Source organism: Neisseria sp. GT4A_CT1, from assembly GCF_000227275.1.
Lineage (GTDB): Bacteria > Pseudomonadota > Gammaproteobacteria > Burkholderiales > Neisseriaceae > Neisseria.
Window position 1 is genome coordinate 494,583 of record NZ_JH164964.1, and the last position, 55,687, is coordinate 550,269.

57 protein-coding genes, 1 tRNA gene and 4 pseudogenes (1 of these 62 running past the window's edge) are annotated in these 55,687 nt (G+C 49.9%); 44 read left to right on the top strand and 18 right to left on the bottom strand.

Features of this window, described 5'->3' with window-relative positions; all coding sequences use genetic code 11:
• The first annotated feature begins 186 nt into the window (after positions 1–186).
• From HMPREF1028_RS02260 to HMPREF1028_RS02275, 3 genes are all read left to right on the top strand, one after another.
• Entirely contained in the window at positions 187–903 is a 717-nt protein-coding gene (locus HMPREF1028_RS02260; RefSeq protein ID WP_009311175.1) for a recombinase family protein, read from the top strand.
• A gap of 266 nt (positions 904–1,169) precedes the next feature.
• On the top strand, positions 1,170–1,751 hold the full coding sequence (gene umuD, locus HMPREF1028_RS02270) for a translesion error-prone DNA polymerase V autoproteolytic subunit (protein ID WP_009311176.1): 582 nt from the start codon (positions 1,170–1,172) through the stop codon (positions 1,749–1,751).
• Position 1,752: 1 nt separating this feature from the next.
• Entirely contained in the window at positions 1,753–3,003 is a 1,251-nt protein-coding gene (locus HMPREF1028_RS02275) for a Y-family DNA polymerase (protein ID WP_009311177.1), read from the top strand.
• A 158-nt stretch (positions 3,004–3,161) separates the two neighbouring features.
• On the opposite strand, the gene HMPREF1028_RS02280 is transcribed toward HMPREF1028_RS02275, so the two are convergent.
• The 3 genes from HMPREF1028_RS02280 to HMPREF1028_RS02290 all read right to left on the bottom strand — a co-directional run bounded on the left by HMPREF1028_RS02280 (position 3,162) and on the right by HMPREF1028_RS02290 (position 4,876).
• Entirely contained in the window at positions 3,162–3,326 is a 165-nt protein-coding gene (locus tag HMPREF1028_RS02280) for a hypothetical protein (RefSeq protein WP_009311178.1), read from the bottom strand.
• 305 nt (positions 3,327–3,631) lie between these two features.
• The gene (locus HMPREF1028_RS02285) at positions 3,632–4,420 is read right to left on the bottom strand and encodes an N-6 DNA methylase (protein WP_009311179.1); all 789 of its coding nucleotides are present in this window, start codon (positions 4,418–4,420) and stop codon (positions 3,632–3,634) included.
• Positions 4,421–4,477: 57 nt separating this feature from the next.
• Positions 4,478–4,876: a hypothetical protein gene (locus HMPREF1028_RS02290; protein ID WP_009311180.1), complete on the bottom strand. Its 399-nt coding sequence runs from the start codon at positions 4,874–4,876 to the stop codon at positions 4,478–4,480.
• A gap of 607 nt (positions 4,877–5,483) precedes the next feature.
• Between HMPREF1028_RS02290 and HMPREF1028_RS02295 the strand changes: the two genes are divergently transcribed.
• Both HMPREF1028_RS02295 and HMPREF1028_RS02300 read left to right on the top strand, forming a co-directional pair.
• Positions 5,484–5,870, top strand: coding sequence for a hypothetical protein (locus HMPREF1028_RS02295; protein WP_009311181.1), 387 nt, complete (start codon positions 5,484–5,486; stop codon positions 5,868–5,870).
• 281 nt (positions 5,871–6,151) lie between these two features.
• Positions 6,152–6,421, top strand: coding sequence for a hypothetical protein (locus HMPREF1028_RS02300; RefSeq protein WP_036528893.1), 270 nt, complete (start codon positions 6,152–6,154; stop codon positions 6,419–6,421).
• 3 nt (positions 6,422–6,424) lie between these two features.
• On the opposite strand, the gene HMPREF1028_RS02305 is transcribed toward HMPREF1028_RS02300, so the two are convergent.
• Both HMPREF1028_RS02305 and HMPREF1028_RS02310 read right to left on the bottom strand, forming a co-directional pair.
• Complete coding sequence (locus tag HMPREF1028_RS02305) at positions 6,425–7,192, bottom strand: hypothetical protein (protein WP_009311182.1); 768 nt, start codon at positions 7,190–7,192, stop codon at positions 6,425–6,427.
• Positions 7,193–7,194: 2 nt separating this feature from the next.
• Positions 7,195–7,404: a helix-turn-helix domain-containing protein gene (locus tag HMPREF1028_RS02310; RefSeq protein WP_009311183.1), complete on the bottom strand. Its 210-nt coding sequence runs from the start codon at positions 7,402–7,404 to the stop codon at positions 7,195–7,197.
• Positions 7,405–7,515: 111 nt separating this feature from the next.
• Here HMPREF1028_RS02310 and HMPREF1028_RS02315 point away from each other — a divergent pair, with 111 nt between their 5' ends.
• Positions 7,516–8,127 (top strand): helix-turn-helix domain-containing protein, encoded by a 612-nt coding sequence (locus HMPREF1028_RS02315; RefSeq protein WP_009311184.1) that lies wholly within the window; start codon positions 7,516–7,518, stop codon positions 8,125–8,127.
• 154 nt (positions 8,128–8,281) lie between these two features.
• Here the strand turns inward: HMPREF1028_RS02315 and HMPREF1028_RS14380 are convergent, their stop codons facing one another.
• A complete protein-coding gene (locus HMPREF1028_RS14380; protein WP_107813178.1) occupies positions 8,282–8,464 on the bottom strand; it encodes a hypothetical protein in 183 nt (60 codons plus the stop codon).
• A gap of 328 nt (positions 8,465–8,792) precedes the next feature.
• On the opposite strand from HMPREF1028_RS14380, the gene HMPREF1028_RS02320 reads away from it, so the two are divergent.
• From HMPREF1028_RS02320 to HMPREF1028_RS15780, 10 genes and pseudogenes are all read left to right on the top strand, one after another.
• Positions 8,793–9,089, top strand: a complete 297-nt coding sequence (locus tag HMPREF1028_RS02320; RefSeq protein WP_009311185.1) for a hypothetical protein — start codon at positions 8,793–8,795, stop codon at positions 9,087–9,089.
• Positions 9,090–9,112: 23 nt separating this feature from the next.
• Positions 9,113–9,484: a hypothetical protein gene (locus HMPREF1028_RS02325; RefSeq protein WP_232203764.1), complete on the top strand. Its 372-nt coding sequence runs from the start codon at positions 9,113–9,115 to the stop codon at positions 9,482–9,484.
• A 359-nt stretch (positions 9,485–9,843) separates the two neighbouring features.
• Positions 9,844–10,011: a hypothetical protein gene (locus tag HMPREF1028_RS15055; protein WP_009311186.1), complete on the top strand. Its 168-nt coding sequence runs from the start codon at positions 9,844–9,846 to the stop codon at positions 10,009–10,011.
• A 110-nt stretch (positions 10,012–10,121) separates the two neighbouring features.
• Complete coding sequence (locus HMPREF1028_RS02330; RefSeq protein ID WP_009311187.1) at positions 10,122–10,673, top strand: TrbM/KikA/MpfK family conjugal transfer protein; 552 nt, start codon at positions 10,122–10,124, stop codon at positions 10,671–10,673.
• Positions 10,674–10,883: 210 nt separating this feature from the next.
• Entirely contained in the window at positions 10,884–11,648 is a 765-nt protein-coding gene (locus tag HMPREF1028_RS02335) for a conjugal transfer protein TraL (RefSeq protein WP_009311188.1), read from the top strand.
• Positions 11,638–12,084, top strand: a complete 447-nt coding sequence (locus tag HMPREF1028_RS02340) for a hypothetical protein (protein WP_009311189.1) — start codon at positions 11,638–11,640, stop codon at positions 12,082–12,084. The genes HMPREF1028_RS02335 and HMPREF1028_RS02340 overlap by 11 nt, the downstream gene beginning before the upstream one ends.
• Before the next feature lies 1 nt (position 12,085).
• Positions 12,086–12,316, top strand: a complete 231-nt coding sequence (locus tag HMPREF1028_RS02345; protein WP_009311190.1) for a hypothetical protein — start codon at positions 12,086–12,088, stop codon at positions 12,314–12,316.
• Positions 12,310–12,573: a hypothetical protein gene (locus HMPREF1028_RS02350; RefSeq protein WP_009311191.1), complete on the top strand. Its 264-nt coding sequence runs from the start codon at positions 12,310–12,312 to the stop codon at positions 12,571–12,573. Before HMPREF1028_RS02345 ends, HMPREF1028_RS02350 begins: the two co-directional genes overlap by 7 nt.
• Positions 12,570–12,899 (top strand): excisionase family DNA-binding protein, encoded by a 330-nt coding sequence (locus HMPREF1028_RS02355; protein ID WP_036528899.1) that lies wholly within the window; start codon positions 12,570–12,572, stop codon positions 12,897–12,899. The genes HMPREF1028_RS02350 and HMPREF1028_RS02355 overlap by 4 nt, the downstream gene beginning before the upstream one ends.
• Positions 12,800–13,750: pseudogene (locus HMPREF1028_RS15780) on the top strand (tyrosine-type recombinase/integrase); the annotation flags it as partial. The gene HMPREF1028_RS02355 and the pseudogene HMPREF1028_RS15780, both read left to right, overlap by 100 nt.
• Before the next feature lie 77 nt (positions 13,751–13,827).
• Here the strand turns inward: HMPREF1028_RS15780 and HMPREF1028_RS02365 are convergent.
• Positions 13,828–13,903: transfer RNA gene (locus tag HMPREF1028_RS02365), tRNA-Ile, on the bottom strand.
• A 208-nt stretch (positions 13,904–14,111) separates the two neighbouring features.
• Between HMPREF1028_RS02365 and HMPREF1028_RS02370 the strand changes: the two genes are divergently transcribed.
• The 8 genes from HMPREF1028_RS02370 to nqrF all read left to right on the top strand — a co-directional run bounded on the left by HMPREF1028_RS02370 (position 14,112) and on the right by nqrF (position 22,020).
• Positions 14,112–14,369 (top strand): hypothetical protein, encoded by a 258-nt coding sequence (locus tag HMPREF1028_RS02370; protein WP_003755972.1) that lies wholly within the window; start codon positions 14,112–14,114, stop codon positions 14,367–14,369.
• 75 nt (positions 14,370–14,444) lie between these two features.
• Positions 14,445–15,866 carry a sodium:proton antiporter gene (locus HMPREF1028_RS02375; RefSeq protein ID WP_003755974.1) on the top strand — a complete coding sequence of 474 codons (1,422 nt, stop codon included), beginning with the start codon at positions 14,445–14,447 and terminating at the stop codon, positions 15,864–15,866.
• Positions 15,867–16,218: 352 nt separating this feature from the next.
• On the top strand, positions 16,219–17,562 hold the full coding sequence (locus HMPREF1028_RS02380; protein ID WP_009311193.1) for a Na(+)-translocating NADH-quinone reductase subunit A: 1,344 nt from the start codon (positions 16,219–16,221) through the stop codon (positions 17,560–17,562).
• A gap of 2 nt (positions 17,563–17,564) precedes the next feature.
• Entirely contained in the window at positions 17,565–18,797 is a 1,233-nt protein-coding gene (locus HMPREF1028_RS02385) for an NADH:ubiquinone reductase (Na(+)-transporting) subunit B (protein WP_009311194.1), read from the top strand.
• On the top strand, positions 18,790–19,566 hold the full coding sequence (locus HMPREF1028_RS02390; protein WP_009311195.1) for a Na(+)-translocating NADH-quinone reductase subunit C: 777 nt from the start codon (positions 18,790–18,792) through the stop codon (positions 19,564–19,566). The genes HMPREF1028_RS02385 and HMPREF1028_RS02390 overlap by 8 nt, the downstream gene beginning before the upstream one ends.
• On the top strand, positions 19,566–20,192 hold the full coding sequence (locus tag HMPREF1028_RS02395; protein ID WP_009311196.1) for an NADH:ubiquinone reductase (Na(+)-transporting) subunit D: 627 nt from the start codon (positions 19,566–19,568) through the stop codon (positions 20,190–20,192). The genes HMPREF1028_RS02390 and HMPREF1028_RS02395 overlap by 1 nt, the downstream gene beginning before the upstream one ends.
• A 3-nt stretch (positions 20,193–20,195) precedes the next feature.
• The gene (gene nqrE / locus HMPREF1028_RS02400; protein WP_003741087.1) at positions 20,196–20,789 is read left to right on the top strand and encodes an NADH:ubiquinone reductase (Na(+)-transporting) subunit E; all 594 of its coding nucleotides are present in this window, start codon (positions 20,196–20,198) and stop codon (positions 20,787–20,789) included.
• A 13-nt stretch (positions 20,790–20,802) separates the two neighbouring features.
• On the top strand, positions 20,803–22,020 hold the full coding sequence (nqrF, locus tag HMPREF1028_RS02405; protein WP_003741084.1) for an NADH:ubiquinone reductase (Na(+)-transporting) subunit F: 1,218 nt from the start codon (positions 20,803–20,805) through the stop codon (positions 22,018–22,020).
• Positions 22,021–22,477: 457 nt separating this feature from the next.
• On the opposite strand, the gene putA is transcribed toward nqrF, so the two are convergent.
• Both putA and putP read right to left on the bottom strand, forming a co-directional pair.
• Entirely contained in the window at positions 22,478–26,083 is a 3,606-nt protein-coding gene (gene putA / locus HMPREF1028_RS02410) for a bifunctional proline dehydrogenase/L-glutamate gamma-semialdehyde dehydrogenase PutA (RefSeq protein WP_009311197.1), read from the bottom strand.
• Positions 26,084–26,359: 276 nt separating this feature from the next.
• On the bottom strand, positions 26,360–27,886 hold the full coding sequence (gene putP, locus HMPREF1028_RS02415) for a sodium/proline symporter PutP (RefSeq protein WP_009311198.1): 1,527 nt from the start codon (positions 27,884–27,886) through the stop codon (positions 26,360–26,362).
• A 549-nt stretch (positions 27,887–28,435) separates the two neighbouring features.
• Between putP and HMPREF1028_RS15065 the strand changes: the two are divergent.
• Positions 28,436–28,570 (top strand): annotated as a pseudogene (locus tag HMPREF1028_RS15065) (IS5/IS1182 family transposase); the annotation flags it as partial.
• 89 nt (positions 28,571–28,659) lie between these two features.
• Positions 28,660–29,736 (top strand): TerC/Alx family metal homeostasis membrane protein, encoded by a 1,077-nt coding sequence (locus tag HMPREF1028_RS02425; RefSeq protein WP_009311200.1) that lies wholly within the window; start codon positions 28,660–28,662, stop codon positions 29,734–29,736.
• Between the two features lie 106 nt (positions 29,737–29,842).
• Here the strand turns inward: HMPREF1028_RS02425 and dacB are convergent, their stop codons facing one another.
• Complete coding sequence (dacB, locus tag HMPREF1028_RS02430; protein ID WP_036528905.1) at positions 29,843–31,282, bottom strand: D-alanyl-D-alanine carboxypeptidase/D-alanyl-D-alanine-endopeptidase; 1,440 nt, start codon at positions 31,280–31,282, stop codon at positions 29,843–29,845.
• 165 nt (positions 31,283–31,447) lie between these two features.
• Here dacB and gloA point away from each other — a divergent pair, with 165 nt between their 5' ends.
• The gene (gloA, locus tag HMPREF1028_RS02435) at positions 31,448–31,855 is read left to right on the top strand and encodes a lactoylglutathione lyase (protein WP_003756006.1); all 408 of its coding nucleotides are present in this window, start codon (positions 31,448–31,450) and stop codon (positions 31,853–31,855) included.
• 84 nt (positions 31,856–31,939) lie between these two features.
• Here the strand turns inward: gloA and HMPREF1028_RS02440 are convergent, their stop codons facing one another.
• The 6 genes and pseudogenes from HMPREF1028_RS02440 to HMPREF1028_RS02460 all read right to left on the bottom strand — a co-directional run bounded on the left by HMPREF1028_RS02440 (position 31,940) and on the right by HMPREF1028_RS02460 (position 36,964).
• Positions 31,940–32,581, bottom strand: a complete 642-nt coding sequence (locus HMPREF1028_RS02440; RefSeq protein WP_009311202.1) for a glutathione S-transferase family protein — start codon at positions 32,579–32,581, stop codon at positions 31,940–31,942.
• Between the two features lie 74 nt (positions 32,582–32,655).
• Positions 32,656–32,775 (bottom strand): annotated as a pseudogene (locus HMPREF1028_RS14385) (IS5/IS1182 family transposase); the annotation flags it as partial.
• Positions 32,772–33,413, bottom strand: a complete 642-nt coding sequence (locus tag HMPREF1028_RS02445) for a glutathione S-transferase family protein (RefSeq protein ID WP_009311203.1) — start codon at positions 33,411–33,413, stop codon at positions 32,772–32,774. The gene HMPREF1028_RS02445 and the pseudogene HMPREF1028_RS14385, both read right to left, overlap by 4 nt.
• 64 nt (positions 33,414–33,477) lie before the next feature.
• On the bottom strand, positions 33,478–33,996 hold the full coding sequence (locus HMPREF1028_RS02450; protein ID WP_009311204.1) for an ABC-type transport auxiliary lipoprotein family protein: 519 nt from the start codon (positions 33,994–33,996) through the stop codon (positions 33,478–33,480).
• A complete protein-coding gene (pqiB, locus tag HMPREF1028_RS02455) occupies positions 33,996–35,657 on the bottom strand; it encodes an intermembrane transport protein PqiB (protein WP_009311205.1) in 1,662 nt (553 codons plus the stop codon). Before pqiB ends, HMPREF1028_RS02450 begins: the two co-directional genes overlap by 1 nt.
• Positions 35,654–36,964, bottom strand: a complete 1,311-nt coding sequence (locus HMPREF1028_RS02460) for a paraquat-inducible protein A (RefSeq protein WP_009311206.1) — start codon at positions 36,962–36,964, stop codon at positions 35,654–35,656. Before HMPREF1028_RS02460 ends, pqiB begins: the two co-directional genes overlap by 4 nt.
• Before the next feature lie 481 nt (positions 36,965–37,445).
• Between HMPREF1028_RS02460 and HMPREF1028_RS02465 the strand changes: the two genes are divergently transcribed.
• From HMPREF1028_RS02465 to HMPREF1028_RS02470, 3 genes and pseudogenes are all read left to right on the top strand, one after another.
• The gene (locus HMPREF1028_RS02465; protein ID WP_009311207.1) at positions 37,446–38,069 is read left to right on the top strand and encodes a biliverdin-producing heme oxygenase; all 624 of its coding nucleotides are present in this window, start codon (positions 37,446–37,448) and stop codon (positions 38,067–38,069) included.
• Positions 38,070–38,141: 72 nt separating this feature from the next.
• Positions 38,142–38,252 (top strand): annotated as a pseudogene (locus HMPREF1028_RS14390) (IS5/IS1182 family transposase); the annotation flags it as partial.
• 200 nt (positions 38,253–38,452) lie between these two features.
• Complete coding sequence (locus tag HMPREF1028_RS02470) at positions 38,453–40,831, top strand: TonB-dependent hemoglobin/transferrin/lactoferrin family receptor (RefSeq protein WP_003776773.1); 2,379 nt, start codon at positions 38,453–38,455, stop codon at positions 40,829–40,831.
• Between the two features lie 360 nt (positions 40,832–41,191).
• On the opposite strand, the gene HMPREF1028_RS02475 is transcribed toward HMPREF1028_RS02470, so the two are convergent.
• Complete coding sequence (locus HMPREF1028_RS02475; RefSeq protein WP_003776776.1) at positions 41,192–41,614, bottom strand: hypothetical protein; 423 nt, start codon at positions 41,612–41,614, stop codon at positions 41,192–41,194.
• A gap of 372 nt (positions 41,615–41,986) precedes the next feature.
• Here HMPREF1028_RS02475 and HMPREF1028_RS02480 point away from each other — a divergent pair, with 372 nt between their 5' ends.
• The 9 genes from HMPREF1028_RS02480 (at position 41,987) to HMPREF1028_RS02520 (ending at position 50,596) form a co-directional block, all read left to right on the top strand.
• A complete protein-coding gene (locus HMPREF1028_RS02480) occupies positions 41,987–42,736 on the top strand; it encodes a GNAT family N-acyltransferase (protein ID WP_009311208.1) in 750 nt (249 codons plus the stop codon).
• Between the two features lie 114 nt (positions 42,737–42,850).
• Complete coding sequence (locus tag HMPREF1028_RS02485) at positions 42,851–43,600, top strand: lysophospholipid acyltransferase family protein (protein WP_003756032.1); 750 nt, start codon at positions 42,851–42,853, stop codon at positions 43,598–43,600.
• A gap of 76 nt (positions 43,601–43,676) precedes the next feature.
• Positions 43,677–44,483 (top strand): bifunctional hydroxymethylpyrimidine kinase/phosphomethylpyrimidine kinase, encoded by an 807-nt coding sequence (gene thiD, locus HMPREF1028_RS02490; RefSeq protein ID WP_003769063.1) that lies wholly within the window; start codon positions 43,677–43,679, stop codon positions 44,481–44,483.
• Between the two features lie 107 nt (positions 44,484–44,590).
• Positions 44,591–45,010 carry an OsmC family protein gene (locus HMPREF1028_RS02495; RefSeq protein WP_009311209.1) on the top strand — a complete coding sequence of 140 codons (420 nt, stop codon included), beginning with the start codon at positions 44,591–44,593 and terminating at the stop codon, positions 45,008–45,010.
• Positions 45,011–45,372: 362 nt separating this feature from the next.
• Complete coding sequence (locus HMPREF1028_RS02500; RefSeq protein WP_003769051.1) at positions 45,373–46,089, top strand: GntR family transcriptional regulator; 717 nt, start codon at positions 45,373–45,375, stop codon at positions 46,087–46,089.
• A 159-nt stretch (positions 46,090–46,248) separates the two neighbouring features.
• On the top strand, positions 46,249–47,025 hold the full coding sequence (locus HMPREF1028_RS02505) for a DeoR/GlpR family DNA-binding transcription regulator (protein WP_009311210.1): 777 nt from the start codon (positions 46,249–46,251) through the stop codon (positions 47,023–47,025).
• A 149-nt stretch (positions 47,026–47,174) separates the two neighbouring features.
• Positions 47,175–47,798, top strand: coding sequence for a hypothetical protein (locus tag HMPREF1028_RS02510; protein WP_009311211.1), 624 nt, complete (start codon positions 47,175–47,177; stop codon positions 47,796–47,798).
• A gap of 123 nt (positions 47,799–47,921) precedes the next feature.
• Complete coding sequence (locus HMPREF1028_RS02515) at positions 47,922–49,610, top strand: glutamine--tRNA ligase/YqeY domain fusion protein (RefSeq protein ID WP_009311212.1); 1,689 nt, start codon at positions 47,922–47,924, stop codon at positions 49,608–49,610.
• A gap of 83 nt (positions 49,611–49,693) precedes the next feature.
• The gene (locus HMPREF1028_RS02520; RefSeq protein ID WP_009311213.1) at positions 49,694–50,596 is read left to right on the top strand and encodes a DMT family transporter; all 903 of its coding nucleotides are present in this window, start codon (positions 49,694–49,696) and stop codon (positions 50,594–50,596) included.
• 52 nt (positions 50,597–50,648) lie between these two features.
• On the opposite strand, the gene HMPREF1028_RS02525 is transcribed toward HMPREF1028_RS02520, so the two are convergent.
• Positions 50,649–51,293, bottom strand: coding sequence for a hypothetical protein (locus HMPREF1028_RS02525; RefSeq protein ID WP_003756053.1), 645 nt, complete (start codon positions 51,291–51,293; stop codon positions 50,649–50,651).
• A 181-nt stretch (positions 51,294–51,474) separates the two neighbouring features.
• Between HMPREF1028_RS02525 and HMPREF1028_RS02530 the strand changes: the two genes are divergently transcribed.
• The 5 genes from HMPREF1028_RS02530 to bioD form a co-directional block, all read left to right on the top strand.
• Positions 51,475–52,080 carry a DNA glycosylase gene (locus HMPREF1028_RS02530; RefSeq protein WP_009311214.1) on the top strand — a complete coding sequence of 202 codons (606 nt, stop codon included), beginning with the start codon at positions 51,475–51,477 and terminating at the stop codon, positions 52,078–52,080.
• A 75-nt stretch (positions 52,081–52,155) separates the two neighbouring features.
• Positions 52,156–53,358 (top strand): tryptophan synthase subunit beta, encoded by a 1,203-nt coding sequence (gene trpB, locus HMPREF1028_RS02535; protein WP_009311215.1) that lies wholly within the window; start codon positions 52,156–52,158, stop codon positions 53,356–53,358.
• 32 nt (positions 53,359–53,390) lie between these two features.
• Positions 53,391–53,858 (top strand): DUF4279 domain-containing protein, encoded by a 468-nt coding sequence (locus HMPREF1028_RS02540; protein WP_094112973.1) that lies wholly within the window; start codon positions 53,391–53,393, stop codon positions 53,856–53,858.
• Positions 53,859–54,284: 426 nt separating this feature from the next.
• Complete coding sequence (bioA, locus tag HMPREF1028_RS02545; RefSeq protein ID WP_009311217.1) at positions 54,285–55,580, top strand: adenosylmethionine--8-amino-7-oxononanoate transaminase; 1,296 nt, start codon at positions 54,285–54,287, stop codon at positions 55,578–55,580.
• Positions 55,577–55,687 carry the 5' end (the start) of a dethiobiotin synthase gene (gene bioD / locus HMPREF1028_RS02550; RefSeq protein ID WP_009311218.1) on the top strand. The gene runs 558 nt beyond the window's last position, so only the first 111 of its 669 coding nucleotides appear in the window; the start codon lies at positions 55,577–55,579; its stop codon lies beyond the right edge, outside the window. Before bioA ends, bioD begins: the two co-directional genes overlap by 4 nt.

Here is a 55,687-nt window from a genome sequence, read left to right on the forward strand (position 1 = left end):
GATGAGTCAAACTGTTCAAATCATATTGTCTGTTGGCCAAATAGAATGGACAATTTGATTATGGACAATTTAAGTCCTGATTATTTTAAATTAGCCAAATTTTAAAGCATTTATTTGATAGGTAATTAGAGCATACTCAAATTACCCATTTTGTCCCGTATTAGGTATCGCCTACTGAGGCCGACCATGAAAGCAGCGAGAATCTACCAACGAGTCAGCACCGAAGAACAAAATCTCGAGCGACAAAACTCCCAAATTCAACAAGCTAAGGCTGAGGGTTACTACATTGCGGGGGTCTATAAAGAAAAAGCCTCCGGTGTCCGTGCAGATCGACCTGTGCTGAATCAACTGATCGCAGACTTGCAAGAAGGCGATGTGATCATCACCGAACATATCGACCGCATTAGCCGTTTGCCTTTGGCAGAAGCGGAAAAACTGGTCGCCCGCATCCGCGAAAAAGGTGCGTTCCTATCCATTCCCGGCATTATCGACTTGAGCCAAATCCAAACCGATTCGGAAATAGCCAAAATCGTTTTGGACAGCATACAAACCATGCTGCTTAAAATTGCACTACAAACGGCTAGAGACGACTATGAACAACGAAGAAACCGTCAAGCTGCCGGCATTGCTGAGGCAAAAAAACAGGGACTTTACAAAGGCCGTCAGGCAAATATCCAAAAGCATAAACTGATTGTCGGCCTACGCCAAAACCATACCCTTCAAGAAACGGCCGATCTTGCTGGATGCAGCGTATCATTAGTCAAATTGGTAATGCGGCAACACAAAAAAATCTCAAATTTCAAAAGAGGAATGAAAATTGGCTACGTTAATGCAGAAAGACGCTCTAATCGAACGTGTTGCCAGTGTACAGGCACTTATTTCACGCAAAACACCCTATTCTGAGGTGCGCTCTGAAGACCAAATTCGCATTACTGGGCTGCATGGTTTTCTATACGACACCAAACCAGAAAATATCGACTTCAACCAGGTGGCCACGGAATGTAATGCCTTATATCAAAAGTATTCAATTATGCCTAACATCGAATAACTCCGCCTTATTTCAACGACCACCACCCGTGATCGTTGTCTTTTTTATTTTCTCAGTATTGACTTGCCATATACAGTTTCTGATAAAATGATTTTGTTACAAAATCAAATAAAGAAAACATATGGAAGAGTTGCCTAAAAAACGCGGTGGGCGTAGGGAAGGAGCAGGGCGAAAAAGCAAGACCGGCGAAGCGACGACAGTAAAGCGTATTCCTGTTTCGTTAATACCCGCTGTTGATGCCATGATTGCCTCTTCTGCCCTGCCACCGGACAGTCTGATTCCAATAAGTCGGACAAACCTGAAGGTTCCGGTTGCCTTAGAAAAAGTGCCAGCCGGATTTCCGTCACCTGCGGAGCCGTATGTCGCAGACTACCTAGATTTCAATGAGTACCTCATTGCCAACCCATCCGCCACCTTTGCCGCGCGTTCTGGTGGATATTCCATGCTAGATGCTGGGATTAGCAAAGACGATATTATGATTATTGACCGTTCAAAAACTCCGAAACACGGCGATATTGTGATGGCAGATTTAGGCAACGAGTTTACGATCAAACGGCTATACAAAGTTCCGGGTCGTAAGCCTGAGCTGCACTCTGAAAACGCTTCCGGCGAGTACCCTGATTTTGTACCTGATGAAAGCGATACTTGGACAATCGTTGGTGTCGTTACTTTTGTTATTAAAGATGTTCGCCAGGGAAGCTAAGATGTTTGCTCTCATTGATGGGAACAGTTTTTACTGTTCTTGTGAAAGGGTTTTCAGGCCGGAATTGAAAAATATTCCGGTTGTTGTCCTATCGAACAACGACGGCTGCGTGGTTGCACGATCTGCTGAAGCAAAGGGTTTAGGCATTAAGATGGGAGAACCCTATTTCCGTGTGAAACACTTAGTTTTTCAAGGTCGCCTGAAAGCATTTTCCAGCAATTATGAGCTCTATGCTGACCTATCCCGCAGGATGATGGAAACCATCGCCGGTTGTGTACCGGCGGTTGAAGTCTATTCAATTGACGAATGTTTCGCCGAGATGACCGGTATCGAAAATCTCGCCGAACTCGGCTGTCAAATCAGAAATCGCGTATTGCAATGGGTTGGCATCCCAACCTGCGTCGGCATCGCACCGACCAAGACGCTAGCCAAATTTTGCAATTACTTGGCAAAAAAATATCCCTCCCACTTTGGCGGTGTAGTTGTTTGGACTGACTGGACTGAGTCTATACGCATGAGAGCTTTACGAAGTGAAGCCGTAAGTGAAGTATGGGGAGTTGGGAACAGGATAGCTGCAAAATTGGCAGCTCAGGGGATATTTACAGCTTTGGACTTTGTACTTGCTGATACAGCCACCCTACGCCGACGTTATGGCGTAACTATCGAGCGGACACAGAAAGAAATGCAAGGCATAGTTTGTGATGGTTTACATCCCAAGCCAGAACCCAAGCAAAATCTTGTTCGTAGTCGGAGTTTTGGAATACGTATAGACACACTGGAAGCATTACAGGCTGCCGTAACGCATCATATCAGTTCAGGTGCCGAGACGTTGCGTAAAGACAAATTGACCGCCTCATCTGTTTCCGTGTTTCTTCATACAGATTTTTTCAAAGAATCTGAGCCACAATATCACAACAGTCAAACAATAAGCCTAATTGTGCCGACATCCGACACTGTACTGTTAAATCACGCGGCACAAAAAATTCTAGCGACTATCTTCCGCAGTGGCTACCTCTACAAAAAATGCGGAATCGAATTACATGGTTTAAAGCCTGCCGAACAAATACAGGCTGATCTTTGGCAGTCTGTCACTACCAACCCAGTCATGGAGGCATGGGACAAAATTAATCGTCAGTATGGTAAAGGCTGTCTGAAACTTGCATCAGAACTATTGGCAAACAACTGGGAGATGAATAGAGACAGATTGAGTCAGTGCTATACCACACGTTTTACTGATTTGCCCATAGTTTGACAGCGGATCGGTTGCACGATCTCCTCAAAATCTATGAATAACCCATAACCAAAAATAAGATTCTGTATATTTCAGATGAGCTATTATTAGACGTAGTAGATAATGACCCGGTTCTCCTCCATCAAGATTTTAAGTTTCCTCAAAATAATCCCAATTTTTCATAAATAAAAAAGCCCGCCGTAGGGGGCAAGAGAAAAATAGGCGTGGCAATTTTGCAGGCTGCCGAAGGTGCCGGAAAAGTTGCCTAAGTCTGTTTTTCTCTTGGGGGCGTGGGGACGTTTCTGCCGAACCTTGAGAGGCGGTAACGGGGCTGCGGCGGGCATTTTTTTCCGTTAATTTCCCTTCAGCATATATAAGGTCGTCTGAAATCGCCATTTCAGGCGACCTTTATATCTTAGTCATTGTAGATAATTTGCTCTATTATCCACCATGTATGCGGATAATTAGCCTTGAAATATTCAATTTCCCATTGATATTCTTCATCATCAATTCCTGTACCATAGATAAATTTTTATCTGAGCCTATAAAATGTGTTGCCCTATTACAACTTTTTCTAATGCTTGCTTCAATTTCAGAAACATTATCCAACATCAAAAACTTAATTAGGGCTTCGGTATCCAGCCTTTCTTTAAAACAAAACTAACTGTTCTTCCAATGTCAATAAGGGGGCGGTTATCTTCGTTTCGTCATGACTGTGCTGTTTTGCGTCGAAAGCGGCTATTTTGTCTGCTTCAATTTCGGCTTTCATGTAGTCTTCAAAACCGCCACGCAACCAATGTACCGTCCGCCATGCCGTATGAAATTCGTTTTTTAAACTGTCTCCATGTATGATTTTTGCGGGGATACCGTAGAAATGGCATTGCACAAAACACATCCACACACACAAAACATCTATATCCACCGCCACCGCAGCCATATGTAAAGTCGGAACTTTTCCGCTATCGGCGATATGTTCCGCAAAGGCAAGCAGATTCGCACCGCTGCCGCAACATGGCTCAAGCAAGGAAACAAATCTTTGTTTCTCCAGTTTCTCCGCCGTGTCAATTCCTACCAGTCTCGCCATCATCCTTGATACTGACATCGGCGTAAAATACTGGCCGTTACGCTCGTTTGATGCGCCCAAGTCCATATAAAGCTCACCCAAAAAATCTTCGTAGATTCCGACGTTCACCGCACGAAGACAGCCTGAAGTTAATACGCCCAACAGCTCAGGAAAAATTTTAAAAGCTTCTGCTTTATATTGTTGGCGGATAGTGTGGTATCGCTCCTCGCGTATTTCCCAATCATCATCCCGCATATAACTATTAAAAATCGCAAGTGCTGCCAGCTCTACGAAATCACGGAAAACATCAGACGGTTTATACGTCGCACCGAATGAATAAATAAGTTTTTTCAAGTCTTTAACCGTGTTATCCATTTTTTTGCTCCCGAAGGTTTCAGACGACCTTTGCCGCCCGAAACCGTTTAAATGCCATTACCACCAACTGTCATAGAAAACTGCTCGCCCCTCAGCTATCGCTAACCGTGCATTCGCTATAAATTTTTTGGTTTCTGTAATGTCTTCGGGATAGATTTGCGAATCTCCAAAGAAAAAGCCCGGCGTGTATTCTAGTTTTTCATCATTTAAATCAGCTTCTAGCCGTTCCAAATCTTCGAGTTCTAGTCGTACAGTGCAACAATTAAATACATCGGCTTTGCCGCCTTTTTGCCGATATAGTTTTTCCATCCAGCCATGTAGATGGTTAAACTTCCGCCAGTACGCAAATTGATTCAGTTCTGCTTCATCACGTTCATCTTCACTCACATTCACATCGGTTTGACGGTCGCCGACAAACTCGGCATTCATGGTGTAGCCGTACATATCAAGTCCCATTTGATAATCCTTTCATAAATGTTCATTCATAAATAATCAACCATCGGGGGCAGCGGCCGCCGTGTTGTGATGTCGTAAAAAATTTCAAAGCGCAAAAAGTCCAGACTGGCTTTGTGCGGCTTTTATCTTTGTCCGGTGCGCCCTCTGTGGCGTGGTGGAAAAGGTAGAAGCCGTGCAAAGACACTTGTCTTGGTCTGGACTTTTTGCGCTTTGAAATTTAGACATCAACCAACAACACGGCGGCCGCTGCCCCCCGATGGTTGTTTCAAACCTTCAGCCGCTTTGCGGCGTTTCCGCCCTTTTGGGCGGAATTGAAAAAACGCTTTAGGGCGTTTTTTGGCACTCGTTGCCTATCCTGCGTATTGTTTTGATTTGCTGTTTATATGGGATATAGGCGTTACTTTGAGGAAGTGATACGCATGGACTTGGATATGTGTGAATATACTGAAGTATGGAAATGTATTTATTTGATTATTTGACATACTAATTATATAAATAATGATTATTTATAATTTCTTTAGTATTTTTAGGATTAAGAATGTTGATTTTTAGAATAAATATGTATATATTGACACTTATATATGAATATAAGTGAATAGATACGCATATGAGCGATTTAGAAGACTTCGTGAAGAACAATGCTCCGTCAGGCAAAAAATCCAAACTTGATGCCTTTGCCGGAGAGATTTTCACATTAAAAAACTTGGGTTACTCAGAAAAAGATATTCTGAGATTCCTGCTTGAAAAAAAGGGAATGACAGTAAGCCAGCCAACTCTGAACAGGTTTATCCGTAGCCATACTGGTAAAACTGTCGCATCACCCGAGATAAATCATCAATCTATTAATGATTCCGTACAAGTCAAAAACAGACAGGCAAGCACCGTTACTCAGACAGTTCCTGACCAAAAACAAACTAACTCTGAAATATCGGAACGTCCAATCATCGGCAAGTTTGACTTGAACCGTGAAATCAATGTTGAAGAGCTGATGTAGAAAAGCCGTCTGTGCCATTCAGACGGCTTCCAATGTATCAAAATACTATTTGCCTACTGCCTTTGCTCCTTCTTCGGCAATCCCTTCATTCATCTCCTCACCTGCTTCAATTTATCCACAAAACCTGTACATATCCCTCACTCAAAAACACTCAATATCCTGTCAAACGCCAATATCCATCTACATAGATCATAAATTGCACAAAAAACAATCAGGCGGCCGCCTGAAATATTTTTTGATAGTGGTCTGTGATCGTGGTCTTTGTATAAAGGTCGTCCTATGTGGACAAAGTTCTTTGTCCTCAAAAGCCAATGTTCTTTGTTCAATATGTACAAACACAGTATTTTCAATCACTTATTTATAACAAAAAAGCGGATTCTGATAATCTAATTGGTATAAAACCACGAAAGCAGGACATAAAAACAGACCGGCATATCCCACTTTGCGCCGAAAAACAGGCAAAACCGCCTTTCAGACGACCTTTCCGGCTTCAAAGGGCGCAAAAAAAGCTGCCGGAGCAGCGTTTGGGCGTGGCGGTGCCAACAGCCTGATGATTACTGTTTTTTGTTGAAAAATTTTTGGAGGTTTTGACGGGCTGAATTGTCAGGATTCCGCTGTCCGCCTGTATCGGGCGGCGGGTCGGCGGATTGTTTGATTTGCGCTTCGTATTCCGCCTTAGCTTTGCGCGTGGCCGCTTCGGACGTCGGTGGCGCAGGGATGTTGGGGGAACGGTCGGATGGATAGAAGCCTGCCCAGCCGTTCAGAATTGATTTCTGCATCACGGCATCGAGGTCGTAGTTTTTGTTTTTTAGGTCTTTAAGCTGTTTGAGCAGGATTTTTTTCTGCTTGATATTGAGGGGCTTGCCTTTTTCGGCGCGCATTTTGAGGAATTCGTTCCAAAGGTCGAGATTAACCCACTTTTCAAGGCGGAAATTGTCGATGTCGAGATGGTAGCGGCTGTCAAACTGCGGTAATGGCTCGCCTTTAACTAGATAGCACAGTTCCAATAAACGCTCTTTGTTGAGCTGCCAGTGCAATCTGCCGTGTACGCCTGCGCGTCGGCATTGGATCACACCTTTGCCCAATAAAAATTTCCGCGCCTTTTCGTAACCACGTCTCGTCAGCCCAAACTCGTTGAACAACTGGGCGGCTGTCTTGTATATCCAGCCATGACGTTTCGGTTCTTTGTCAATCACATCGCTCCACCAAAACAACCCCGACAGCAATGTTGCCGCCTGAATATTGGATCCGCACAAAAGCCCGAACTCGCGGTAAACCACGAAGTCCGTTGTAATGTGATGGCGGATGTCGGAGATAAGCATGATTATTTTGCGGTTTGCACGCTTTTGTGCAATTTCAAAAGTGCAGTTCCCACCTCAAATGAAATAGCCTTTTTACTTTTGCTATTTTGAGTACGGTAATAGTTATTCTTCACTTGAGAAATAAAACCTTGTGAACATCCACAAATCTCTGCTATTTGTCTTTGGGAATAACCTGCATCTTGAATTTCTTGAATGATTTTTGTCCAATCCATAATGTTCCTTTCCATACAATCCACATTCTAATTAGAAAGCTAATTTAGTTCAATAACCAAACTAATTAAACAAAACCATAGACTGTTTGTTTTAAATAGAGCGCAAAGACTATGGAACACATTGGAGACCGTATCCGTATTGCGAGATTGAACCTAGAGCTCAGTCAGTCTGCGTTAGCGAAAAGAGCAAATGTAAGCCAAGGAACAATTGGTCAATTAGAGAGTGGACGAAATCAAAGTTCAGCTAAGATCGTTGAACTGGCTTCGGCATTGAATGTTTCTCCTGAATGGCTACTTTATGGGAAAAATCCTCCTTCAGTATTCCAAAAGCCGGAAAATATCGAAACTTCAGAATCTTATATTACTTCTGAAATAAGTGCTGTTGCACTCAAAAAGGAATTTTTAAAAGCCCAAGGATTTGATGTTGATTATGTAGATTTCATTAGATGTAAAGATGAAAGTATGTCACCAACAATCAGTATTTTTGATGATGTGGCGTTTTCTCGGCTAGACAAAGTCAAACATGAAAATGGGGTGTTCGTTATAAAACGAAGTTCTGGTTTAATCTTCATTCGAAGAACAATTCTTGATTCAACCCAGAAATGGATATATCGCTGTGACAATTTGGACAAAACACGTTTCTCAGATGTGGATGCAATTGAGTCAGATGAAATTCTTGGTAGAGTTATTTGGCGTGGTGGGCTTAACTCCTTTAATTTATAAGATATAAATAATATGAAATAATGATATAAATTACTATCTAATTCAACTATTTTCAGGTCGCCTAATAATTTAAGGCGACTTTTTTTGTAACGATAAATTACTATTCTAATAAAATTTTACACTAAAATATTAGCAAACTATTTACTTGGTTCAATTAGTTTGCTAATATTTGCGTATCGAAGCTCTTTAACAGTTTGGAACGAAGCAACCGGCCTTCGGAGTTATTTCGGCTTAAAAAGTCCGAAACAACAAACGTAGAAAAGGCGATCGAGCCTTTGGGTAAATCGGATAAACGGTTGCGGGCAGCATCAACCTGCCCAAAAAAAATGCCGCGCATCCGGGTAGCCTGATGAGAGGGTCCGGTAACAGGCGGCAAGTTGGACGTATTTTTTAATCGGGACGTAATCCCGATGCAGCAGCGATAATCTGCGGACAAGCTGCAAAATACATTTTGGTTTTTCTTTTCGCCCGCCGTGAGCGGGTATTTATCGGATAAATCCGATAGGGCATAGGCCCAAATGTTCTGACGGCTCTACCCGTCTTTAAACATGTATCCAAATCCAAGCCCACTTCTTGCACAAGTGGGTTTCCGTTTGGGTTCATCCGAAATAATAATAAAGTTTATTATTTCAGATAGTTTATTATTATAGTTCAAAGGTGAAGTTATGACAAATATGACAAAGGATGAAATTAAAGCCCTGCAAATTAAAGCAGCGGAAATCAGTGATCATTTTGAAAAACGCTCGGCGGTTTATGTGCGCTCGGGACAGGAAATTTTTGAGGCGAACCGTGAGAATCATGATGACGCATTCATCGCATCGTGTGTTGCGAATGACTACTGGTGGAAGTTCGAGTCGTATCTGAAGGGCAGTGATCTTTGGAAAGATGCAGAGTCTGATGATATTGATGATGTGGCGGCGGAGTTTGAGGGTAGGTTTGCGGAATTTTTTCGGGAAGGTTGAGAACGATGCCCGTAAAGATGGGAATGACTTTATTACTTAGTCTGTTTTTTGATGATTATGGTTTTCCTAATCTATGGGCGTGGGTAATCTATTTTATTCTTTGTGGTATAACGGTGGCCTGTTTCTGGATATTCTCTTCGGGTAGAAAAAAAGAAGAAGAGGTATTATTCAAATATACTTCGCTTTCTGCAATTTTCTTGTATTTATGCCTATTTGGCTTAGTTTATTCATTAAACCCATATGGATATATACCTGTTAGTGGTACAAATATCCAAAAGGATAACATAAGAAGATGTACGCTCGGAAAAACCATTACCCTTGAAAACATCGAGGATATTATGTTCGATTGCAAAAAACATGATTTGGAAATGGGACTTAAGTCCATAACAAAATAAGCAAGGTTAATTTCAGGTCGTTAGAAGTTTCAGACGACCATTTCTACCGCCTAGCTACACAAAAGGCGGCGGGCAACTCAGCGGCTCGAGAGAAAGGAAGACTGAGCGGTTCCGATACCGTCCGTGTGTGATGTTGTGTGAACAAGCACTTTGCCCGTGAAACAACGATCAGTAACGGGAGGGTAAAAATCGGCGGTATTGGTATTTATCACACCCTGCCGTTTTGAGCGATGCCCTGATAAGGCTGACTACCGGCAATACGTCGGGGAGCAGGTGGAAGCCCTGCAATTAAATTCTGAGGTCGTCTGAAGAAAGTTTTCAGACGACCTTCAATTTATCTAAAAGCGAAAGGAAGCAACATGAAAAAACTCCGCAAGCCCGTCAAACAGATCGTCATCGGGACATATCAAAGCATGAGAGCCGCTGCACAGCAGGTTGACCTGCTGATGAAGGGCAATGGTGATTTATGTGTGAACATTGTCCAAGAAGGAAGAAAGTTCCAAGTTCGGACGGTCGTATGGCAATGAAAAAACCGCTTTCTTGCGAAAGCGGCTTTCTCGGAGACTTGGGTAATCTCGTAGGGGTACGCAGATTATCCTTTTTTTCGTCTTTTATTTCAATATGGAAAAGGTATTGTATGAAAAAATACTTGGGTTTGTTGACAGCGGCGTTGCTGGGTGCCGCGCCCGCCGTTTATGCGGATGATGTACTGACAGGAGATACGCGATTGGCGTGTGAGGCGATTTTGTGTCTGTCATCAGGCGACCGTCCAAGCGAGTGTACCGCTTCGATTAAACGGTATTTTTCGATTCGGCATAAAAAGTTGGGGGATACCCTCAAAGCACGTCGGAACTTTTTGAAAATGTGTCCGGCAAGTTCGGAAAACGCTGAAATGGCGGGTTTGACAGACGCGATTGCGGAGGGAGCGGGTCGTTGCGACGCGCAGGAGTTGAACCGCATGATGCGCTATAAGAAGCTGGAAAAGGTTTGCGAACATAAGACCAAATACAGCTTGGGACGTAAATATGTTGTCGAGGACAACTGCCAAACGGTCAAGAAAACCTACATTCGCCCAGACAAGCCGGGTTATTGCAAGGCTTATTTCGATCACGGCTGGACGACGGTAGCCGACAAAGTACGCTACGTCGGCGAAGAACGAAATGGCGGACGCTGGGTTGATGTCCGCTAGATTATCTCGGTTGTTATTTCCTCCTGTGTTCGGGCAAGCCCTTTCCTGATGTCCGACACGCTCTTTCCCTGCGGGCAACTCCTGTCCGCAGGGCTTTTTACAGACCAAAGTCCGTTTGAAAAGCGGGTTTTGATGTGTAAAAAATCCAAACGGCCGTAAAAACGGTATTTTTTTATAACGAAACGACAATCAGGAAAGGTTGGAACAAATATGCAAGAAGTAAATTTAATAGTTCAAAGTAAAGGCGGATGTGGCAAAACGTTTTGCTGCGCCTCATACGCGCAATATGTGGCGGCAAGGGCTGCTAATCAGGTAGAAGTACACTGCTACGATACCGATACCAGCAACCGTACGTTGAGCCGGTACAAACCGTTGCACGTCCAAGTAATCAACATCCTGACACGGGATAACAACGTTGATATTCGTAATTTTGACGGACTGGTTGAGCAGTTCTTGGAAAAAGACGGTATAGGCATTGTCGATACCGGTTCCAACACTTTTATTCCACTGATGTCGTATATCGCTGAAAACAACATCGCCGAACTGCTACGGGAATCAGGTGTGCGCCTGATTCTTCATGTGCCGATTGAAGGCGGACAGGCGCAAGTAGACTGCATTGAAAGCTTGGGACGGATTTTGAACGACGTCGATGCTGAAGTAATAGTTTGGCTGAACGAGTTCCACGGCGCAGTGGAGAATGGCGGTAAACCGTTCGAACAGTTCGGTGTTTACCAAAAACACAAAGACCGCATCGTCGGTATTGTGCGCGTGGAAAAACGCAATCCCGACACCTACGGGAAAGACATTGAACAGATGACTAAGCTGCATCTGACCTTTGACGAGGTGGATTCCACGGCAGAAATGACCTTTATGCCTAAACAACGTCTGCGGAATGTGAAGCGCGATATTTTCGCGAAACTGGCAAACCTGCCGGTTGCAGTAAACGCTTTGAATGGTGCGGACGATGGAAAATAAGCCCGCCGAAATTGTCGCTGAAGTCTTCCGGCATTCGGGGACGCGGCTGACGGAAGACGATCCTATCGTCGTTATGTTGATGATGCAGGATCAGTCTTTCCGCCAAGCCTTTGACGCATTTGCGAGGCAGCAAACGGAAGAACGGCTGGTCTTCTTGGAAGAACTTTCCGTCCGTGAAGGCAATATTACCGCTGCCGCCGCCAAGCTGGAAAAGTACCGAGAGCAACTGCTGGCAGAGCTGGCGCAGTATGCCAACGGACAGATTGCCGAGGCAGAACAAAAAATCTATGGTTCGGTATCCCAACGTATCGCCCGTGATACGGAAGAAGCCAACGAACGGCTGGTCAAAAGGCTGGAACGACTGGTCGTCTGTACTATGGCGGCAGCTCTGGCAGTGTTGCTGATAGTGGGATGGGTTATTTGGAGAGGAGGTTGATGTGGATGAGAAAAGTTACAAGACCCTGCTTGCAAAGCCGCCCGAAGGAATTGGCAGTTGGCCGTTGGTTTTAATCATCGAATTTAAAGATGCCGTTTACGAGGCAAACATTGCCCTGAGTCGTTCAAGGTCTGCCAAAGGCTGGCAGCAAACGTTTGCTGAAAAAGCCGAAAAAGTATGCGGTTTTTACCGACTCCAAAACGAAATAGAAAAAAGGAAGCACCAATGCTGATTGACAAGAAAAATCCCGTCAGTACGGTAAAGATACCTTCCATTGTAGTTCCGGCAGAGGAAGATTATCCACATTACCGGCTGATACCGGTGCAGACGGAAGCAGGCAACGATATGTGCCTGCTTTTTTATGTCAATGAAGAATACTATCTGATGCTCGAACCGCGCATCAAACGCTATTTGGCCCTCAGAAAACTGGAACAGTTGACCGAAACTGCGCCGTTTAAAGTTTTCGAAGTGATGCGGGAGGCAGAATGAGCAAAACCTACACCGTGGAAGAGGCAGCAGAATACTGCAAATGCCACGCCGAAACCATCCGACAATACATCCGTAAAGGGATGCTTGAGGCCAGCCGACCTGGCCGCCGTTATTGTATTACCCAAGCCGCACTTGACGTTTTCCTGATGCAAAAAGAAAATGAACAGGTGCAGGCTTCGCTCGAACACAGGAGCAAAGCAAAATGCCGATCTACTTACGAAAAGGCGTGTACTACGTCGATATTAGGACAGAAAGCGGCCGCAGAATTAGACAGTCTGCTGGCACTAAAAACAAGCAGGAAGCGCAAAGGCTGCACAATAAATTGACATACGAGTTATGGCAGCATGAGCATTTTGACGAAAAACCGAAACGGCTGTGGGAGGAGGCCGCAGTCAAATGGATTGAAGAGAATGGCAGCAAGAAAAGCATCGGGAACGATTTGTGCAGATTGCGTGGTCTGCCGGAACTGCGCGGGATTTACCTGCATCATTTGACCCGTGATTTCATCATGGATACCGTCGCAAAAAAGAACTGCTCCGACAGCACGAAAAACCGTTATCTTGCGCTGATTCGCGCCATACTGAATAAAGCCGTCAAGGAATGGGGGTGGTTGGAAAGGGCTCCTCATCTGACGCTTTATCGAGAGCCTAAACGGCGGATCCGCTGGCTGACGAAAGATGAGGCAAATAGATTGATCGCCTCCTTGCCCGACTATATGGCCGAAATGGTCATATTCAGCTTATGCACGGGATTGCGCCAGCGCAATGTTTTGGATTTGGAATGGCGGCAAGTGGATTTGACGGGAAGAACCGCATGGATACATCCTGACGAAAGCAAATCAGGCAAGGCGATAGGTGTTGCCCTGAATGATACGGCCATAGGCGTAATATCAAGGCAGATGGGGAAGCATTCCCGATTTGTCTTTACTTATTCCAATGGACGTAAAGTTCAAAGCATCAGCTCGAGGATTTGGAAAAACGCCTTGGAAAAGGCAGGAATTTCAGATTTCCGCTGGCACGATCTTCGGCACACGTGGGCAAGCTGGCTGGTTCAGTCTGGCGTGCCGTTGTCCGCCTTACAGGAGATGGGTGGTTGGGAAAGCGTTGAGATGGTACGCCGTTACGCACATTTGTCGGCGGAACATCTTCAAGCCCATGCCGAGGTATTGGACGGTATCGGGCTATGTAAAGACACAAATTGGACACAGTGCCGACTCGAAAAAAATGCCCAGCTTACGCAAGTCGTTGATTTGATTGGTGGGTCCGGTGGGGTTCGAACCCACGACCAAGGGATTATGAGTCCCCTGCTCTAACCCCTGAGCTACAGACCCGTTCAAGAGTAGGGGCGTATTGTATCATAAATTATTCCGCTTACAAGGTCGTCTGAAAAAGATAATGTGTCTGCTATTGCCGACCGGCTTTATATTGATCATTTGGGTTGCACTGCCGCAGTAGACTTGTTTTGACTGTGGTTTGCTGCCTTGGGTGGAAAGCGGATTTCGGCGGTCGATAATTTCCTGTCCAATGGGCGGAGTGTAAATGTTTGGAAAAATAAATCTAAAGTTATATTTTGATAGTTTACATTGTTTTGACCTAGCATTTTATTTTCAAAAGGATTTTGAAAATCTGATTCGGCAGACATGGTGGAATAGGGGATTGAATATTGAGAAACAAGGTAGGGCGGTCGGTTATTTTGACTGGTTTGGGGCGGGGTTTTCACTTACAATCAAACAAGGTTTACATATGGCAACACTCCGCCGCTTGATGCCAAGGTTGGTTGCAGACGTTTTTGTTTGATTTCACGGCATTGTGCGGATGTGTTTGTTTAGGCTTTTCGTCCATAAGAAAAACTAAGAAAAACAAGGAAAAACAATGCGCCGCTTACCAATTCTATCCCTCATCCTGCTTCCCGCTGTGTCTCACGCCGCTGATTTTGACGGCGCGACGCTCAGTCTGTTTTGGGGTGCGCCGTTCGCGTTGATTCTTTTGTCTATCGCTTTGGGGCCACTCTTTTTCGCGCATACCTGGCATCACCATTTCGGCAAGATTACAGCGTTTTGGACGCTGCTGTTTTTGGTTCCGTTCGCCGTTGTGTTCGGTTTCGGGGCGGGTGTGCATACGGTTGCCCATGCGCTGGTTGAGGAATATATCCCGTTTATCCTGCTGCTTTTGGCTTTATATACAATTTCGGGCGGGATTTTGGTTTGGGGTAAGCTCAATGGTACGCCTGCGCTGAATACCGGGCTGCTGGCGGCGGGGACGGTGATGGCTTCCTTTATGGGGACGACCGGTGCGGCAATGCTGATGATTCGTCCGCTGCTTAAGGCAAACCATTACCGCAAGAATAAGGTGCATGTCGTTATATTCTTTATTTTTTTGGTGGCAAATATCGGCGGCGGCCTGACGCCGTTGGGCGATCCTCCGCTGTTTTTGGGCTTCTTGAAGGGCGTGGATTTCATGTGGACGGTGAAACACATGTTGATGCCCGTATTGATCAGTACGGTGGTGCTGTTGCTGGTGTTTTACATTATTGACAGCCGTTATCACGCGCGTGAAGCCAATGTGGAACAGATTCGGCAGGAAGAGGAGGCCGATGAAGATTTGCGTATTGCCGGCAAATGGAATTTTCTGCTGCTGGCGGGCGTGGTCGGTGCGGTTTTGCTGTCCGGCTTGTGGAAGCCCGATCATCCGGGGTTTGAGATTTTAGGCAGCCACTATGCGTTGCAAAACTTGGTGCGCGATGTGATTTTGCTGGTGCTGACCGTTGTTTCGTTGCTGATTACGCCCAAACAGGTCAGGGCGGGCAATGAATTCAATTTCGACCCGATTGCCGAAGTGGGCAAACTGTTTTTGGGTATTTTCATTACGATTTCCCCTGTTTTGGCGATTTTGAAGGCAGGCGAGGCGGGTGCGCTGGGTGCGGTGGTGTCGTTGGTGCATGACGCTTCGGGCAATCCGATTAATACGATGTATTTCTGGATGAGCGGTTTGTTGTCCGCATTTTTGGATAATGCGCCGACTTATCTAGTGTTCTTCAATATGGCGGGCGGCGATGCTCAGGCGTTGATGACGGGGCATCTGTTCCATTCGTTGTTGGCGGTATCCATGGGTTCGGTGTTTATGGGCGCGCTCACTTATATCGGCAATGCGCCGAACTTTATGGTTAAAGCGATTGCCGAGCAGCGCGGCGTGCCAATGCCGACTTTCTTCGGTTATATGATGTGGTCGGTGGGGGTGTTGATTCCGCTGTTTATACTGCATACGCTGATCTTCTTCGTTTGGCAGTTGTTCTGATTCCTAAACTTCGAAAGGTCGTCTGAAAACCTGATTCTTATTGATTCGGTTTTCAGACGACCTTTTTGTATTCTGCCAGGGATTAATTTGGGGCATCAATATCTTGTAATTTTATTGGAGGGCTGCTTTGCGTGGGATTCGGGGCAGGAAGCTGGAAAAAATCTGCGTAAATCTGACATAAGGCGGGCTGTTCCTGCTAAAATCAAACGTTTTACAGTTTTCATTTAATTGTTGTTTTCCGTAAGTAAGGCTTTACTTTCAGACGACCTTCCCCATGCTTTGCCATTTCAAACGTCGTCTGAAAAGTTGGAACATTTTATTCTGTTTAACTCATCACAAGTAATGCAAATCTATGATTAAAATCAAAAAAGGCCTAGACCTGCCCATCGCGGGCAGACCGGAGCAAGCCGTTTACGACGGTCCGGCCATTACCGAAGTCGCGTTGCTTGGCGAAGAATATGCCGGTATGCGCCCCTCGATGAAAGTCAAGGAAGGCGATGCCGTCAAAAAAGGCCAAGTGCTGTTTGAAGACAAGAAAAATCCGGGCGTGGTGTTTACTGCGCCGGCTTCCGGCAAAATCGCCGCGATTCACCGCGGCGAAAAGCGCGTGCTTCAGTCGGTCGTGATTGCCGTTGAAGGCGATGACGAAATCGAGTTCGAACGCTACGCGCCCGATGCGTTGGCAAACTTAAGCAGCGAAGAAGTGCGCCGCAATCTGATTCAATCCGGTTTGTGGACTGCGCTGCGTACCCGTCCGTTCAGCAAAATCCCCGCCGTCGATGCCGAGCCGTTCGCCATTTTCGTCAATGCGATGGACACCAATCCGCTGGCGGCAGACCCTGTGGTCGTGATCAAAGAAGCCGCCGAGGATTTCAGACGAGGTTTGCTGGTGTTGAGCCGTCTGACCGAACGCAAAATCCATGTTTGTAAGGCAGCCGGTGCGGACGTGCCTTCTGAAAACGCCGCCAATATTGAAACACACGAATTCGGCGGCCCGCATCCCGCGGGTTTGAGCGGCACGCACATTCATTTCATCGAGCCTGTCGGCGCGAATAAAACCGTTTGGACCATCAACTATCAAGACGTGATTGCGATCGGACGTTTGTTCGTAACAGGTCGTCTGAATACCGAGCGCGTGGTTGCTTTGGGCGGCCCCCAAGTCAACAAACCGCGCCTCTTGCGTACCGTTTTGGGTGCGAAGGTGTCGCAAATTACCGCCGGCGAATTGGTTGATGCGGACAACCGCGTGATTTCCGGTTCGGTATTGAACGGTGCGATTGCACAAGGCGCGCATGATTATTTGGGACGCTACCACAATCAGATTTCCGTTATCGAAGAAGGCCGCAGCAAAGAGCTGTTCGGCTGGGTTGCGCCGCAGCCGGACAAATACTCGATTACGCGTACGACCCTCGGTCATTTCCTGAAAAACAAACTCTTCAAGTTCACAACAGCCGTCAACGGCGGCGACCGCGCCATGGTTCCCATCGGTACTTACGAGCGCGTAATGCCGCTGGACATCCTGCCTACCTTGCTTCTGCGCGATTTAATCGTCGGCGATACCGACAGCGCGCAGGCTTTGGGTTGCTTGGAATTGGACGAAGAAGACCTCGCTTTGTGCAGTTTCGTCTGCCCGGGCAAATACGAATACGGCCCGCTGTTGCGCAAGGTGCTGGAAACCATTGAGAAGGAAGGCTGATTATGGGCTTGAAACATTTTCTGGAAAAAATCGAACCGCACTTCCTGCCGGGCGGCAAACATGAAAAATGGTATGCCCTCTATGAAGCTGCAGCGACGATTTTCTACACATCCGGCGCGGTAACGCGCAAAGCGGCGCACGTCCGCGACGCGCTCGACTCCAAGCGCATGATGATTTTGGTATGGCTGGCTTTGTTCCCCGCCATGTTTTACGGTATGTACAATGTCGGTGCGCAGGCATTCGGTGCGTTAACGCCTGATTTGCTGCAAAAAAGCATCGCCAACGACTGGCATTACGCCCTTGCCAACGCTTTGGGCATCAATATGTCGTCTGAAGCGGGCGTGTTGGGCAAAATGCTGTTCGGCGCGATTTACTTCCTGCCGATTTACGCGACCGTATTTATCGTCGGCGGTTTCTGGGAAGTTTTGTTCGCCACCGTGCGCAAACACGAAATCAACGAAGGTTTCTTCGTGACTTCGATTCTGTTTGCCTTAATCGTTCCGCCTACGCTGCCGCTGTGGCAGGCCGCCTTGGGTATTACCTTCGGCGTGGTGGTTGCGAAAGAGGTGTTCGGCGGTACGGGTAAAAACTTTATGAACCCTGCGCTGGCAGGTCGTGCTTTCTTGTTCTTCGCCTATCCTGCCAATATTACCGGCGACACCGTTTGGACGGCGGTTGACGGCTATTCCGGCGCAACTGCGTTAGCTCAGTGGGCGGCGCACGGTTCAGACGGCCTGCAAAATGCCGTTACCGGTAAATCCATTACTTGGATGGATGCGTTTATCGGCAACCTGCCCGGTTCTATCGGCGAAGTATCCACTTTGGCGCTTTTAATCGGCGGTGCGTTTATCGTGTTTGCCCGCATCGCTTCTTGGCGCATTATTGCCGGTGTGATGATCGGTATGATTGCCATGTCTTCGCTGTTTAACGTCATCGGTTCGGACACCAATCCGATGTTCAGCATGCCTTGGTACTGGCATCTGGTCGTCGGCGGCTTCGCCATCGGTATGCTGTTTATGGCAACCGACCCCGTTTCCGCTTCCTTTACCAATGTCGGCAAATGGTGGTACGGCGCGCTAATCGGCGTGATGTGCGTGTTAATCCGCGTGGTCAATCCGGCTTACCCCGAAGGCATGATGTTGGCGATTCTGTTTGCCAACCTGTTTGCCCCGATTTTCGACTATTTCGTCGCACAAGCGAACATCAAACGCAGAAAGGCGCGCAGCAATGGCTAAGAAATTCGATAAAGACAGCTTCAGCGGCACGCTGATTGTGGTGTTGGCGGTCAGCCTGATTTGCTCGGTCATTGTGGCGGGCGCGGTTGTCGGCTTGAAACCGGTGCAGGAAAAACAAAAGGTTCAGGATAAACAAAGCTACATTCTGAGCGTTGCCGGTTTGCTCGATAAAAATACCGACATCAGCAAAACCTTTGCCGACCGCATCGAACAGCGCGTGGTCGATTTGGCGACCGGCGAATATGTGAAAGACGCGCCGAAAGACTTCAGCGCGCGCGTTGCCGCCAAAGACCCCGCGCAAAGCATCCAAATCAAACCCGAAGACGATTTGGCAGGCATCAAAAGCCGAGCCAAATACACCGAAGTTTATTTGGTAAAAGGCGATGACGGCAAAGTCAGCCAAATCATCCTGCCTATGCACGGCAACGGTTTATGGTCAGTCATGTACGGTTTTGTCGCCATCCAACCCGACGGCAACACCATCAACGGCATCACTTACTACGACCAAGGCGAGACTCCGGGCTTGGGCGGTGAAATCGGCAATCCGTTGTGGCAGCAAAAATTCGTCGGCAAAAAACTCTTTGACGAACAAGGTAAACTTGCCCTGCATGTTTCCAAAGGCGGAAGCTCGGACAAAGAACACGGCGTAGATGCATTGTCCGGCGCATCGCTGACTTCCAAAGGCGTACAAGGTTCGTTTGCCTACTGGTTCGGCGAAAACGGCTATATCCCCTACCTGAACAAATTGAAATCAGCAGGAGCACAATAATGGCTGATATGAAACGCTTGAAACATTTGATGTTTTCACCCTTTATCGACAACAACCCGATTGCCTTGCAGGTTTTGGGTATTTGTTCGGCGCTGGCGGTTACCACCAAACTTCAGACGGCCATTGTGATGGGTATTTCCGTCAGCTTGGTAACCGGTTTTTCCAGCTTCTTCATCTCATTGGTGCGCAACCACATTCCGAACAGCATCCGCATTATCGTGCAGATGGCAATTGTCGCGTCGCTGGTTACGCTGGTTGACCAATTATTGCAGGCCTATGCCTACGAATTGTCCAAACAGCTCTCCGTATTCGTCGGTCTGATTATTACCAACTGTATCGTGATGGGTCGCGCCGAAGCCTTCGCCATGAAAGAGCCGCCGCTGGAAAGCCTGGTGGACGGTATCGGTAACGGCGCAGGTTACGGCATGATGCTGATTATCATCGCAACCATCCGTGAGCTTATCGGCTCAGGCAAGCTCTTGGGCTACACCGTTTTCCAAACCGTGCAGGATGGCGGCTGGTATCAAACCAACGGCCTCTTTCTGCTGGCACCGAGCGCGTTCTTCATTATCGGCTTTTTGATTTGGGGTTTGCGCACATGGAAACCCGAACAGGCGGAGGAATAAAACATGGAACACTATTTAAGCCTTTTTGTGAAATCCGTCTTCATTGAAAACATGGCGCTGTCCTTCTTCTTGGGCATGTGTACTTTTCTGGCGGTATCGAAAAAAGTATCCACCGCATTCGGCTTGGGCGTTGCCGTTACCTTCGTACTCGGCCTGTCCGTCCCAGCCAACCAGCTCGTTTACTCGCTGCTCAAAGACGGCGCGATTGTCGAAGGCGTGGATTTGACCTTCCTGAAATTCATCACCTTCATCGGCGTAATTGCGGCTTTGGTGCAGATTTTGGAAATGTTCTTGGACAAATTCTTCCCCGCCCTCTATAACGCGCTGGGTATTTACCTGCCGCTGATTACCGTAAACTGCGCGATTTTCGGTGCCGTTTCGTTTATGGCGCAACGCGAATACAACTTCGGCGAATCCGTCGTGTACGGCTTCGGCGCGGGCTTGGGCTGGATGTTGGCGATTGTCGCTTTGGCGGGTATTACCGAAAAAATGAAATATTCGGACGCTCCCAAAGGCCTTAAAGGACTGGGCATCACCTTCATCTCCGCCGGCCTGATGGCGATGGCGTTTATGTCGTTTTCCGGCATCCAGTTATAAGAAAGGATTCGGCATGGAAATTATTTTAGGTATCGTGATGTTCACCGTCATCGTCTTGGCTTTGGCACTGATGATTCTGTTTGCCAAATCCAAGCTGGTGAGCGAAGGCGACATCACCATCAAAGTCAATGATGAAAAAGAGCTGACTATGCCCGCCGGCGGCAAACTGCTGGGCGCGCTTGCCAGCCAAGGCATCTTCGTACCCTCCGCCTGCGGTGGCGGCGGTTCGTGCGGACAATGCCGCGTTGTCGTGAAAAGCGGCGGCGGCGACATTCTGCCGACCGAGTTATCTCACATCAGCAAACGCGAAGCACGCGAAGGCTGCCGTCTGTCTTGTCAGGTCAACGTCAAAACCGACATGGACATCGAAGTGCCGGAAGAAGTGTTCGGTGTGAAAAAATGGGAATGCACCGTCATCTCCAACGACAACAAAGCCACGTTCATTAAAGAACTCAAGCTTGCCATTCCCGAAGGCGAAGAAGTTCCCTTCCGCGCCGGCGGCTACATCCAAATCGAAGCCCCGCCGCACACCGTTGCCTACAAAGACTTCGACATTCCTAAGGAATATCACGAAGACTGGGACAAATACAATCTGTGGCAATACGTTTCCAAAGTGGACGAGCCGATTTTGCGTGCCTACTCCATGGCTTCGTATCCAGAAGAAAAAGGCATCATCATGCTGAACGTGCGTATCGCCACGCCGCCTCCGCGCGTACCCGATGCGCCTCCGGGACAAATGTCGTCCTACATTTGGTCGCTTAAACCCGGCGATAAAGTAACCATCTCCGGTCCGTTCGGCGAATTCTTCGCCAAAGACACCGATGCCGAAATGGTATTCATCGGCGGCGGTGCAGGTATGGCGCCTATGCGTTCCCACATTTTCGACCAGTTGAAACGTTTGAACTCCAAACGCAAAATCACCTTCTGGTACGGCGCACGCTCCAAACGCGAAATGTTCTATGTCGAAGACTTCGACCAACTCGCAGCAGAATTCCCGAACTTCACATGGCACGTCGCCCTGTCAGACCCGTTGCCGGAAGACAACTGGGACGGCTACACAGGCTTCATCCACAACGTGGTTTACGAAAACCACCTGAAAAACCACGAAGCACCGGAAGACTGCGAATTCTATATGTGCGGCCCGCCGATCATGAACCAGTCCGTCATCAAAATGCTCAAAGACTTGGGCGTGGAAGATGAAAACATCCTCTTGGATGATTTCGGCGGTTAAATATTCGGCTTCAAATACAAAAGGAAGAAACCTCGGTTTCTTCCTTTTTTGTTGATGCGAATTGAAATAGAAGTAGGGTATTTGCCTGCCGTTATCCCTATTTGTCGAAATAACCGGAATAAGTTGCCTCCTCATCTTATCCGCGATATCGCTCAAATTTCTGCTTCATTTTTGAAGGCATAAGTTATAGTGGATTAACTTTAAACCAGTACGGCGTTGCCTCGCCTTAGCTCAAAGAGAACGATTCTCTAAGGTGCTGAAGCACCAAGTGAATCGGTTCCGTACTATCTGTCCTGTCTGTGGCTTCGTCGCCTTGTCCTGATTTAAAGTTAATCCACTATAACGAATCCAACTTTTCATCAAAGCATAAAAAGGTCGTCTGAAAACGGACTTAGCAGGTTTTGCTAACGTTTTCAGACGACCTTTGTTCAAACGCTCTAGCGTTTATTCAATCCTTTTAGTCGGAAACTGCCATCAGGCTGGCGTTGCCACCGGCGGCTGTGGTGTTGACGCTGCAAGAAATTTCTTCAAACACTTGCAGGATGTCCAAACCTTGTTCGGACGGGAGGATGCGGATGAGTGCGCCGTCGCGGTTTGCCAGTTCTTGCTTGCGGCTGCTGTCCAGCGGGCTTAGGGCGGCGACGTGGTGCACGCCTGTGCTTTCGGGTTTGCTGTTGACTTGCAGCAGGCCTTCGAGGTCGGCGGTGTAGGAGGCAAGCGGGCTGTCGGGTTCGACGACGGTTACGATGCCTGCGGCGGCAAGTTCGGTCAGGGCGCAGAAGGCTTGCAGGAGGCTGCCGCCGTGTACCCAGACGCGTTTGGGCGCACGCCAGCTCATGGCGTTGCGTTCGCCGGTCGGTCCGACCAAGACGGATTCTGCTTGGCGCAGGGTGCGGATGCGGGCGTGTCCCAATGCTGATGCCGCTGCTTTTTTCTCTTCCGCATTAAACGGCAGCTTGTGAATCAGGGCTTCAAGGCATTTGAGCGCGACTTCGTCCGCTTGTCCGATACGGCTCAGCGGCGGGGCAACCCATTCGGGGATGCGGGTCAGTTTTTGCAGATAGAACGAACCGCCTGCTTTCGGACCTGTACCTGACATACCGTGTCCGCCGAACGGTTGTACGCCGACGACGGCGCCGACGATGTTGCGGTTGACGTAAACGTTACCCGCTTCGATGCGTTCGCGGATGCGTTTGACCGTACCTTCGATACGGCTGTGTACGCCGCTGGTGAGCGCGTAGCCTTTGCTGTTGATTTGGTCGATGATTTGGTCAAGTTCGTCGGCACGGTAGCGGACAACGTGCAGGACGGGACCGAAGACTTCGCGGGTAAGTTCGTTCAAATTGTTGAGTTCGAACAAAATCGGCAGCACGAAAGTGGATTTTGCAGGATCAACGTCGGAGGCGGCTTTGACTTCGTGGTAAGACTTGGCAACGCCTTTCATTTTATTGATGTGCGATTGCAGGTTTTGCTGCGCTTCGGCATCGATAACGGGGCCTACGTCGGTGGTGAGCTGAATGGGTTTGCCGACGACCAATTCGTCCATCGCGCCTTTGATGATGGCGAGCATCTTGTCGGCGACATCTTCTTGAACGCAAAGGATACGCAGCGCGGAGCAGCGTTGTCCCGCGCTGTCGAAGGCGGAGTTGAGCACGTCCAAACAAACCTGCTCGGGCAGCGCGGTGGAATCGACAATCATGGCGTTTTGACCGCCGGTTTCGGCAATCAATACGGGGCTGTCGTCGCGTTTGGCAAGGGCTTTGTTAATCAGTTGCGCCACTTCGGTCGAACCGGTGAAAATCACGCCGCCGATACGCGGGTCGCCTGTCAGTGCCGCACCGACATCACCTGCGCCGAGGACAAGTTGCAAGGCAGAAGTCGGGATGCCCGCTTCGTGCATCAGGGAAACGGCGTAGCTGGCAATCAGGCTGGTTTGTTCGGCAGGTTTGGCGATAACGGTGTTGCCGGCTGCCAATGCGGAAACGACTTCGCCGGTAAAGATGGCGAGCGGGAAGTTCCACGGGCTGATGGCGACGATGGCGCCGACGGCTTTGGCATCTTTGGGCAGGGTGTTTTCGGCTTCGCCTGCGTAGTAGCGGCAAAAATCGACGGCTTCGCGCACTTCGGCGACGGCGTTGTTCAACGTTTTACCCGCTTCGCGCACGGCAAGCATCATCAGCGCGGGGGTGTGCTGCTCCAGCAAATCGGCGAAACGGCGCAGGCATTCGGCGCGCTCGGCGGCTGGCGTCGCGCTCCATTCAGGAAACGCGGCAACGGCTGCACCGACGGCTTCTTGGGCAAGCGCGGCATCGGCAAAGCTGACTGTGCCGACGATGTCGTCGTGGTCGGCGGGGTTTTTAATCGGTTGCGCTTCGCCGACATCGCGGGCTTTACCGTTGATAATGGATGCGGCATGGAAGTCTTGCGCGGCGGCGCGGTTGAGTTTTTCTTGAAGCTGTTGCAACACGGTTTCGTTGCTGAAATCGACGCCTTGGGAATTCAGACGACCCCTGCCGTACAAATCGCGCGGCAGCGGCAAGGCGTTGTGCAGGTGGATACCTTGTTCGGCGATGGTGTCGAACGGGCTTCGGATCAGCGTGTCGATGCTGATGTTTTCATCGACGATTTGGTTGACGAACGACGAGTTCGCGCCGTTTTCCAACAGGCGGCGCACCAAGTAGGCGAGCAGGGTTTCGTGTGTACCGACCGGGGCGTACACGCGCACGCGGCGGCCTAAGTTTTGCGGGCCGACCACTTGGTCGTACAAGGTTTCGCCCATACCGTGCAGGCATTGGTGTTCAAAGTCTTTGCCTTTGCCCATTTGGTAAATCGCGCCCAAGGTGTAGGCGTTGTGGGTGGCGAATTGCGGGAACACGGCGTCTTGCGCGTCCAGCAGTTTGCGCGCGCAGGCGAGGTAGGAGATGTCGGTATGGACTTTGCGGGTGTAGGTCGGATAGCCGTCCAAGCCGTCCACTTGCGCCCATTTGATTTCGCTGTCCCAGTACGCGCCTTTAACGAGGCGGATCATCAGTTTTTGATTGTTGCGGCGGGCAAGGTCAATCAGATAGTCGATGACGAAGGGGCAGCGTTTTTGATATGCCTGAACGACAAAGCCGATGCCTTTGTAACCGGCTAAATCGGGGTCGGAAACGAGTGCTTCCATCAAATCCAAAGACAGCTCCAAACGGTTGGCTTCTTCAGCATCGATATTGATACCGATATCGTATTTTTTACCCAAAAGGAACAGCTCTTTCAGACGAGGTAAGAGTTCGCTCATCACGCGTTCGTGTTGGGCGCGCGAGTAGCGCGGATGGATGGCGGAAAGTTTGACGGAAATGCCGTTGCCTTCATAAACACCTTGTCCGGCGGCATCTTTGCCGATGGCGTGAATGGCTTGAACGTAGTCGTTGTAATAGCGGTCGGCATCATCTTGGGTGTAGGCGGCTTCGCCCAACATATCGAAGGAGAAGCGGTAGCCCATTTTTTCGCGCTCTTTGCCGTTTTGCAGCGCTTCTTCAATGGTTTGTCCGGTAACAAACTGCTTGCCCAACAGGCGCATGGCGTAGTTCACGCCTTGGCGGATCAGGGGCGCGCCGCCTTTGCTGACGAGGCGGTTCAGAGCCGAACCCATCTGCTTGTCGCTCGGCGCGGTCAGTTTGCCGGTAATCAGCAAGCCCCATGCGGCGGCGTTAACGAATAGGGACGGGCTGTTGTTCAAATGGCTTTTCCAGTTGCCTTCGGAAATTTTGTCGGCAATCAGGCGGTCGCGCGTCGCATTGTCGGGAATGCGCAGCAAAGCTTCCGCCAGACACATCAGCGCAATGCCTTCTTCGCTGGAGAGCGAGAACTCGTGCATCAGCGCATCCACCCCGCTGGCTTTGGTGCGGCTGGCACGAACCTGCGTAACCAAACGGCGCGCGAGTTCGGACGCCGCCCGACGCTCCTCATCGCTCATCTGGGCGCGTTGCAGCATATCCTGAACGGCTTCGATTTCGTCGCGGCGGTAAGCATCGGTAATCGCTTGGCGCAGTGGCGTTTGTGTCGGAAAAGCAAAGTCAAACATTTTAAGGTTCTCCAAAGTTTTTATGATGATTTTCAGACGACCCCATCCCTTTTCGAGGTCGTCTGAAAAGATTTAAAGCATATAGATAATATCTTAATAAATTTATAAGGGTCGGACAAGCAATTTATCTCAAAAACAGGATTTTTTGCTTTGATAAAAAGCAGATAAAGCTAAAAGACCGCATTATCCGCATGAGCATCAATATAAAAATAAAACCTGCCTTCCCGTATAAAAATTCAGACGACCTACGGTCAACGGCAGGTCGTCTGAAAACACTTATTTCGCCTCGCGGTATTCTGTGTCCGCTTTTTCAAAACGTTCTTGGATTTCACGAGACGGCTCTTTGTCGGTCAGTGAAACCAGAACAGCGATAATCAAGCAGGCGATGAAGCCGGGGACAATTTCGTACATAGTCCAAATACCGGTTTCATGTGCAGCCAAAGCCGGTTTTTTAACCCACTCCGCCCATGCCACCACAGTCAGCGCACCGGCAATCATGCCCGACAAAGCACCGTATGCCGTAATGCGTTTCCACAATACCGACAGAATCACAATCGGACCGAACGCCGCGCCGAAACCTGCCCACGCATAAGATACCAAGCCTAAAACTTTGCTCTTAGGGTCGGACGCAATCAGAATAGAGATAATGGCAATCGCCAATACCATCAGACGGCCCACCCATACCAATTCTGATTGCGGCGCATTTTTACGCAAAAAGCCTTTGTAGAAGTCTTCGGTAATTGCGCTGGAACAAACCAAAAGCTGGCAAGACAAAGTGGACATGACCGCCGCCAAAATCGCGCTCAAAATAATGCCTGCAATCCAAGGGTTGAACAGCAAAGTAGATAGCGCGATGAAGATACGTTCGTGGTTGCCCTTCATTGAAGCGACTTGATCGGGGTTTGCACCAAAATACGCAATGCCAAAATAACCGACCGCTACTGCGCCTGCCAGACACAACACCATCCAAGTCATACCGATGCGGCGTGCGGATACGAGCGATTTCGCGCTCTCAGCCGCCATAAAGCGCGCCAAAATGTGCGGCTGACCGAAATAGCCCAAGCCCCATGCGGCGGTGGAAATAATGCCGATAACGGTCGTACCGGCAAGCAGGCTGTTATATTCCTTGCCTGTACTTGCGGCAACGCTTTGAATCGCGGCAGACATTTGTTCTGCACCGCCCAGACCCAGATACACCATTACTGGCGTCAAAATCAGCGCAAAAATCATCAAAGAAGCTTGTAGCGTATCCGTCCAGCTTACCGCCAAGAATCCGCCCAAGAAGGTATAGGCAATGGTTGCACCCGCGCCCAGCCACATCGCCTGTTTATAAGTCATACCTTCAAACAGACTTTGGAATAAGGTTGCACCTGCCACGATGCCCGAAGCACAATAAATCGTGAAGAAAAACAGAATAATCAGCGCGGAAACCACTTTCATCAAGTGTCCGCCCGCGCCGAAGCGGTGGAAGAAATAATCCGGCAGCGTCAGCGCATTATTGGCATATTCGGTATGCACGCGCAGACGGCCCGCCACCAAAAGCCAGTTGAAATACGCGCCGACGACCAAACCGATGGCAATCCAAGCTTCATTCAGACCACTCAAATAAATCGCACCGGGCAAGCCCATCAAAAGCCAGCCCGACATATCGGACGCGCCCGCCGACATCGCCGTAACGAACGGGCCCAAGCTGCGGCCGCCCAAAATATAATCATCGAAATTGCGCGTGGAGAAATACGCGGCCAGACCAATCAAGAGAACAGCAACCAGATAGATTGCAAAAGTGATATACATGGGATTCATGTACTATTCCTCATCTAAAACTTCAAAATCACGGGCTGATGAAATTGCAGGCAATCCACGCCCAAACATTTTTCTAATTAAAATACAGCGGAAATTTCTATTTTTTGTAGCTTGTTAGAAATAAATCATTTATTAATTCAATTAGATATGTAATTAAAACATATTAAATTGTAAATAATCCGTTTGAGGATACCTGAAAACAGTAGGCTTGCAAAGCTCATGATGACCGTTGCTTGCTGGTTTTACTGAAATATTTTTCAAACCATATTAAAAACATTAGTTTACAAATTATCTTGAAAAATATTGCATTTAAATAGGCTTGAAACTATCTTTCTGAAGCATTTGGAAACGGATGCGGATTGAATGTAATCAGACAACAAGTTGAATATAGTGGATTAACTTTAAATCAGGACAAGGCGAGGCAACGCCATCCTGGTTTAAAGTTAATCCACTATAAATCGGATAGGGTTTAGGAAGTCGATGAGGCAAGGCAAGGGGTCGTCTGAAATTTTCAGACGACCCCTTACTGGTCTGTCGGGCGTGGATAAAGAGCGGAATCGGGTTTGTGCCGGTTGTCGAAAATATAGTGGATTCAATTTAAATCAGGACAAGGCGACGAAGCCGCAGACGGTACAGATAGTACGACAAGGCGGGGTAACGCCGTCCTGGTTTAAAGTTAATCCACTATATTACATTATCTTTATTGGATTTCTCTATATTATTCCGCGTTGTTTCACTATACTTACGCTTTATTTTGATAACAAAGGCTTTTTATGAACCATTTGGGTTTCCCCATTGAAACCGTCGCCGTTTTCGTGATTTTGTCTGTGGGCGCGATTGCCATCGATTTATTCGCCCATAGGGACAACAAACCGATGTCGCTGAAAAGTGCTGTGATATGGTCGCTGTTTTGGGTATTGATATCGATTTTGTTCGGCACATTTTTATGGGTTCATCACGGCAGTGAAGCCGCCAGCCTGTTCTTTACCGGCTATGCTTTGGAAAAAGTATTGTCCGTAGATAATCTGTTTTTAATGATGGCGGTTTTTGCTTGGTTTAAAGTGCCTGAGGGCCTGCGCCACCGCGTTTTGTACTGGGGGATTATCGGCGCGATTATTTTCCGCATGATTTTTGTCGCCATCGGTGCCGGACTGTTGGCATTGGGGCCGATTGTGGAAGTGGTTTTTGCCGTCATTGTCGGCTATACCGCCGTTATGATGCTGCGTCGGGATGAAGAGGAGGGCGAAGAAGATGCCGATTATTCCGAACATTTGGCATATCGTGCAGTCCATCGCTTTTTCCCTGTGTTTCCCCGTCTTTACGGCAGCCATTTTTTCTTAAAAGGCGAGGAGTTGAAAAAAGCGCATGAGCAATATCCCGAGGTGCGGCTTGAGCCGGCGGGTGAAGACCTCAAGCATCCTGAAAATAACCATCCTCAGAAAATGCGTAAAGGGCAGTTGGTCGCAACGCCGCTGTTTTTATGTTTGGCAGTGATTGAGTTGTCGGATGTGATGTTCGCGTTTGACAGCGTACCTGCGGTGATTGCCGTATCTAAAGAACCGTTGATTGTTTACAGTGCCATGATGTTTGCCATTTTGGGTTTGCGTACGCTTTATTTCGTATTGGAAGCGTTGAAGGGCTATTTGGTTCATTTGGAAAAGGCAGTGGTCGTGTTGCTGTTTTTCATTGCTGCCAAGCTGGGATTGTCGGCGAGCAATCATATGTTCCATCACGGCTGGGACATTTCGCCCAATACGTCTTTGCTGGTTGTATTGGTTGTGCTGACCTGCGGGATTGCAGCTTCCTTCATTTTCCCGGACAAGAAAAATAAAGGTAAAGCCGATTCGTGACCCGCTTCGTTCAGTAAAACGGAACAGTAGGATTTGCGACCTCTGAAAAACACTTCAGGCAGCCGGAAAGTCATTTCTCCGGCTGCCTGAAGTGTTTTGATGCTTTTTAAGCTTCCATTCGTTCTGCGCACTTCATTTTCGCATCAATCCAAGCGTCACCGCCGGGCTGTACGATTTTTGAAACCAGTTTATCCAAATCATTCAGATAGTTGGTGGCATTCGGACTGTTAATCACCACCACCACGATCATGGGTTTGTCTCCCAGCCAATATCCGGCGAGGGCGCGTACATCTTTGAGCGTGCCTGTTTTCAGGCGCAGGGCAGGGCCTGCCTGTTTGAGGCGGTATTTCAGCGTGCCGTCTTTGCCGGCAATGGGTAAGGTATCGATGAAGTCTTGTTTGAACGGGCTGAAATAGGCTTTTTCCAGCATTTGCGCCAACATATTGGCGCTGACGCGTTCACGGCGGGATAGGCCCGAACCGTTTTCCAAGACCAAGTTTTCCGTATCCACGCCCGCGGTAGCCAATTCACGCTTTACGGCTGAAGAGGCTTGCTGCAAGGCGGAGTTGCCGGAATGCTCGCCTCCCAATTTCAGGAATACGGAGCGCGCAATCAGATTATTCGAATATTTGTTCATGTCCGTCAAAATGGCAGACATGGGTTTGGATTGGTGTACCGCCAGCGTTTTGGCATGAGGCGGCACGGATGCGGTCCTGATACCGTCGGTAATTTCTCCGCCTGAATAACGCCATTGGTTGATAAAGCTCTTTTGTACAAATTCACGCATGTTCAACATGTTGACGTACATTTCATTGCCCAAACACGATTCCGGAACTTTGCCGGAAACATGCAATACGCCGCCTTTGTAGTTTGCGCGCATATGGTTTTGCAAGGCTTTGCAGGATGCGTTTGATGGTGTGACGTTGATTTTGTTGTCGATTTTAATGTCGGGGAGGGGCGGATTGGTCACAAGATCCACTCCGCCCATGTCATTGCGTTCCAGTTTGACCGATACGACTTTGTAAGCCAGCATATGCGGGTCGGGCGGCGTCATAAATAGAGAACCGACATCGGATTCGAAATCGCTCGGATTTTGAATATCTCCCCATAAATGGCGGTCGAGTACCAAGCCGCCGGTGATTTTGCGTATGCCTTTATCGCGCAATTGCTGCTGCATCCCGACCAAGCCTTCTTGGTCGAAAACAGGGTCTCCGCTGCCGACCCAATAAATATCGCCTTGCAAGGTGTCGCCTTGAATCGTGCCGTCGCTTTTGAATTGGGTTGTCCAGCGGTAATCGCCGCCCAAAGCTTTAAATGCGGCAAACGCTGTAACCAGCTTCATGGTCGATGCGGGGTTGACTGGCACATTCGAACGGTGGTCGACCAAGACGTTTCCACTGTCCAATTCTTGAACATACACGGAAATTTCGTCTTGAGGGATGCGGCCGAAATCGATGGCAAATGCCGGCAAAGAGAGGATGGACAGCCATAAAAGAGCGGCTGTTTGTCTTAACTTCATGATAGTTCTGAAAAACACATAAAGCATAATTATAAAGCAAGGTCGTCTGAAAAACGAGGATGGCTGCCTGACGGATGAAAAAGTTGTTCCTTATGGATAAAATGTGTCGCTATTTCGTTCCGTGCAGACAATCGGCGCTTAGGGCGAACTATGATAAAATCTGTTTTTAAAACAATATAAAAGGAATACATTATGCGACTGCTCCATACGATGTTGCGCGTTGGCAACCTCGAAAAATCTTTGGACTTCTATCAAAATGTTTTAGGTATGTCTTTACTGCGCCGCCACGATTATCCCGAAGGACGGTTTACTTTGGCGTTTGTCGGTTATGGTAATGAGGCCGAAAATACCGTACTGGAATTGACGCACAACTGGGATACGGAAAGCTACGATATCGGCAACGCTTACGGTCATATCGCAGTGGAAGTGGATGATGCGTATGAGGCTTGCGAACGGGTCAGACAAAAAGGCGGCAAAGTTGTGCGCGAGGCAGGACCGATGATGCACGGCACGACCGTTATTGCTTTTGTGGAAGATCCTGACGGTTATAAAATTGAATTTATCCAAAAAAACAGCGGCAATGATTCGGTGAAATACTGATTTTCCAATCGTCTGATAAAAGGTCGTCTGAAAACCCGATTGAAAAGGGTTTTCAGACGACCTTTTTGTTTTAATAGCCTTGATTTATTCCGCAGGCGGCATTTGGGCAACGGTTTCCTGCGCCCATGCCATGGTTTCGGCAAAGGCGGGACGGGCGAGGTGTTTGGCGGCGTAGCGTTGCAGTACATCGGTTTCATCGGCAGGCAATACTTTAAAGTTTTGCGTTAAGAGCAGAATCAGCCCGGAATAGTACAGATCCAGCGCGGTAAAGCTGTTGCCGATAATGTAGTCGCGGTTTTTCAAGTGTTCGCGCAAGGTGTTCCATGCGGTATCAAAATCGCCGTAACCGATTTGGCGGCGGCGCTCGGGCGTATCGACAGGCAGGTTGTGCAGTTTGTTGAAGGCTGCGTATTCGAGGTGCAGCGACAGGCACATCCAGCGGTAGTATTCGCCGCGTTCCAATGTGTCTGCGGCAGGGATGAGGTGTTTGTCGGGGAACTGTTCCGCCAAAAAGGTAATGATGGCGAGTGATTCGGTCAATACGGTATCGCCGAATTTGAGTGAGGGGACTTGGGCTTGGGGATTGATGGCGAGATATTCGGCGGACTGAATCTGTGCGCCGAATTGGATGGGGACGACGGTGTATTCCGCGCCGCATTCTTTCAACATCCATACGACGTATGTGCCGCGTGAAAAGGGATGGGTGTAGAGCGTGATGTCTTGCATGTCTTTTCCTTTTGCGTTGTGAATGTTTTTGGCGAAACCCGCGCAGTAGGTTTCAGACGACCTTTCGGTTCTATAAGTGGATTAACTTTAAACCAGTACGGCGTTGCTTCGCCTTGCCGTACTATCTGTACTGTCTGCGGCTTCGTCGCCTTGTCCTGATTTAAATTTAATCCACTATAATAATCTTGATTTATGACACAGGCGGCATTTGGGCGGCGGTTTCCAGCATCCATGCTGTGGTTTCGGCGAAAGCTGGGCGGGCGAGATGTTTGGCGGCGTAGCGTTGCAATACGTCGGTTTCATCGGCGGGCAACACTTTCCAATTCTGCGTTAAGTGCAGAATCAGCGCGGAGCAGTACAAATCCATCGTGGTAAAGCTGTTGCCGACGATGTAGTCGCGGTTTTTCAAGTGTTCGCGCAATGTGTTCCATGCGGTATCGAAATCGCCGTAACCGATTTGGCGACGGCATTCGGGCGTATCGACAGGCAGGTTGTGCAGTTTATTGAAGGCTGCATATTCGAGGTGCATCAATATGCATATCCAGCGGTAGTATTCGCCGCGCTCCACCGTACCTGCGGCGGGGATGAGGTGTTTGTCGGGGAATTGTTCTGCCAAAAAGGTAATGATGGCGGTCGATTCGGTCAGTACGGCATCACCGAATTTGAGTGCGGGGACTTGCCCTTGGGGATTGATGGCGAGATATTCGGCGGATTTCATTTGCGCGCCGAACTGGACGGGTACGACGGTGTATTCCGCGCCGCATTCTTTCAGCATCCATACGACGTATCTGCCGCGTGAAAAGGGATGGGTGTAGAGCGTGATGTTGTGCATGTTTCTTCCTTTTACACGATGAATGGTTTTGGCAAAACCCACAGCGGGTTTTCAGACGACCTCATCAATAGGCGATGCTTTTTGCCGCTTCGTTCAAACCGTTTTCCAAAGATTCCAGCATGGCGGTATAGCCGTCGCCTTGTTGCGGGGTGGTAACGTCAAACGGTTTGTTGCGTCCGTCTGGCCACAGGGCGTAGCCGCTGACGGTAGTTTGCCCCTGATAGCTGCCTTGGAAGGCTTCAACATAGATTTTCAGGGTTTGGCTGCTTTGGCTGCGTGAGGCGGGAACGAAAGTATGGCGCGGGTTGAGGCGGTTGAGTTTGTTGCTGAAGTTCGCCGCCAACGCGCCGTCGAGCGGTGCCGCCCAAAGGTGGTTCTTCGCCAGATTCACATGATACGCGTCAGTTTGGTAAACGAGGCCGCCGTTGGCGAGCGGTTCGGCAAGGTTGACTTTGACCGCGATTTCGCTGCCTTGCGCCGCCGGCCGGATGTATTGGCTGTCGGGCAGGACGAAATATTGCGGGCTTTGCGCGGTGCCGCAGGCGGCAAGCGTCAGGGCGGCGGCAATCGGGAAGAGGCGCATTATCGGCTTCCTTTCGGGATGGGGTCTTTGCTGCTGCTGTTAAAAATCAGCGCGTTGGGTTTTTCTTTCAAAGTATTAATGACGGGCTGTACGTCTCTGAGGGTTTTGTCCAAACTTTGCAGGGTATTTTGCACGTCGCCGTAGATGGGCGATTGCGGCGATACGCCTTGCAGGGTTTGGCGCAATTCTTTCAGGGTTTGGTTCAGCTCGTTCGGAATGTTTTGCGTTTGCGGTTTGCCGACCAGTTTGTCAATGGAGCTTAGGGCGGCATTGGCGGATTTGAGGGTGGATTTGAGTTCGGCGAGCGAACCGTTCAACCCGGCAACGGTTTTATCCAACGGTAGATTGTTGAATTTCTCCAGTAAATCCGCCACTTTCGCCTGCAAATCGTCCAAACCGCCGCCTTGTGTGGCAATGACGGTATCGCCTGCGTAAACGGTGTGCGGTCGCAGCTTGGGCGAAGACGAAGGCTGGTCGGTCAGTTCGACCATTTTGCTGCCGGTAATCAAGTTGTTGCTGGAAATGGTGGCGGTCAGACCTTTGCCCAAAGCTGCTTGGAATTGTTGTTTCCAATGTTCTTTGCTTTGTTCGTCGGCATTGATTTCCATGCGCGACGGCTCGATGCGGATGCGCACGGGAATCCAGCCGTTTTCAAACAGATGCAGGCTGTCGTTTCGATCGAAATAGGGAACGTCGGAAACCACGCCCACATTCAGTCCTTTATATTCAACGGGCGAGCCTGCGGTCAGACCGCGTACGGATTGTTTGAAAAACGCGGTGTAGTACAGCGAACGGTCATCGGGCAGGTTTGCCACTTCGCTGCGGCTGTCGTAAAGCGTGAAACTGTCTTCACTTTTCACATTTTTGCTGTTTTTGGTTTTCGGCGAATCAAACGAAATTGCGCCGGACAGCAAGGCGGGCAGGGGGGCGGAATTGAGCTTCACTCCGCTGCCTGTGGTTTCGATATTGATGCCGCTCTCCAGCCAAAAGCGGCTTTCCGAATTAATCAATTTATCGTTCGGGCTTTGGATGAATATGGTGTAATGCACGGTTTGGTCGGATGGCTCGAAATGCGCGCTTTCTACCTGTCCGACCATAAAGTTTTCATAAAGTACGGGGCTGCTGACGTTGAGGATTTTGTCGTTTTGACCGACCAGCTTCAGGCGCAGGCCGCTTTGTCCGATGGCGGCAATCGGCGGGATGTCCTGCACTTCAAATACATCCTTCGTTTCATTGCTTTTGCCCGGCGTGAACGCGATATACGAGCCGGACAGGAGCGTGCTCAAACCGGTTACGCCGCTTTGGTCGATGCGTGGTTTCACCACCCAAAACTGCGTATCGCTGCGGATGAGGTCTTTCGCATCGGCGTTAAGCTGGGCGGTGACTTCCACGCCCTTTTGGTCGTCGCGCAGTTTGATGCGGGTAACGTGTCCGACATCGACGTTCAACACTTTAATCACCGTATTGTTGACTTCAATGCCTTCCGCGCTGTCCATCAAAAGCGTGACGACTGGACCTCGGTTGCGGATATCTTTTACCAGTAGCCAGCCGCCCGCAATCAGCGCAATCAGCGGAATCAGCCACACGATAGACGTGAAGACATTGGTTTTTTTGACACGCGCAGGTGCGCGGTGTGTTTGAGAAGAATCGTGTTTTTTCATTGTTTCTGGTTGTCGTCGGAATCGGGGTCGTCTGAAAGCTGCTGGTGCCTGTCCCAAATCAGGCGGGGATCGAAATAATAGGCAGACAGCATGGTCAATACCACCACCAGGCAGAAATAAACCGCCGCCCCGCCGGGGACGACGCGTGCCATGTTGGTGTGGAATGAACTCATCAAAATAATAATCACAAAAATATCAATCATCGACCAGCGGCCGATGGATTCGGTAATCCGGTAAAGCACCGACATTTTCGGTGCGCTCATCGGCGGTTTGAAATAAGCAGATGCAATCAAAACCGCCATCGCGATAATCTTCAATACCGGCACCAAAATACTCGCGCTGAAAATAATCACCGCAATCAGCCTGTCGCCGTCGTTCCACATATACACAATGCCGTTGAAAATCGTATTGACTTCCAGCGCGGTAGGGTTCGACGAAATCATAATCGGCAGAATATTCGCGGGGAAATACAGGATAAACGCCGCAATCAAAAACGCCAGCGAAATGCTCAGGCTTTTCGGGCGGCGGCGGTACAAATCCGCACCGCAAACCTCGCAAGGCTGCTCGTCTTTATCGCGGAAATACAAGCAGCGGCTGCAACAGGTTTTGTCTTCGGATGCCGTTTGCACCGCGTCCCCGCCTGTCAGCCTGTGGATTTTATAATAAACCCAATGCTGAGGAATCGAGACCGAAGTCCGAATCAGCATGACCGACAGCGCAAACATCAAATAAAATGCCGAGCCGAATTCAACCTCCGCCACAGACGAGAGCTTGATATACGCCACCAAAGTGGAAATAAAGAACACATCCACCATAATCGCATGACGCAGCCTGACCAAAACCCGCGTCGCAAACCGCAGCGCAGGATACGCCCGCTCGCGCACCAGCGCGGTATAAACGTACAGGCAGAGCAGCAAAAACAATACCGGCGCGCCGAACGTGAGGACGAACATCACTTCCGCCAGAAAACCGTAATCCTGATAAATCAAAAGCCGCATCATTTCCGGCAGCGACAGGACGGATGTTACGCCGAAGAGTTCCACGCGGATATAAACCATGCTGTACGCAAACGCCATCAAAATCAGCGAAGTCGTCGCGTAAGCCAGCGGCGCAACATAAGGATTGTTTTCCACCTCGACCACTTCATGATTGCACACCGGACAATGCGCTTCCTGCCCCTGCCGCAGGCGCGGAATATCCATGCGGTTGCCGCAGTCCGGGCAATCCACCGTATGCGCCGGCAGCGATGCGTCGGGCAGGTAGGATTTATAACGCCACCAGCGCGTATAGCTAGGAATCGGTTTCATGGAGGAGGGAAGAGGTCAAAGAGGCAGGTATTATAAAGGAAAACATAGGGATAGCCCAAATTGCTTACATATGGGGGAGACAGTGTCTGGAAAATAAATTATGACTATGTGAATAGTATTGTTTACAATCAATTCGGGGTCGTCTGAAACGCTTTCAGACGACCCCTTGCCATATTTGTTGCAAATATGCGAAAACAACAGATTTATGTAAATAATAGCAAGTTAAATTCTTGATGATGTAATAGAAATGATATATATTCCTAAATTGTTTTGTAATATGACAGATTTCATTTGTTCATTTGTAAACGATTCTGTACCTAAATATCTCAAAATCATAAATTTCCATTCCCAAACACAGATTTCCCATCACTTATTTTTTATTGATTCGGGCAGCCTTCATTTGAGGTCGTCTGAAAAACCTGTTGTACAGGTTTCGTCAAAACCGTCAATTAAATTTTGTAGATCATCAAAGGATATTCACATGAGCGAAACACAAGAGCTGACCTTTGCCAAACGGCTGAAAGAGCAAACCGCTACCATTCACGACAGCGTGGACAATTTGGTTATGTCTGTCGAGCCGTTTACCAACAAAGAGAACTACATCAAATTCTTGAAGCTGCAATCCGTGTTCCACAAAGCGGTCGATCATATCTATAAAGACCCTGAGTTGAACAAAGCCATTCCCGAGCTGGAATACATGGCGCGTTACGACGCGGTAACGCAAGACTTGGCGGATTTGGGCGACAAGCCTTACGAATACGGCAAACCGCTGCCGCACGAAACCGGCAATAAAGCCATCGGCTGGCTGTATTGCGCCGAAGGTTCCAATTTGGGCGCTGCATTTTTGTTTAAACACGCGCAAAAGCTGGATTACAACGGCGAACACGGTGCGCGCCACCTCGCTCCCCATCCGAACGGACGCGGCAAACATTGGCGTGCCTTTGTCGAGCATTTGAATGCTTTGGGCTTAAGCCCTGAAGCAGAAGCCGAAGCGATTCAAGGCGCAAAAGATGCGTTTGCGTTCTACAAAGTCGTTCTGCGCGAAACCTTCGGCCTGCCTGAAGGCGCGGAAGCTCCGGAAGGCTTTGTTCCGCACCGCCACTAAATGCAGGTTATTGATAGGTCATCGATATGTTTTCCGGCGCAATATTTTGCGCCGGAAAACAGTTGAAGTCCGAAATATAGTGGATTAAATTTAAATCAGGACAAGGCGACGAAGCCGCAGACAGTACAGATAGTACGGCAAGGCGAGGCAACGCCGTACTGGTTTAAAGTTAATCTACTATATCAACCCCTTACATATGGTATGGGCAAGGAAGGCCGCTTTTATCCGGTTTCCGTTTCCGTATTTAAAAATTTATTGGCCATCCGTTACAGGGATTTATATTCGTCATTGCTTTCAATGGAAATATAAATGATTATCAAAAATTTTCATTGTTGAATTAAGCTGAATATTGGTCAATTTTATTGTTTCTGAGGTTTTGAACCATGAAATCATCACACATACTCCCTATTGCCGCCCTTGTCGGCAGTATTTTCGGCAATCCCGTGTTTGCGGCGGATAATGCTGCGCAATCAACGGCTGCCGAGCCCATGCAAGCCGAACTGAAACAGGTAACGGTAAAAGGACATCGCAACGCGCCCGCCGCCGTGGAACGGGTCAACCTCGGCCGTATCCAACAGGAAATGATACGCGACAACAAAGACTTGGTGCGCTATTCCACCGATGTCGGTCTGAGCGACAGCGGCCGCCATCAAAAAGGCTTTGCCATTCGTGGCGTGGAAGGTAACCGTGTCGGCGTCAGTATTGACGGCGTGAGCCTGCCTGATTCGGAAGAAAACTCACTGTATGCCCGTTACGGCAATTTCAACAGTTCGCGCTTGTCCATCGACCCTGAACTGGTGCGCAACATCGACATCGTGAAAGGGGCGGACTCTTTCAATACCGGCAGCGGCGCCTTGGGCGGCGGTGTGAATTACCAAACCCTGCAAGGACGTGATTTGCTGCTGCCGGAGCGGCAGTTCGGCGTGATGATGAAAAACGGTTACAGCAGCCGCAACCGCGAATGGACGAACACAGTCGGCTTCGGCATGGATAACGGCAGCGTCGATGCAGCCTTGCTGTATTCACAACGGCGCGGCCATGAAACCGAAAGCGCGGGCAACCGCGGCTATGCGGTGGAAGGCAAGGGCAGCGGCACGAATATCCGCGGTTCGGCACGCGGCATTCCTGATCCGTCCAAACACAAATACCACAGCTTCTTGGCCAAAATCGGTTATCAGATTAATGAGAACCACCGTATCGGCGCATCGCTCAACGGCCAGCAGGGGCACAATTACACGGTTGAAGAGTCTTATAACCTGACCGATTCTTCCTGGCGCGAAGCCGACGATGTAAACAAACGGCGCAATGCCAACCTGTTTTACGAATGGACGCCTGATTCAAATTGGTTGTCGTTGTTGAAGGCAGACTTCGATTATCAGAAAACCAAAGTGGCGGCGGTTAACAACAAAGGCTCGTTCCCGATGGATTATTCCACCTGGACGCGCAACTACAATCAGAAGGATTTGGACGAAATATACAACCGCAGCATGGACACCCGCTTCAAACGCATCACCCTGCGTTTGGACAGCCAGCCGCTACAACTGGGCGGGCAGCACCGCCTGTCGTTCAAGGCCTTTGCCAGCCGCCGTGATTTTGAAAATTTAAACCGCGACGATTATTTCTTCAGCGGCCGCATCGTCCGAACCACCAGCACCATCCAGCATCCGGTGAAAACCACCAACTACGGTTTCTCGCTGTCCGACCAAATCCAATGGAACAATGTGTTTTCAAGCCGCGCGGGCATCCGTTACGACCACACCAAAATGACGCCGCAGCAACTGAATGCCGACTGTCATGCCTGCGACAAAACACCGCCCGCACCCAATACTTACAGCGGCTGGAGCGGTTTCGCCGGTTTGGCGGCGCAACTGAATCAGGCTTGGCGTGTCGGTTACGACATCACTTCCGGCTACCGTGTCCCCAATGCGTCCGAAGTGTATTTCACCTACAACCACGGTTCGGGTAATTGGCTGCCCAATCCCAACCTGAAAGCCGAGCGCAGCACCACCCACACCCTCTCCCTGCAAGGACGCGGCGAAAAAGGTACGCTGGATGCCAACCTGTATCAAAGCAACTACCGCAATTTCCTGTCTGAAGAGCAGAAACTGACCGCCAGCGGCGAACCCGGCTGCACCCAGATGGATTATTACTACGGTCTGTGCAGCGCCCCCTACACCGAAAAACTGGATTGGCAGATGCAGAATATCGACAAGGCAAGGGTTCGCGGTCTTGAGCTGACAGGTCGTCTGAATTTGGACAAAGTAGTCTCTTTTGTCCCTGAAGGCTGGAAGCTGTTTGGTTCCGTGGGTTACGCGAAAAGCAAGCTGTCGGGCGACAACAGCCTGCTGTCCACCCAGCCGCTGAAAGTGATTGCCGGTATCGACTATGAAAGTCCGAGCGAAAAATGGGGCGTGTTCTCCCGCCTGACCTATTTGGGCGCGAAAAAGGCGAAAGATGCGCAATACACCGTTTATGAAAACAACGGCTGGGGTACGCCTTTGCAGAAAAAAGTGCAGGATTACCCGTGGCTGAACAAATCGGCTTATGTGTTCGATATGTACGGCTTCTACAAACCGGTGAAAAACCTGACCCTGCGTGCGGGCGTGTACAACCTGTTCAACCGCAAAGACACCACTTGGGATTCCCTGCGCGGTTTGTACAGTTACAGCACCACCAACGGGGTCGACCGCGACGGCAAAGGCTTGGACCGCTACCGCGCGCCCGGCCGCAACTACGCCGTATCGCTGGAATGGAAGTTCTAAGCTAATTTTTGATTGAAGAAACGGAAACAAACCGCCCGAATGTCCTGTTTGGCAGAACATTCGGGCGGTTTTATTATCCGTCTGTTTAAAGTTTGCCGTCTTGTCCCATTCTTATAGTGGATTAACTTTAAGCCAGTACGACGTTGCCTCGCCTTAGCTCAAAGAGAACGATTCTCTAAGGTGCTGAAGCACCAAGTGAATCGGTTCCGTACTATCTGTACTGTCTGCGGCTTCGTCGCCTTGTCCTGATTTAAAGTTAATCCACTATATTTTCCAACTGTTTAATTGGATTGGGTTTCGTTGCGGCTAACTGTTTCCTTCATATTAAACGCGCTAACGTAGTTTGAGGGATGTGTTTGATTACAGGGATCTTCGGAAATACCGGCCGATTTGGTGAGTACTGCAATTTACGCGCCATTTATCGCTGTTTTGCCAATAATAATCTACGATGATGCCTTGATCGTCAGTGTAGAAAATGCGGTCTTGGTCTTGTCCGTAGCAGACGTTGCTATAGTAGTTGGTAATGATGGGCCCATTTTGGCTGCTGCCTTCGTATTCACGTCCAGCGTAGGAATAGTAGGTATAGCGCCAGAGGTAGGCATAGCGGTCGTTTTCCGATTTGACTCCACCTTCTGTGGGTTTGACGCCATAGGATTTGATAACGGCATCGATAGGTTTGCCGACGAAACGTTTCATACGTTTGTCCAAGCTGGCACAGCCGACAGTGAGGCAAACGAGACCGGCAAGGAGGGCTGCACGGCCTATGGAGATTTTGGAGGGCATAATGCGTTTTCCTGTCATTAAAATGAAGGGCGGAATAATAAGAAAGGAATAGGCAATTTGGCAAGAGGCTACCCGAAAAACATAAAACGTTTTTCAGGTAGCCTCTTGGTTGATACACACTTTGCCTTCCTTTAATCATGCGGTGGGATTTCAATGAAGGGGTTGTATGTATTGGGGAAAGGGGATGCAGGATGTTTTCAAAACAGGGGAGGGGTCGTCTGAAAACAGTTGTCCCCATTCTGTTGTAAAAAATTCTTTTTGCATAGTCATTTCATCCCTAATTTGCTTCACTTGTCCGAACTCAATATAAATTCCGCCCTATATCCGCTATAATCGCAAATCGATTATCCAATGTACAAGACAGGAAAATTCATGTCCCAAAGCCGTTTCAACCAAACCGGCCCCAAAATCGGTCTGAGCGTGCGCCTTGCGGAAACGCAGGCGGAAATTGAAGCAGCACAACGCTTGCGTTATCAGGTATTCGCCCAAGAACTGGGTGCAGAAATCGAAAGCGACGACGGTCGCGATGTCGATCCTTACGACGAACATTGCCACCACCTTTTGGCTTTTGACGACGCAACCGGAGAAGTCATCGGCTGCTACCGCCTGATTACCGAAGAAACCGCCAAAAAAGTCGGCGGCTGGTATAGCGAACACGAATTTGACTTGTCCCCTTTGAAAGACATCTTGCCGAAAACCGTCGAACTCGGCCGCGCCTGCACCCATCCCGACTACCGCAACGGCGGTTTGGTCATGCTTTTGTGGTCGGGTTTGGTCAAATTCATGAAAGACGAAAACCTGCGCTTTATGATAGGCTGCGGCAGCATTGATATGCACGACGGCGGCAGCGATGCGGCAGGTCTGTATCATGCCCTGAAATCCAAATACCTCGCGCCTGAAAAATGGTGCGTCAAGCCGCTCAATCCGCTCAAGTGGGACGAAATTACCCCGTCGGACAAACCTGATGTCCCGCCGCTGATTAAAGGCTACCTCAATGCGGGCGCATGGTTCTGCGGCGAGCCTTGCGTCGATGAAGCGTTCAACTGCGCCGACGTGCTCATCATGATGGACATCACCCGCCTGGCAGACCGTTACCTCCAACGTTTCGCCCCTAAACCATAAAGACTAAAAGGTCGTCTGAAAACCTTTTCAGACGACCTCAACTATTGTGAAATCAGCAAATAATTGATTTTTAGCGGTTTCACCCTATACCAAGATTGCACACACCACAACCTTATGATTGCCAAACTACGTTTTACCTTCCGCCTGCTCTGCATCGGCATCTGCCTGCTTTACGGTATGGCGGAAATGTTCTTCCTGTTTCCCTTTTACAGCAAACGGCGCAAACTGCGTGCCATCCAAATCTGGTCGCTGCGCGTTCTCGCTTCATGCGGCATGAAGCTGGAAACCTTCGGCACGCTGCCTCAGGAAGGGCAGGCGCAGTTGTTAATCAGCAACCATATCTCTTGGTTGGACATCATGGCGGTCAACGGCGCATTTCCGGGTCGGTTTGTGGCGAAAGACGATGTCGCCAAATGGCCGGTAGTCGGCTATCTCGCCACGCAGGCGCAGACCGTTTACGTTTCACGCAATAAAGGCACCAAAGGCAATACTGCTAAAATCGCCACCGTAACCGAAGCCCTCAAAAACGGCGATACCGTAACCATTTTCCCGGAAGGGACGAGTACGGAAGGTTATGAAATCCTCCCGTTCAAGCCCAGCTTTTTCCAAACCGCCTACGATGCAGGCGTTCCCATTATCCCCATGCTTTGCCGCTACCCCAATCCCGACGGCACCAGTCCGAACCTTCAGGCGGCTTATGTGGGCGATACCAGCCTGTGGCAATCCATCTGCATGATCATCAGCCAGCCTTCCAGCAAGGTGGAGCTGCATTTTCTGGAGCCGGTTCCTGCCAAAGAAGACCGCTACGAAACGGCGCTGGAAATACACGGCATTTTGAGTCGAGAATTAAAAAAATTGGGCTGACAGGTCCAAACAAACGAAAAGAACTTCAAACCGCTATCCGAACCGTTTCATCAAACCAAACAATAGGAGAAGCCAAATGGAAGAAACATTCGTCCAAACGCTGACCATCGCCGGCTCGGATTCCGGCGGCGGGGCGGGGATACAGGCGGATTTGAAGACGTTTCAGATGCGCGGCGTGTTCGGCACCAGCGTACTGACCGCCGTGACCGCGCAAAATACGCTCGGCGTATCGGCGGTGCATCTGGTTCCGACCGACATCATTGCCGCGCAAATCGAAGCCGTCCGCGCTGATTTTGAAATCCGCGCCTATAAAATCGGGATGCTGGGTACGGCTCAAGTAATTGAATGCGTTGCTGAAAATCTGAAAAAATGCCGTTTCGGCAAGCGCGTTCTCGATCCGGTGATGATTGCCAAAGGCGGTGCGCCGCTGTTGCAGGATTCCGCCGTCGAAGCGATGAAACGGCTGCTGTTGCCCGATACGGACATTCTGACGCCGAACCTGCCCGAAGCGGAGGCCTTGACGGGCGTGCGTATTGAAAGCCGCCAAGATGCGGAACGCGCCGCCAAAATCCTGCAAGATTGCGGCGTGAAAAACGTGGTGATTAAAGGCGGGCATTTGGGCGACAGCCGCAGCGAATACTGCACCGACTGGCTGTTTACGCCGGATGACGTGTTTGAATTTGCCGACCGCCGCTTTCCGACGGCGCATACGCACGGTACGGGCTGCACATTCTCCGCCTGTATCGCCGCCGAGCTGGCAAAAGGTTTCGAAACACTCGAAGCCGTGCAAACCGCCAAGAAATACATTACCGAAGCGATTCGCAACCCTTTGAACATCGGCGCGGGACACGGGCCGGTCAATCATTGGGCTTATCGGGATTGAACAAGGTCGTCTGAAACGGAAATTTCAGACGACCTCTTGCTATATTTATCAGTTAAATTTGTTTACAATATTGGGCAAACCAACTTCAACTTCGCGGAAGAGACATCATGCAAGTTACATCAAAATGGATAGACGGAATGTGCTTTGTCGGCACGACCGAAAACGGACACAGCGTCGTCATGGAAGGCGCGGCGGCGGAAGGGCAGGCGAAACGCGGTCCCAGTCCGATGGAAATGCTGCTTTTGGGTGTGGCGGGCTGTTCCAGCATCGATGTCGTGATGATTGCCGAGAAGCAGCGTCAAAAGGTGGTGGACTGCCAGGCGACGGTTACCGCGAAGCGCGCCGACGATGCCCCGCGCGTGTTCACCGAAATCCACATCCATTTTAAAATCATCGGACACAATTTGACCGAATCCGCCATCGAGCGCGCCGTGCAGATGTCCGCCGAGAAATATTGTTCCGCCTCGATTATGCTGGGCAAGGCAGCGAAAATCACCCACAGTTTTGAAACCGTCGAAGCGGAGTAATTTTTCAGACGACCCCCGTATCCTTGCAGGGGTCGTCTGAAAAGCGTTTATAGGCGGAATATTGTTAAAGCGTGAATAAAGCCCGCCCGACAAAAAAGCAGATATATTCACGCTACACTATGAATATATCTGCTTGCTTATTGTGGATTCTCTCTCTATCAGCCTTCATAACTTGGCCTTGTGAGGATATTGTGCAAGCTTCACTAGAGATTGTCAACAATTTTTAATTATATCTTAATCAGATTTTGTGCTATATCGAAATGGAATCAAGCAAAAAGCGATAAGTGGCGGGTTGCCGCCGCTGAAAAATTTCTGTTATTTCAAACGATATGACACGCCAGACTATGAGGAGAGCTTAAATAATGAATACCGATAACGATACCCTCCATGCGCCTACCCCTTCTTCCATGATGCCCGCAGGCAGGCATGATTCGGAGCTGTTCCGCGTTTACGCCCTGATTTTGGACGGCATCACCGACCATGTCTTGCTGCCTGGCAAAAAACTGACCGAATCCGAGCTGTGCCGCCAGATGGTTTGCTCGCGCAATACCGTGCGTGGCGCGCTGTCCTTGTTGGCACACGACAAAATCGTCGATTTGCAACCCAATCGCGGCGCGTTCGTTCATGTTCCCGATTTGAAGGAAATGCAGGACGTGTTCAACGCGCGTATCGAAATGGAAAGCATGATTTTGAACCTCCTGTCCGATATGCCCGATTTGGAAACCCGCCTCCAGCCGCTCTACGCCATGATCGAGCGTGAAGAACAGGCGTCCGACAGCGGCGACCGCGTGGGTTGGAACCGCCTGTCCAACGCCTTCCATGTCGAACTGGCGCGCCTGATCGACAACAACGTCTTGTTCGACATCATGAACACCCTGTGCGCCCGCTCTTCGCTCATTGTCGCCGTCTTCGATGCGCAGCGTCATGAAAAACGCACCATCAACACCCACACCCATTCCGAACACCGCGAAATCCTCGACCTGCTGGTCAACGGCAAACGCAACCGCGTGGTCAAAGTCATGCGCAAACACTTAAGCGCGTGCGTGGAGCGTTTGGAACGCAAATACGAAGCGGAATAACACGGACACAGCAAAAAGGTCGTCTGAAAACCGGGATTCAGGTTTTCAGACGACCTTTGGTTTTGGGCAAAGCCGAAGCGGCGGCAGCCTTTTCCGATTTTGGGCAAAAGGCGTACAATCCGAATTCAAACGAATTGGAACGAATGGAAACGAATCCAGATGAAACCGAAAATACAAAGACACGAACACATCCTCGCCCTGGTGCGCGAGCAGCATTTCATGACGGTCGAGCAGCTTGCGGAAGCTTTGGACGTGACCCCGCAGACCATACGCCGCGACATACAGGAATTGAGCGAAACGCGGCAGTTGAAGCGTTACCACGGCGGAGCGTCGGTCGGCGATATTTCCAGCGGCGTGGCGCAAGGCAAGCGAAAACACTGCCAAAATGAAAAAAACGCCATCGCCCGCCTGATTGCCGCCCACATTCCCGACAATTCGTCGCTGTTTATCAGCATAGGCACGACGATGGAAGCCGTTGCCGCCGAGTTGGTCAAGCAGCGTAAAAACCTGCGGATTATCACCAACAATATTTACGTCGCCTCCATCACGTCCGCGCGCACCGACTACACCGTCATCATCACTTCCGGCGTCGTGCGCCCCTTGGACGGCGGGATTACGGGCGTGGCGACGGTCGATTTTATCAATCAGTTTAAAGTCGATTATGCCGTCATGAGTACGCACGGCGTGGAAAGCGACGGATCGCTTTTGGACTACGACTATAAAGAAGTCAGCGTCATGCAGGCGATGATGACCAATGCGCGGGTCAGGTATTTGGGCGTGGACCACAGCAAATTCAACAGCAATGCCTTGGTCAGGCTGGGCGACATCGGCTCGTTTGACAAAGTATTTACCGACCGCGCCCCTGAAGCCGCCATGCAGAAGGTTTTGGGCGATGCGGGCGTAGAATGGCTGGTTGCCGAACCCGTGCCGCTTTGATTTCGGGGGTTACAAAAGGTTAATGAAATTCGGGTACAATGGGGAAGCGTTTTCAGATAGCTGCTATTGAATGTGCAGGTCGTCTGAAAACAATCATCCGTATATGAATGTTCTTGGATTCAGAAGAACAGTTTTGAAAAGACATAAAGATGAATTTCCCCCGTATCAGCGAAAGAACATTTGCCGGCCTTTCATTGGCTGGCAGTATCATTATTATCATCACGACTTCGATATGGTTCAGTCAGGCAGACCCCGAACGCTTCGGGATTACATTGATTGCCGGTATGTTGATGCTTGTCTCAGCGAATCTGGTTTATGTCCTGCTTTCCCATCGTTTGCGACCTGCTACTGTGGCGGGCAGCGTGTGGATAACAACCATACTTTGGTTGTTGTTTATGATGGCGGTAGACAGTGCTGACAGTCATAATGACCCTTACTCCCCTAATTACGATCATCACGGATCAGGTTTTTTGTGGCTAGGGTTGCCTGTATTTTATGTTGGTTCTCTGATTGCTTCCATTATCGCCACCGCAGCCCGCCCCAAACTGCTCTCTTTGGAAAAATCCTCGCTTCAAGCATTTTGGGCGTCCATGCGCTGGTCTTTTATCGGCACTACCGGTTTGCTTTGGATTTTCTATCCAATCGCAATTTTGGTTATTTTGGGTATCGTTCTGTTGATTAACCGGCTGGTTGATTTTATCGATTCATCAACCGCATTCAAACGTCCGGAAGACAATACTTCCGACCATTCCAATCTTTCATCCGATTCGTAATTGTCCATACAGAGGTCGTCTGAAACGGTTTTCAGACGACCTCTGTACCTTGTATTGACTGTAAAGCCGTCCTGTTTTCAGGTAAAATCGGCACGACATCATATTTTCAGATAGCTCCCGACCATGCTCAACAAAGACCAATTCGCGGACAACCATTTCATCCGCACCATCATCGAAGAAGACTTAAAAAGCGGCAAACACGAAGCCATCCAAACCCGTTTCCCGCCCGAACCCAACGGCTACCTGCACATCGGCCACGCCAAATCCATCTGCCTGAATTTCGGTTTGGCGTATATTTACGACGGCTTGTGCAACCTGCGTTTCGACGATACCAACCCTGAAAAAGAAAACGACGAATACGTCAACGCCATCAAAGAAGACGTCGAGTGGCTCGGTTTCCATTGGGCGGGCGAGCCGCGTTTCGCTTCCAATTATTTCGACCAGCTTTACGACTACGCCGTCGGTTTAATCAAAGACGGCAAAGCGTATGTCGATGATTTGACGCCCGAAGAAATGCGCGAATACCGCGGCACGCTGACCGAAGCGGGCAAAAACAGCCCTTACCGCGACCGCAGCGTCGAAGAAAACCTCGACCTGTTCACGCGCATGAAAAACGGCGAATTCCCCGACGGCAGCAAAACCCTGCGCCTGAAAATCGACATGGCATCAGGCAACATCAATATGCGCGACCCCGTCATCTACCGTATCCGCCGCGCCCATCACCACAACACCGGCGACAAATGGTGCATCTACCCGATGTACGACTACACGCATTGCATTTCCGATGCCATCGAAGGCATCACACATTCCTTGTGTACGCTCGAATTTGAAGCCCACCGCCCGCTGTACGACTGGGTGTTGGACAACATCCCCGCGCCGCACGCCACCCGTCCGCGCCAATACGAGTTTTCCCGTTTGGAGCTTTTGTATTCCATTACGTCCAAACGCAAGCTGAACCAACTGGTTTCAGACGGCCACGTTACCGGCTGGGACGATCCGCGTATGCCGACGATTTCCGGTATGCGCCGCCGCGGCTACACGCCCGAAGGCCTGCGCCTGTTTGCCAAACGCGCCGGTATTTCCAAATCTGAAAACATCGTCGATATGAGCGTGTTGGAAGGCGCGATTCGCGAAGAGCTGGAAAACTCCGCCCCGCGCCTGATGGCGGTTTTGAACCCGCTCAAAGTGACTCTGACCAACTTTGAAGCCGGCAAAACCCAAAGCCGCCGTGCCGCGTTCCATCCGAACCACGAAGAAATGGGCGATCGCGAAGTGCCTATTTCACAAACCATCTACATCGAAGCCGACGACTTTGCCGAAAATCCGCCCAAAGGCTTCAAACGCCTGACCCCGGGCGGCGAAGTGCGCCTGCGCCACGGCTATGTTATCAAGTGCGACGAAGTCGTAAAAGACGCGGCAGGCAATGTGGTTGAACTCAAATGCAGCATCGACCATGACACCTTGGGCAAAAATCCCGAAGGCAGAAAAGTCAAAGGCGTGATTCACTGGGTTTCCGCAGAACACGCCGCCGAAATCAAAGTCCGCCTGTACGACCGCCTCTTTACCGTCGAGCGTCCCGATGCCGTGCGCGGCGAAGACGGCGAATACCTGCCGTTTACCGATTTCCTCAACCCTGAGTCCGTCAAAGAAATCACCGCCTATGCCGAACCCGCAGCCAAAAACCTGCCCGCCGAAAGCCGTTGGCAGTTTGAGCGTATCGGCTATTTCGTGACCGACCGCAAAGACCACCGCCCTGAGCAGCCTGTGTTCAACCGCACGGTCACGCTGAAAGACTCTTGGCAGCCCAAGTAATCTGTTGGCAACAGCCATATTGGAAGGTCGTCTGAAAACTTGGAATCGGGTTTTCAGACGACCTTTATTGATAAAGGAATGAGATGGAACGTTATTCTGTACATTTGAAACTGCTGGGGATGGCGGTGTTGTGGGGTGCGTCTTGGCCGATGGGGCGGATGCTGGGGCAGTCGCTGCCGCCGCTGACGGGCGGGGCGGTTCGGTTTGTGCTGGCTTCGGTTTTGTTGTTGGGCTGGTTGTTTGCGCGCAGCAGGTTTGCGACTTTGGCGGCTTTGTCGGCGCGGCAATGGCTGGGCTTGGCGGTAGCTGCTTCCGTCGGGGTGTGCGGCTATGCGGTGTTTTTTATGCTGGGTTTGCAGGCGATGCCGGCGGGAAAGGCAGCGGTGGTTGTGGCGGTGAATCCCGTGCTGACGCTGCTGCTGGCGGCTTGGCTTTTCGGCGAGCGTTTAAACGCGAAGATTTTGGCGGGTATGCTGCTGGCGGTTTTGGGTGCAATAACGGCGGTAACGCAAGGACAGCCTTTGACGGTATTGTCGGGCGGCATCAAGGCGGGGGAGTGGCTGATTTTCGGCTGCGTGGTCTGCTGGGCGGCTTATACTTTAATCGGACGTGCGGTTTTGCGCGGGATAGACGCGCTGACGGTAACGGCGGCAACGTCGTTCATCGGCGCGCTGATGTTGTCGGTGGTGGCGTTGTGGATGGACGGATTGCCTTTTGAGGCAATGGCGGCGATGGATGCACGCGGTTGGACGGCATTGGCGTGGCTGGTCATCGGCGCGACGGTATTGGCCTACGCGTGGTATTTCGAAGGCGTGAAGACTTTGGGTGCAGGCAGCGCGGCAGCGTATATTACGCTCGTACCGATTTTCGGCATGCTCAGCTCGGCGTGGGTTTTGGGCGAACCTTTGCATATTTCGCTGATTGCGGGCTGCGCGGCAGCGGTCGGCGGCATGACGCTGATGCGGTATGGGCAGAAGGTCGTCTGAAAGATTCAAGAGAGGATAAGTTCCTTATCAAACGATGGATGCTCTGTCAGTGTTATAGAAACTCAATCCAGTAGTCTCGGTGTGGTTCGATAATGACCGGTTTGCACCAGAAATATTTGAGGTATCCCAAATTGGCGGGCGTTACGGGGCGGTTGTTCATATTGAATTTTTCAGCGCTTTCCCTAGTCAGGAAACATTTGACGGATACATAATGTTTACCGTCTGATTCTCTTTGAATGCCTTCGAAACCGATTCTGTCTCCCACCTTAAACTCTTTGGCAAGGAGTTGTCCGAGAAAATAAACGGTTTTGTTTTTCATCAACTCGTAGGCTTTCGCATTTTCTATTTCGGCATTTGTTGCTGCAAACATAATGCAAAAGCTGTCGATAAGGTCTTTCAGGGGCTGCAAATCGTCTTTGGAAAAGATAATGTCCGATGTATCAAGTCCGGATATAACAAGGTTTACATAATAGGGTTGCCAGATAACCGCATCAAGAGACATGCCTAAAGGGATGGTTTGCGCTTTGTAGCCGGTGATTTCAAACTTTCTCCTTTCTTTTTCATATGCCTCTGTTGAAGCAAAGACATGAAGGTTCTCCACTTTCCTGAACGGCCTTTTTTTTACGAAAGCAATGACAGGCCTGTCCAGTTGTTCGAATAAATTGAGGTTGTAGTATTCAATAGGGATTTTTTGCATTGAGATCTTTCTTTTCTATGTTTCGTGGTTTTATTCTAACATATCGCTAAAGCGGCTGTTCCGTTTGCGATAACGTTGTCTGTCGGCTTATAAACTTGTTTCAGGACAAGGCAGGGGTCGTCTGAAAAGGCGGCTGTCGTTTTATTTTGCGTCCGATATTTTCATTATCAAGGAAATCATTATGTCCGCTCCGCTCGAAATCGAAACCCACCCTTTTCCCGCATTATTGCCGCCGCAGGCGACGGTAATGATGATGGGGACGTTCCCACCCAAGGAAGACAAACGCGCGATGCAGTTTCATTATCCGAATTTTCAAAACGATATGTGGCGCGTTTATGGGCTGGTGTTTTTTAATGATGCGGCGCATTTCCAGATGCCGTCTGAAAAAGCGTTTGATGCGGAGAAAATCAAGGCGTTTTTGCGCGAACGGGGGATTGCCTCCTGCCCGACCGTGTTGAAGGCGGTGCGGGAACACGGCAATGCGTCCGACAAGTTTTTGCAAGTGGTGGAAACCGTCGATTTGGCGGCGGTGTTGGCACAGATGCCCGACTGCCGCCACATCTGTACTACCGGAGGTAAGGCGACGGAAATCCTGCTCGATATTCAGGGCGGCGGCATCAAAATGCCGAAAACGGGCGAAACCGTGCCGTTTCCGTTTGCCGGGCGGGATTTGACCCTGACCCGCCTGCCATCGACTTCGCGCGCTTATCCTTTGAGTTTGGCGAAAAAGGCGGCGGCATATCGGGCGTTTTTCGAAATGGCGGGTTTGTGTGAAAAACAGTTATAATTGCCGACAATTTTCCCTTTCAGACGACCTTCTTAAAGCGAGGTCGTCTGAAAAAACAGACAAGGAAGAAATCCGATGAAAAACTACCAAGCGCCCGACGAGAAGGGCTTTTTCGGCGAACACGGCGGACTTTATGTCTCCGAAACCCTGATTCCCGCCTTGCAAGAGCTGGCGGATGCCTATAAAGCAGCGAAAAACGACCCGTCGTTTTGGGAAGAGTTCCACCGCGATTTGAAACACTACGTCGGCCGGCCCAGCCCCGTTTACCATGCCGCGCGATTGTCCGAGCATTTGGGCGGCGCGCAAATCTGGTTGAAGCGCGAAGACTTGAACCACACTGGCGCGCACAAGGTAAACAACACCATCGGTCAGGCGCTGCTTGCCCGCCGCATGGGCAAAAAACGCGTCATTGCCGAAACCGGTGCAGGTCAGCACGGCGTGGCTTCCGCCACCGTCGCCGCCCGCTTCGGCATGACTTGCGACGTGTACATGGGCGCGGACGACATCCAGCGTCAAATGCCCAACGTGTTCCGCATGAAATTGTTGGGTGCAAACGTAGTCAGCGTCGATAGCGGCAGCCGCACGCTGAAAGACGCGATGAACGAAGCCATGCGCGAATGGGTTGCCCGCGTGGACGACACGTTCTACATCATCGGTACTGCCGCCGGCCCTGCGCCGTATCCCGAAATGGTGCGCGATTTCCAATGCGTCATCGGCAACGAAGCCAAAGCGCAGATGCAGGAAGCCATCGGCAGACAACCCGACGTCGCCGTTGCCTGCGTCGGCGGCGGCTCGAACGCCATCGGCCTGTTCCACCCGTATATCGGCGAAGAAAACGTGCGCCTCGTCGGCGTGGAAGCCGGCGGTTTGGGCGTGGATACCCCCGACCACGCCGCGCCGATTACCAGCAAAGCCCCCATCGGCGTATTGCACGGCTTCCGCAGCTACCTGATGCAGGACGAAAACGGCCAAGTCTTGGGTACGCACTCCGTTTCCGCAGGTCTCGACTATCCCGGCATCGGCCCGGAACACAGCCACCTGAATGACATCAAGCGCGTCGAATACACCGTCGCCAAAGACGACGAAGCACTCGAAGCCTTTGATTTGTTGTGCCGCTTCGAAGGCATCATCCCCGCACTCGAATCCAGCCACGCCCTTGCATGGGCAGTCGCCAACGCGCCGAAAATGGGCAAAGACCAAGTGATTCTGGTCAACCTGTCCGGCCGCGGCGATAAAGACATCAATACCGTGGCGAAGCTGAAAGGGATTGAGTTGTAGGGATGATGTGAAGGTCGTCTGAAAACAAAAATATGATGATTCTCCCCAATTGTTACAGCTATTTCCGTATGGTATCCGACCACAATTGCGCCGATGAATTGACGCAATTGCTCGGTATCCAGCCGTTTTCTGTTACCCGGTGTGGAGAGACGCATTTAGCTAATGGAATGCTACGCCCACAGCCGGCTGATTGGAGCGCATGGAATGGCTGCCGCCAAGATCAGCCGGTCAATGATGCAGAAGGGCAGTGCCTGCGGATTGTCCGCCAATTACACGGGAACATTGATGCACTTGCCCGATTCCGTCGGCAATACCAAGCAAAATTTTGGTTGGAAATTGTCCCTGAATATGTTGTGGATGCAGAACAAAATCCCTATATAGGATTTAGTCGGGAAATCATGGAATTTTGTTATCTGACGGGTACGGAAATAGACGTCGACGTCTATCATTACTGCAATTTCTGCGACTCTGATGAAGGACAAAACGGTACGCTGCATTAATCTGCCTTCATTGACCTGAATTTGTCTTTTATAGTGGATTAAATTTAAATCAGGACAAGGCGACGAAGCCGCAGACAGTACAAATAGTACGGCAAGGCGAGGCAACGCCGTACTGGTTTAAAGTTAATCCACTATAATGTCTTTGGTTTTGGGATATCGACAGAATATAGGGCGTATTCATGTTCACGCCGTGATTAGCTATCTCACTTGAAATTCTCAAAACAAGCCGTTTGAAAGTCCGCCTTTCAAACGGCGTTATTTTTAGGCTGCCTGAAAATTTTCTACATACTATGCCGGATATGAACCACATCACCGAAAACCGGTTTTCAGACGACCTTTTCCTTATCCGATAGAGACTTTTCAGGTCATCATCTAATCAGAGTGGGTTAAAATAGCGGAATTTGATATAAACCCTTCTCAGAAAATATGTTGCCCGAACACACTTCCTCCCTGCTCGATTTCGACCGCGCCCATCTGCTCCATCCCTATACGTCCATGACCGATCCGTTGCCTGTTTATCCGGTGCGCCGTGCGGAGGGTGTGCATATCGAATTGGCGGACGGTACGCGGCTGATTGACGGGATGTCGTCTTGGTGGTGTGCGATACACGGCTACAATCATCCTGTTTTGAATCAGGCGGTTGAGGCGCAGATTAAGCAAATGTCGCATGTGATGTTCGGCGGTTTGACGCACGGGCCGGCGGTGGAATTGGGCAAGTTGTTGGTCGGGATTTTGCCACAAGGGCTGGACCGTATTTTTTATGCGGACTCGGGTTCGGTTTCGGTGGAAGTTGCGCTGAAGATGGCGGTGCAGTACCAGCAGGCGCGGGGTTTGACCGCGAAGCAGAATATTGCGACGGTGCGGCGCGGGTATCACGGCGATACTTGGAATGCGATGTCCGTCTGCGATCCGGAAACGGGGATGCACCATATTTTCGGCAGCGCTCTGCCGCAGCGTTATTTTGTCGATAATCCGAAAAGCCGTTTCGACGATGAATGGGACGGGGCGGATTTGCAGCCTGTCCGCGCCTTGTTTGAAGCGCATCATGCGGACATTGCCGCCTTTATTTTGGAACCGGTCGTGCAGGGCGCGGGCGGCATGTATTTTTATCATCCGCAGTATCTTCGCGGATTGCGCGATTTGTGCGACGACTTTGATATCGTGTTGATTTTTGACGAAATCGCCACCGGATTCGGGCGCACGGGCAAGATGTTTGCCTGCGAACACGCGGAGGTCGTGCCGGATATTATGTGTATCGGCAAGGCCTTGAGCGGCGGCTATATGACGCTGGCGGCGGCAATCACTTCGCAAAAAGTCACCGAAACGATTTCGCGCGGCGAAGCGGGCGTTTTTATGCACGGCCCGACATTTATGGCGAACCCGCTGGCGTGTGCCGTTGCCTGCGCTTCGGTCAAACTGCTTTTGTCCCAAGATTGGCAGGCGAATATCCGCCGCATCGAAAGCATCCTGAAAGGTCGTCTGAAAACCGCATGGGACATTCGCGGCGTGAAAGACGTGCGCGTTTTGGGTGCCATCGGCGTGATCGAACTGGAAAAAGGCGTCGATATGGCGCGTTTTCAAGCGGACTGCGTGGCGCAGGGCATTTGGGTGCGCCCATTCGGCAGGCTGGTGTACCTCATGCCGCCTTACATCATTTCAGACGACCTCTTGACCGAACTTGCCGACAAAACCATACAAATCTTGAAGGAACACAGCAAATGAAAGGCGTTTACTTCGTCAGCGGCATAGACACGGAGATCGGCAAAACCGTCGCCACCGGCGTGTTGGCAAAACAATTGTTGCAGCAGGGCAAAAGCGTGATCACGCAA

Excerpts from the sequence above, each read along its gene's own strand:
- HMPREF1028_RS02260 (WP_009311175.1), top strand. The coding sequence starts at position 187 with ATGAAAGCAGCGAGAATCTACCAACGAGTCAGCACCGAAGAACAAAAT.
- umuD (WP_009311176.1), top strand. The coding sequence starts at position 1,170 with ATGGAAGAGTTGCCTAAAAAACGCGGTGGGCGTAGGGAAGGAGCAGGG.
- HMPREF1028_RS02275 (WP_009311177.1), top strand. The coding sequence starts at position 1,753 with ATGTTTGCTCTCATTGATGGGAACAGTTTTTACTGTTCTTGTGAAAGG.
- HMPREF1028_RS02280 (WP_009311178.1), bottom strand. The coding sequence starts at position 3,326 with ATGCCCGCCGCAGCCCCGTTACCGCCTCTCAAGGTTCGGCAGAAACGT.
- HMPREF1028_RS02285 (WP_009311179.1), bottom strand. The coding sequence starts at position 4,420 with ATGGATAACACGGTTAAAGACTTGAAAAAACTTATTTATTCATTCGGT.
- HMPREF1028_RS02290 (WP_009311180.1), bottom strand. The coding sequence starts at position 4,876 with ATGGGACTTGATATGTACGGCTACACCATGAATGCCGAGTTTGTCGGC.
- HMPREF1028_RS02295 (WP_009311181.1), top strand. The coding sequence starts at position 5,484 with ATGAGCGATTTAGAAGACTTCGTGAAGAACAATGCTCCGTCAGGCAAA.
- HMPREF1028_RS02305 (WP_009311182.1), bottom strand. The coding sequence starts at position 7,192 with ATGCTTATCTCCGACATCCGCCATCACATTACAACGGACTTCGTGGTT.
- HMPREF1028_RS02310 (WP_009311183.1), bottom strand. The coding sequence starts at position 7,404 with ATGGATTGGACAAAAATCATTCAAGAAATTCAAGATGCAGGTTATTCC.
- HMPREF1028_RS02315 (WP_009311184.1), top strand. The coding sequence starts at position 7,516 with ATGGAACACATTGGAGACCGTATCCGTATTGCGAGATTGAACCTAGAG.
- HMPREF1028_RS14380 (WP_107813178.1), bottom strand. The coding sequence starts at position 8,464 with ATGCGCGGCATTTTTTTTGGGCAGGTTGATGCTGCCCGCAACCGTTTA.
- HMPREF1028_RS02320 (WP_009311185.1), top strand. The coding sequence starts at position 8,793 with ATGACAAATATGACAAAGGATGAAATTAAAGCCCTGCAAATTAAAGCA.
- HMPREF1028_RS02325 (WP_232203764.1), top strand. The coding sequence starts at position 9,113 with ATGACTTTATTACTTAGTCTGTTTTTTGATGATTATGGTTTTCCTAAT.
- HMPREF1028_RS15055 (WP_009311186.1), top strand. The coding sequence starts at position 9,844 with ATGAAAAAACTCCGCAAGCCCGTCAAACAGATCGTCATCGGGACATAT.
- HMPREF1028_RS02330 (WP_009311187.1), top strand. The coding sequence starts at position 10,122 with ATGAAAAAATACTTGGGTTTGTTGACAGCGGCGTTGCTGGGTGCCGCG.
- HMPREF1028_RS02335 (WP_009311188.1), top strand. The coding sequence starts at position 10,884 with ATGCAAGAAGTAAATTTAATAGTTCAAAGTAAAGGCGGATGTGGCAAA.
- HMPREF1028_RS02340 (WP_009311189.1), top strand. The coding sequence starts at position 11,638 with ATGGAAAATAAGCCCGCCGAAATTGTCGCTGAAGTCTTCCGGCATTCG.
- HMPREF1028_RS02350 (WP_009311191.1), top strand. The coding sequence starts at position 12,310 with ATGCTGATTGACAAGAAAAATCCCGTCAGTACGGTAAAGATACCTTCC.
- HMPREF1028_RS02355 (WP_036528899.1), top strand. The coding sequence starts at position 12,570 with ATGAGCAAAACCTACACCGTGGAAGAGGCAGCAGAATACTGCAAATGC.
- HMPREF1028_RS02370 (WP_003755972.1), top strand. The coding sequence starts at position 14,112 with ATGTTTGGAAAAATAAATCTAAAGTTATATTTTGATAGTTTACATTGT.
- HMPREF1028_RS02375 (WP_003755974.1), top strand. The coding sequence starts at position 14,445 with ATGCGCCGCTTACCAATTCTATCCCTCATCCTGCTTCCCGCTGTGTCT.
- HMPREF1028_RS02380 (WP_009311193.1), top strand. The coding sequence starts at position 16,219 with ATGATTAAAATCAAAAAAGGCCTAGACCTGCCCATCGCGGGCAGACCG.
- HMPREF1028_RS02385 (WP_009311194.1), top strand. The coding sequence starts at position 17,565 with ATGGGCTTGAAACATTTTCTGGAAAAAATCGAACCGCACTTCCTGCCG.
- HMPREF1028_RS02390 (WP_009311195.1), top strand. The coding sequence starts at position 18,790 with ATGGCTAAGAAATTCGATAAAGACAGCTTCAGCGGCACGCTGATTGTG.
- HMPREF1028_RS02395 (WP_009311196.1), top strand. The coding sequence starts at position 19,566 with ATGGCTGATATGAAACGCTTGAAACATTTGATGTTTTCACCCTTTATC.
- nqrE (WP_003741087.1), top strand. The coding sequence starts at position 20,196 with ATGGAACACTATTTAAGCCTTTTTGTGAAATCCGTCTTCATTGAAAAC.
- nqrF (WP_003741084.1), top strand. The coding sequence starts at position 20,803 with ATGGAAATTATTTTAGGTATCGTGATGTTCACCGTCATCGTCTTGGCT.
- putA (WP_009311197.1), bottom strand. The coding sequence starts at position 26,083 with ATGTTTGACTTTGCTTTTCCGACACAAACGCCACTGCGCCAAGCGATT.
- putP (WP_009311198.1), bottom strand. The coding sequence starts at position 27,886 with ATGAATCCCATGTATATCACTTTTGCAATCTATCTGGTTGCTGTTCTC.
- HMPREF1028_RS02425 (WP_009311200.1), top strand. The coding sequence starts at position 28,660 with ATGAACCATTTGGGTTTCCCCATTGAAACCGTCGCCGTTTTCGTGATT.
- dacB (WP_036528905.1), bottom strand. The coding sequence starts at position 31,282 with ATGCTTTATGTGTTTTTCAGAACTATCATGAAGTTAAGACAAACAGCC.
- gloA (WP_003756006.1), top strand. The coding sequence starts at position 31,448 with ATGCGACTGCTCCATACGATGTTGCGCGTTGGCAACCTCGAAAAATCT.
- HMPREF1028_RS02440 (WP_009311202.1), bottom strand. The coding sequence starts at position 32,581 with ATGCAAGACATCACGCTCTACACCCATCCCTTTTCACGCGGCACATAC.
- HMPREF1028_RS02445 (WP_009311203.1), bottom strand. The coding sequence starts at position 33,413 with ATGCACAACATCACGCTCTACACCCATCCCTTTTCACGCGGCAGATAC.
- HMPREF1028_RS02450 (WP_009311204.1), bottom strand. The coding sequence starts at position 33,996 with ATGCGCCTCTTCCCGATTGCCGCCGCCCTGACGCTTGCCGCCTGCGGC.
- pqiB (WP_009311205.1), bottom strand. The coding sequence starts at position 35,657 with ATGAAAAAACACGATTCTTCTCAAACACACCGCGCACCTGCGCGTGTC.
- HMPREF1028_RS02460 (WP_009311206.1), bottom strand. The coding sequence starts at position 36,964 with ATGAAACCGATTCCTAGCTATACGCGCTGGTGGCGTTATAAATCCTAC.
- HMPREF1028_RS02465 (WP_009311207.1), top strand. The coding sequence starts at position 37,446 with ATGAGCGAAACACAAGAGCTGACCTTTGCCAAACGGCTGAAAGAGCAA.
- HMPREF1028_RS02470 (WP_003776773.1), top strand. The coding sequence starts at position 38,453 with ATGAAATCATCACACATACTCCCTATTGCCGCCCTTGTCGGCAGTATT.
- HMPREF1028_RS02475 (WP_003776776.1), bottom strand. The coding sequence starts at position 41,614 with ATGCCCTCCAAAATCTCCATAGGCCGTGCAGCCCTCCTTGCCGGTCTC.
- HMPREF1028_RS02480 (WP_009311208.1), top strand. The coding sequence starts at position 41,987 with ATGTCCCAAAGCCGTTTCAACCAAACCGGCCCCAAAATCGGTCTGAGC.
- HMPREF1028_RS02485 (WP_003756032.1), top strand. The coding sequence starts at position 42,851 with ATGATTGCCAAACTACGTTTTACCTTCCGCCTGCTCTGCATCGGCATC.
- thiD (WP_003769063.1), top strand. The coding sequence starts at position 43,677 with ATGGAAGAAACATTCGTCCAAACGCTGACCATCGCCGGCTCGGATTCC.
- HMPREF1028_RS02495 (WP_009311209.1), top strand. The coding sequence starts at position 44,591 with ATGCAAGTTACATCAAAATGGATAGACGGAATGTGCTTTGTCGGCACG.
- HMPREF1028_RS02500 (WP_003769051.1), top strand. The coding sequence starts at position 45,373 with ATGAATACCGATAACGATACCCTCCATGCGCCTACCCCTTCTTCCATG.
- HMPREF1028_RS02505 (WP_009311210.1), top strand. The coding sequence starts at position 46,249 with ATGAAACCGAAAATACAAAGACACGAACACATCCTCGCCCTGGTGCGC.
- HMPREF1028_RS02510 (WP_009311211.1), top strand. The coding sequence starts at position 47,175 with ATGAATTTCCCCCGTATCAGCGAAAGAACATTTGCCGGCCTTTCATTG.
- HMPREF1028_RS02515 (WP_009311212.1), top strand. The coding sequence starts at position 47,922 with ATGCTCAACAAAGACCAATTCGCGGACAACCATTTCATCCGCACCATC.
- HMPREF1028_RS02520 (WP_009311213.1), top strand. The coding sequence starts at position 49,694 with ATGGAACGTTATTCTGTACATTTGAAACTGCTGGGGATGGCGGTGTTG.
- HMPREF1028_RS02525 (WP_003756053.1), bottom strand. The coding sequence starts at position 51,293 with ATGCAAAAAATCCCTATTGAATACTACAACCTCAATTTATTCGAACAA.
- HMPREF1028_RS02530 (WP_009311214.1), top strand. The coding sequence starts at position 51,475 with ATGTCCGCTCCGCTCGAAATCGAAACCCACCCTTTTCCCGCATTATTG.
- trpB (WP_009311215.1), top strand. The coding sequence starts at position 52,156 with ATGAAAAACTACCAAGCGCCCGACGAGAAGGGCTTTTTCGGCGAACAC.
- HMPREF1028_RS02540 (WP_094112973.1), top strand. The coding sequence starts at position 53,391 with ATGATGATTCTCCCCAATTGTTACAGCTATTTCCGTATGGTATCCGAC.
- bioA (WP_009311217.1), top strand. The coding sequence starts at position 54,285 with ATGTTGCCCGAACACACTTCCTCCCTGCTCGATTTCGACCGCGCCCAT.